This window comes from Bradyrhizobium sp. USDA 4506 (assembly GCF_054058795.1).
In genome coordinates this window covers 7,023,394-7,079,383 of sequence record NZ_JBSSBM010000002.1, presented here as the reverse complement: position 1 = coordinate 7,079,383, position 55,990 = coordinate 7,023,394, and the positions used below count along the sequence as shown (strand labels likewise).

Sequence of the window (55,990 nt, the reverse complement as noted above, 5' to 3'; positions counted from 1 at the left end):
CGCAGTTAGAGTAGCTCCGGATTGCGCTTCGCTCCATCCGGGCTACGGACTACTCCAATGAAGCCTTGAGCGCCAACAGCGCGGCCTTCAGCGGTGGTAGATCATCCTTGACCGCTTTCCAGATGATCGTGGCGTCAACGCGCTGGTAATCATGCCGCAAGATGTTGCCTATGCCTGCGATGTCTTTCCAGCGGACATTCTCGTGCTGAGCCTTTAACTCGCTGCCGAGGTGGCGGCTCGCTTCCGAAATGACTTCGATTCCGCGTTCAATTGCGGAGCGCAGCAGCCACGAGCGCTCGTAGTCGCGGATGGATTTTCCTGCCAACGTCTTTTCGATGCCACGGATGCTTTCGAGCATGTCGTGGATACGAAGCAAGGGGGAGCGCACGATCATTCAGAAAACCCGCGTTGCCTCCGCCTCGATCCGCTCTCGAATCAGTGGATGAAGTCCTTTGCGTGTGGTGAGATCGACTTCGACGCCGAGACTCTCTTCGAGCAGTCGCTTGGTCGCGACCAGGTCGAGAGCATTGAACCGGCTGCGAGGATCGTAGTCCACGAAAAGATCAATATCACTCCCTGCACGAGCCTCGTCGCGCGCAGTCGAACCAAATAGATACAGCGAAGTCGCCCCGAGTGCCTTGATGGCATCGGCCTGGTCACGGAGCTTCCTGAGGGCTTCGGTTCGCGTCATGAACGAACTATACCACGGGCCGCCAAGCGCCCGCAAAATCGTACGGCAGGCGGCCTTACGCCGCGCTCGCCGGCGGCAGTGCGAGCACCGAGTAGATCGCCTGGGCGTCGCGTGAGGCACGCAGCTTCTTGGCGACGTCCTGGTCGCGCAGCAGGCGGGCGATCCGCGCCAGCGCCTTGAGATGGTCGGCGCCGGCGCCTTCCGGTGCGAGCAGCAGGAAGATCAGGTCGACCGGCTGGCCGTCCATCGCCTCGAAATCGATCGGGCGCTCGAGGCGGGCGAAGAAGCCGAACAGCTTCTCCAGCTTGGGCAGCTTGCCGTGCGGAATGGCGACGCCATAGCCGACCGCCGTGGTGCCGAGCTTCTCGCGCTGCAGCAGCACCTCGAAGATGGCGCGCTCATTCTGCCCGGTCAGAGCGGAGGCACGCGCGGCGAGTTCCTGCAGCGCCTGCTTCTTGCTGATGACTTTCAAAGCCGGGAGAATCGCCTCGGGTGCGACCAAATCGGTAATCGGCATTGGGACGTTCCGAGGTGAATGACCGTCAGGTTGCGAAATAGGCTTTACAGCGGCGGCGTCAAGAAGATGAGGTGGGATGCGGGCTTAGCCCGGGTCCGGTTGGCAGGGCTTCTACTCCAACGTATCGGCGGTGCCAACACCTGCGAACCCTGTTCCGCCCCCCTTGTTCCTGGAGGCGGCGGACCATAAGCAGGGCCGGCTTCGGACGTCAATGCCATCTGCCAACTATCCTCAAGGGCTCACCGCCGGCGGATCGACCCAGCCGACATTGCCGTCCGTACGGCGGTAAATGATGTTCAACCGGCCGCTGCCGCCATGCTGGAACACCAGGCAGGAGGCGCCGGTCAGATCGAGCTCCATCACGGCTTCGCTGACCGACAGCCGCTTCAGCGCGGTGGTTGCCTCGGCAATGATCACCGGGCTGTATTCGGTGACCTCGTCCTCGTTCTCGGGCGCCTCGATGACGTAGCTCGGCGCGTCGAGCCCGACGCCGTTCAATTCGGCAAGCGCGGCAGTCGCGGCATAGGTCTTGCGGGCGGAGCGATCCTTGAGCCGGCTCTTGTAGCGGCGCAGGCGCTTCTCGATCATCAAGAGCGCGGCGTCCGCACTGGCATAGGCGTCGGTGGCGTTGGATTCGGCTTCCAGCGTGATGCCGGAATCCAGATGCAGCGCGCAATCGGTTCGGAAGCCGAAGCCATCCTTGCTCAGCGTGATGTGACCCGAATAGTTGCCATCAAAATACTTTCGCAGGACCTCGTCGGTGCGCTCGCTGACGCGCGCGCGAAGCGCCTCGCCGATGCTGATGCTCTTTCCCGAGATTCGAAGGGTCATTTGATGCCTCAATTGCTGGATGCCTCGATCACTCTTGCAGGAGCATGATGCTTGCTGGGCTTCCGGTTACCTCCCTTTCTGGACGACGCTCGACCTGGAAAGATTGAGACTATCCCGATTTGGCGCGAACGCAACGAGCGCATGGCCCGGTCCGTACCCGAACGGGGTCACGCTCAAGAAGTAACCTAAACGGAGGCTGTATCGCGCGACCGGTCGGACGAGGAGGCAGGAGCCGAAAGGGCATTACCGAGCATGCTCTGTTTGTCACGGCGGCGCTGCACCGAGGATGGTATCCGCATCGCCTCGCGATACTTCGCGACGGTACGGCGGGCGATATCAATGCCCGAGGCGCGCAAACGTTCCACGATCGTGTCGTCGGACAGGATCGCCGACGGGGCCTCTCCGTCGATCAATTGCTTGATGTGATGACGCACCGCTTCGGCCGAATGCGCCTCGCCGCCGTCGGCCGACGCGATCGAGGCGGTGAAAAAATACTTCAATTCAAAACTGCCGCGATTGGTCGCCATGTATTTGTTGGCGGTGACGCGCGACACCGTCGATTCATGCATCTGGATCGCGTCCGCGACCGCCTTCAGATTGAGCGGCCGCAAATGCGCGACGCCATAAGTGAAGAAACCATCCTGCTGGCGGACGATTTCGGTCGCGACCTTCAGGATGGTGCGGGCGCGCTGATCGAGCGCGCGGACCAGCCAGGTCGCATTCTGCAGGCAATCGGTGAAATACGACTTGTCACCGTCCTTGCGGATCGTCTTCGACAGCTCAGCGTAATAAGTCTGGTTGACCAGAACGCGTGGCAGAGTGTCGCTGTTGAGCTCGACATGCCAGCCGCCGTCGGGACCCGGACGCACATAGACGTCGGGCACCATGGTCTGCGTCCGCGCGGTGCCGAACTTCAGCCCGGGCTTCGGGTCGAGCCGGCGGATCTCGGCGATCATGTCGGTGATGTCTTCGTCGTCGACGCCGCAGAGCTTTCGCAAGGCCGCGATGTCGCGCTTGGCGAGCAGGTCGAGATGCTCGACCAGTGCCTGCATCGCGGGATCGTAGCGATCGAGCTCGCGCAGCTGGATCGCGAGGCATTCGCTCAGGTTTCGCGCGCATACGCCCGGCGGATCGAACTTCTGCAGCACGGCGACGACCTCGTCGACCGCTTGCTGCGACGCACCGAGCCGCTCGGCGGCCTGGCCGAGATCGGCCGGCAGGTAGCCGGCGTCGTCGACCAGGTCGATCAGATACTGCCCGATCATGCGCTGCGCCGGCGCCGAGAACGCCACCGCAAGCTGTTCGGCGAGGTGGTCGGCAAGCGTCAGCTCGGCGGCCACGAAAGCTTCGAGATTGTACTCGTCGTCGCTGGAGGCGCCGCCGCCCCATTCGGTGTAGACCGATGGCGGCGCATCCTGTGCGGCGCGCGCCGCCGCCTCCGCCGGCTCCTCGGAAAACACGTTGTCGAGGCGGGTATCGAGCGTCTGCTCGATCTCGGCGCGGCTGCCGAGGTCGCGGTTCAGCCATTCCTCCTGGCCGGGCTCGAAGCCGGCCTCTCCGCCTGGGCCTGCGGCCATGTCGGAGGCGTCGCCATCGTCCCCATAGCTGCTGGAACCGTCGGAATCACCGTAGTCCGGCCGCTCCATGGCCGGCTCGCCGGCTACCGGCGGCTCCGGTCCGTCGGCGGCCCGCTCCAGCAGCGGATTGCGCTCCAGCTCTTCCTCGACAAAGGCCGACAGATCCAGGTTCGACAGTTGCAGCAGCTTGATCGCCTGCATCAGCTGCGGCGTCATCACCAGCGACTGCGACTGGCGGAACTCTAATCTTTGGGTCAGCGCCATGGAGGCAAGAACGATCCTAAAAGTTGGCTCGATTCTTGCTTATATTAGTCCGAAGCCCTTGTACACGGCTTGACGGATTGGAAAATAGCGATAACCGCGATCAGCAAAAGTGGACGTCCCGGTTTTGCGTCCGATCGCGCGTCAAATTCTTTAATTAGCGCATGATCTTATCGCCAAACCGCTTCACACTTTGGCGGATCATGCGCTACAGGCGGAATTCCTCGCCAAGGTAAAGCCGACGTACATCGGGATCATTAACGATCTCCTCCGGGCTTCCCTCAGTCAAGATTTCACCGGCATAGACGATATAGGCGCGGTCGGTCAGCCCGAGCGTCTCGCGGACATTGTGGTCGGTGATGAGCACGCCGATGCCGCGGTTGGTGAGATGGCGGACGAGGTCCTGGATGTCGCCGACCGCGATCGGGTCGATGCCGGCGAACGGCTCGTCGAGCAGCATGTAATTGGGGCGCGTCGCCAGCGCGCGCGCAATCTCGACGCGGCGGCGCTCGCCGCCGGACAACGCGATCGACGGGCTCTTGCGCAGCCGCGTGATGTTGAACTCGTCGAGCAGCGAATCCAGCTCGTGCTCGCGCTTCTTCTTCGAGGGCTCGACCACCTCGAGCACCGCGCGGATGTTCTGCTCGACCGACAGGCCGCGGAAGATCGAGGCTTCCTGCGGCAGATAGCCGATGCCAAGGCGCGCGCGCTGATACATCGGCAGCTTGGTGACGTCGTGGCCATCGAGCTCGATCGCGCCGCGATCGGCCTTGATCAGCCCGGTGATCATGTAGAACACGGTGGTCTTGCCGGCGCCGTTGGGCCCGAGCAGGCCGACCGCTTCGCCACGGCGCACATAGATGCTGACGCCGCGCACGACTTGGCGGCTGCCAAAACTCTTTTCCACGCTATGCACAGCCAGATAACCCGGCCGCTTGATGAGCTGCGGCGCGGCGGGAGCGCTGTTCCTGGCCGGCCTCGCCCGCGCCGGCGCTGCTGCCGGCTGGGATCGCGGCAGCTCGACGCCGGGAGCCGACGCGGCGCGCGCCATCGGCGCATCACTCACCGGAGACGTCAGCATCTCGCCGAACTGGTCGTCGAGCGCCGTGATGTCGTCATGCGAGCGCGCAAATCCGGTACTGCGTTTCGCAGAGCGCCGCCGGAACATGCCGAGAAAATCCACCATCCCCGCTTCGCTTCAGCCTTTCACGGTGATCCCGCGACCTCGCCTGCGCATCGATCGATTCGCGTGCGAAGCCGCAAGCATGAGCCGGAAATCTGAATACCGGCCTTCCCGCGCGACAAAAGCGGACGCGTTTGCGCGGAGATCATGCTCGAACAACACGGCAAAGCGCGATCACCCGCGCCTTGAATGAATGGATGCCCCTGTCCCGGCCAACATATTCCCCTCGAGGCGCATTGTTCGGCCGGGCCGCTGCAGTAGATACAGTCTCGCCCCGCCGGCTTCAACCACGCGGCCGCAGAATATTATCTAACTGATTGATTCTGCTTGACCTTACGTGAAGCTTACTTGGACTTGCCGCCCGGAAGCAGCTGCATCGGCGACGGGGCCGGGGCTGAGCCGGGGGCGGCCGGCGTGCCGCACTTGCCGCTCTGTCCGCCCGGCGACTGGATGAACAGGCCCTGCACCTTGCCATTGTCGGCTTCGACGCGCGAGACGCCGGTGGTCATGTCGACCAAAAGGCGGTCGCCGCGCAGCACATTCTGGCACTGGGTCAGTACCACCTGGCTGCCGCCGCCGCCGAGCATCGTGATCAAATTGGTCTTGGTGTCGAAGATCGCGGTCTCGCCGGTGACGACCTGATCCTTCTGGGTCACGACGACATTGCCCTTCGCCTCCAGCCGCTTGATCGAGGAGGCGCCGCCGGGGCCCGGGGTTGCCGTCTGCATCGGCGCGGCGCCCTTGGCGGCTGCCCCCTTGGTGCTGGCCGGGGCGGGCGCCGGCGCCTGGGTCGATTTATCCTCGTAGAACACGACAAGCGTCTTCGACGTCATGGTGGTGTCGCCCTGCACGACCTTCACATTGCCGGCGAAGGTCGCCTCCTTTTTCTTGTCGCGCATTTCGAGCGAAGCGGCCTCGATCTGGATCGGCTGGTCGCGGTTCTGCGAGAAGCCCTGCATGGCGTTGGGCACGCCGCTCATCGAGCCTTGCGCGGACGCAGCGCCCGCGGCGAAAAGCGCGAGCAGGAACGCCGCAATTGCCATGCCGTGCGGAAAACGTCTCATCATCAAAATCATTTCGTGTTGGCGGATTTGCGCGGCTTCGGCGGCGGCGGCGGCGGCGGTGGAGCGGGCTCGGCAGGCGGGGCAGCATTGTTGTCGCCAAGCTTGTCGAGATTCATCACGACATTGCCTTCGAACCGCACCAGCTCGCCGCTGTTGTAGATCCGGAGCCTGTCGGCGGTCAGCGTGCCGTCGAGCAGCTTGACGTCGACATGCTCGTCCGACGACACGTTGCCCTTGTTGATGTCGACGAAGGCCTGCGTCAGCCTCGCCTCATAGCCGGTGGACGACTGCAGGAAGATGTCCTGGCGCAAGTCGAGCAGCTGCTTCTTGTTGTCGAAGAAGCCGGTGCGCGCATCCATCGTCACCGTCGACTGATCCTGCTGCGCCACCTTGGCGCGGATCGTCTTCAGCTCGACATGGTCGGGATCGGTGACATCCTGGATCGCCGCCTTGGCCCACATTTCGTAGGGCCGTCCGTCGTTGGAGAAGCCGGCGATATGCGGCGCTTCCATCGTGATCTTGGTGCCGGACACGACGAGGTTATCCATCTCGAGCGGCAGCTTGGGGATCAGGTCGTGGAACGGATTGAAGAGTGCGATGTAGATGATCACGGCCATCGCCAGCCCGACCATCGCGGGAACCGCGACGCGCAGGATCCGCACCATGCGGCTGTGCCGCGCGGCGGCGGCAAAGCGCGCCTCGAGGCCCGTGACATAGGCTGGATTCTGAACCGAATTCACCTGAGCTCCAGAGGCGCGAAACTGCCCCTACTCTAGCCGGAGCCGCCCAAATATGCAGCCCGGACCTCACCTCGCGCCCCTGCACCGGACCACGCGTGAACAGTTTGGCCGAAACGGGGCGGAACTGCCCCGGCCGCGACGAATTCGGCGCTCATCATGAATGGGCGAAAATGTCCTCGGCCTCCCAGCCGTCGAGATCGAGCCTGGCGCGGGCGGGGAGGAAATCGAAGCAGGCCTGGGCGAGATCGGTCCGTCCCTCGCGCGCGAGCATGACATTCAACTTTTCGCGCAGCGCATGCAGATGCAGCACGTCGGAGGCCGCGTAGGCGAGCTGGGCCTCGCTGAGGCTTTGCGCGCCCCAGTCGCTCGACTGCTGCTGCTTCGACAATTCGACGTTCAGCACCTCGCGCACCAGATCCTTCAGGCCGTGGCGATCGGTGTAGGTGCGCGACAGCCGCGAAGCGATCTTGGTGCAATAGACCGGCGTCGGCATCACGCCGAACGTGTTGTAGAGCACCGCGACGTCGAACCGTGCGAAATGGAAGATCTTGGTGATCTTGGGATTGGCGAGCAGCGCCTTCAGGTTCGGCGAATCGGTGTGGCCCTTCGGAATCTGGATCACGTCGGCGGTGCCGTCGCCGTTCGACATCTGCACCACGCAGAGCCGGTCACGGTGCGGATGCAGCCCCATGGTCTCGGTGTCGATCGCCACCGAGTCGGTGTAGCGGGACAGATCGGGCAGGTCGCCGCGATGCAGGCGGATGGTCATGCTGTCAAAAACCTCGTCGAATCGCTGTCGGAATAAACTACCGTCCAATCCGCCGACAGGCGAGCATGCGCCGGTCTTCGGATCGCGCATTGGTATCGGGCCCCGTAAGGGCCGGACACCCGCGGCAGGAATCCTTAATTCTGCCGGCACAGATAGTTCAGGATGTACCGCCATTGTGCAGCGGAGACAATGGGTTGCTGTCCCCGCCGCGCGCCCCACGGGGGCGCGCCATCATTGCCAGCTGACACGGAGGCCGAAGCGGCCGGTGATATCCTCGCGATGGAGGCTGTCCACCGAGGTCGTGTAGCCGGCGCTCGCATAGGCGCTGATCGTGCGATTGAGCTGCGCGGAGATGCCGGCACCGATCTCGACGGCGGTGCCGCGGCTTTGCACGCCGATCAGGTCCGTCGTCGCGAACGCGATGCTGCGGTCATTCGCGGCCGTGTGCCAGAGATTGGCCTCGAGATACGGACGCAGTTCGGCCGTGCCGACGACGAAGGTTGAGGGAATGCGCACGCCGAGCCGCCCGGTCAGCGTATCGGCACTACCGAGCGTGACGCTCGAAAACATGTCGTTGAAGCTGTCGAACGACTGCCGTTGCCAGATCAGCTGCACCTGCGGCTCGATCGCGAGAAAACTGTTCAGCGGGATCGGCGCGCCGGCTTCCAGCGATGCAGCGACGCCGGTGCCCGACACCCGTGCGCCGACCTGACGATCCGACTGCGGGCTTGCGCCGTAGAAACTGCCCATCAGCACGGCGTCGACATACCAGCCCGACGGGCCGACATGGGTCCAGTAGCCGCCGATATTCTGGCTGTCGATCGAGAGCGTGCCGGTGCGGACGTCGTTCAGGCCGAGCGCGAAGCCGCTGATGTTGCCGCTGGCCCAGCCATACGCATAGAAGAAGCCGGCGCGATCATGATGCTCGGGCGCGGACTGGAAGCGCAGGATGTCGACGCCGACCTGCACCCCGGCCATGGTGCCGTCGAAGGCGGGGCTGACCGTGCCGGCCCAGCTCTGCGAGCTGTGCGAGCCATAGGCACGCGCCCACGCCGCCGGCTGTTCGCCGCCGCTGGTCAGCAAGGCCTGATCGCCCTGGCGCTGATGGAAGGTGCCGAGCGTCGCCAGCCCGAGCTTTTGCGCCACCTGCGGCAGCGCCGAATAGACCGACACCTCCTCACGGTAGAGCTGGACCGGCGCGGCGCCCGCCGGCGGCGGCGTCAGCGACGACAGATCCTCCGCAGGCAGCCCCAGAGGCGGCGGCACCACGTTGGGCGATGAGGGCGGCGCCGGTGCAGGCGCTGCCGGCGGCGCAGGCGAGGCCGTGCCGGGCAACAATGTCGAGCGCAGATACCAGTTGTCGGCGCTGCCGGCGGAGACGCCGCCGCGGAACAAGAGATATTCGTGCGCGCCCGCTACGACGGCGTTGGAGAGGCCGAATGCGCCCGCAGCCGTGGTGCCGCCGTTGACGGCCTGCACCACCATGATGCCGTCGGCGGTGGTCAATGCGCCCGCGCCGCCGGCATTGGTGACGGTCACCGCGGTCGAGCCCGACGCATTGCCGCCGGAGATGACGAGCCGATCCGACGGCGAACCATCGCCGCCGAGCACGGTGCGCAGATAGAGCCCGCCGCCATTGCCGACATAGTTGCCGGCAATGGTCAGGCTGTTCGCCGCGGTGGCGCCGCCATTGGTCAGGTTGATGACGCCGGCATTGGTGACGGTGATCGGCGGGCCGCCCGGAAACGGCGTGATCGACGGATTGGCGCCGTTGCCTGCCAGCAGGCTGGTGCCGGCCGCGATCGTCACATTGCCGGTCAGCGACGTCTGCAGCCTCAGCGAGCCGCTGTTGACGAAGGTGTTGGCGAAGATCCCGGTGCCGGCCCAGGTCCAGTCATTGCCCTCCATCGTCAGCGTCTGGAATCGCGCGAACGCATTGTCGGCCGTGCCGCTGCCCTGCAGCCGCACCTGGTTGTTGCCGCCGCCGCCATCGGCAAGCCCGACGATCTGCGAGCCGGTTTGCAGGATCAAACTCACCGCACCGCCGCCGCCGGCGAGCGCCGTGCCGCTGTTGCCGGCGATCAGGCCGGCATTGACGATGGTGGTGGCGCCGTTGAGCGTGCGGATCGCGGGTCCCGCCTGGCTGATGATCTTGCCGCCGGCGAGGTTCTCGATGCGGGCGGTGAACGACGATCCGGCGGTGTTGGAGAACACGCCGTCGGCATTGACGCCGCGCGCCTCGATCGTGCCGCTGTTGCGCAACACGCCGGCATTGCCCTGCATGAACACGGTGTTGTTGGCGGTGCCGCCCGCGTCGCCACCGGTCGTGAGCAGCGTGCCGGTATTGGTGATGGTCGCAAACTGGCCGGCGGAGAAGATCGCACGGGCGCCTGCGCCGGCCGTGGTGATGGTGCCGCTATTGGTGAAGGTGTTGCTGTCGCCGGTCTGCACATAAAGGCCGTGCGATTGCGGGCCCTGGGTGGTGATCGTCCCGGTATTGATCAGCGTGTTGTTGTTGTGCTGCGTGAGACCGGTGATGGCAAGGCCGCGCGAGGTGCCGTTCTGCGTCGTGATCGTGCCGTTGTTGATCAGCGTGTTGCCATTGCTGCTGGCGGCGATCGCATTGCTGCCGGCGCCCGAGGTCGTGATCACGCCCGACGCGCCGTTGGTGAAGACGTTGCCGTCGCCGCTGCCGAAGATACCGGTCCCACCGCCGCTGACGGTCAGCGTGCCGTTGTTGGTGGCGGCGCTGCCGGAGACAAGCCCGATCGCGGTCGCTCCGGCGCCGGGCGTGATGCCGGCGCCCTGCAGCACGTTCACGGTGACGTTCGAGCTGCCGGCAGCGGCCTGCACGCCGGCCGGCGAGGGATTCGGCGCTGCGGTGGAGCAGGTTACCGTCTGCCCGCTCGCCGGCGCGAGACTGTCGCAGGCGGCCAACGCCGGCGACGTGGACAACAGGCAACCGCCACTTAGAGCCGTGCACGACAGGATCGCCGCGAGCCGCGAGGAAACCATGCCCTTACTCCAAAGTCGGCGCGAAGCCGAGCCCCCGGCCCCCGCGCCACCTGCTACCCCCGCCCCGCTCTCAGCTCCGCTCCGTTCAAGCTTGAAACGATTTGCAGCGACCTGTTGCGCGGTCGCCACAGACGGAACCATGAGATGCATCCGCACGATTCACACCCTTGACGTGCGTACGCTTCCAAGGTTGTGAAGTACAGCATTCACCCGTTGCAGTTATCGACCGACACAACCGGAAACAATCGCCATGGCGCCTCGGGTGCGCCGCTGTCTCCATTTTCTCGCCAAGTTCGACGTGGTCGCACGGCCAAGTCGGGGCCAAGTCATTGCCGCTACGCGTTCAATTTCGAGGGAACTGTTGCCCGCGCGCCCCATGAAATCGGGCCGCGCCGACCCCATCTGTTGCCAGCCCGAACCCGCCGTCCCAATGAAATGAGCCTTATGTCCGACCAGACCATCGCCGCGCCGATCGACGACCAGCAGGAGCGCGGCTTCTCGCGCTACCAATCGTTCCTGATTGCGCTGCTCGCCTTCACGCAATTCACGCTGATCCTCGACTTCATCATCATGTCGCCGCTCGGCGCCATCCTGATGCCGTCGCTGAACATCACGGCCGGGCAATTCGGCGTCGCGGTCTCGGCCTACGCGTTCGCGGCCGGGATTTCCGGCGTCCTCGCCGCCGGCTTTGCCGATCGCTTCGACCGCAAGCGGCTGCTGCTGTTCTTCTATGTCGGCTTCATGCTCGGCACCGTGCTCTGCGCGCTGGCGCAGAATTTTCACGTGCTGCTGCTCGGCCGCATCGTCACCGGCGTGTTCGGCGGGGTGATCGGCTCCGTCGTGCTTGCCATCGTCACCGACCTGTTCCCGCTGCAACAGCGCGGCCGCGCCATGGGCATCCTGCAGACGGCGTTCGCCGCGAGCCAGGTGCTCGGCGTCCCGGCCGGCCTGTTTTTGGCCAATCACTGGAACTGGCACATCTGCTTCGTGGCCATCGTCGGCCTGTCGATTGCCGCGATCGCGGCGATTGCGATCGCGATGCACCCGGTCGATGCCCATCTCAAATTGCAGCACGACAGCAATCCGTTCCGCCATCTGATCGCAACCGTGGGGCAGCCGCGCTACACGCTGGCTTTCCTGGTGACCACGCTGCTCGCGACCGGCGGCTTCATGCTGATGCCGTTCGGCAGCGCCTTCACGGTGCATAATCTCGGCATCGACATCGTCCACCTGCCGACGATCTATCTCGTCTCGGGCCTGTTCAGCATCATCATCGGGCCGCTGGTCGGCCGCGCCAGCGATGCGTTCGGCAAATATCCGACCTTCGTGTTCGGCTGCGTGGTGTCCGTCATCATGGTGCTGATCTACACCAACCTTGGCCACGTCTCGCTGCTGACCGCGATCCTGGTCAATGTGCTGATGTTCATCGGCATCTTCTCGCGCATGATCCCGTCCCAGGCCCTGATGTCGGCGATTCCCGACGCCAGCCAGCGCGGATCGTTCAACGCGATCTCGGCCTCGGTGCAGCAGCTGTCGGGCGGGCTGGGCTCGGTCTTTGCGGCGGCGATCATCGCGGAAAATCCCGACGGTTCGCTGCTGCATTTCGACCGGCTGGGCTACATCGTCGTCGCAACGACCATTATTTCGATGATCGCGATGTATTTCGTGCAGCGGTCGATCGCGCGACGCGCGGGCCGGCGAATCGTGTGACGGCAGGGGCTGCGGCGGCGATCGCCAGCGTTCTCAAATTCCCCGCATCGGCCGACGTGTTCAGCCAATCGCAAACATGTCGGCACGCTCAATGATCAGATCGCGGAATAGTCTCGCGCGGTGCGACATCCAATGCGGGTCAGGATAGACGAGATGCATCGGTAGCGATGGTACCGCATAATCCGGCAGCAGATGAACAAGCCGGCCTGCGGCGATGTGTTCGACGGCGCACCAGCTTGGCAGCACCGCGACGCCGAGCCCCTCAACCGTCGCGAGCGTCATCACGTCGGCGTCGTCGCAGGTCATCGACGGCGCGATCTCGACCACATGGCGGCCGGTCTCGGCTTCGAACGTCCACTGATTCCGCGGCGACAAGCGTGAATACGTTACGCTCGGCATGCGGCGCAGATGGTCGGGGAGGAGCGGGGCTTGATGCCGTGCGAGCAGTGAAGGGGCCGCCACCAGGAGGCGCTTGATGGTGCCGACGCGCCGCGCCACCAGCGAGCTGGAGTTCAGCATTCCGATCCGAATTGCCAGCTCCGTCCCGGTCTCCACCAGGTCTACGAACTGCTCGGTGAAGCTCGCATCGAGCCGCACGTCGGGATAGCGGCGAAGATACTCTGCGAAAATGCCGCGGAAAAAATAGCGACCGAACGAGGTCGGCACAGTGATCCGCAAGGTCCCCGACGGACTGCGAACCCGGCTCTGCGCCGGCGTGCTGGCACTTTCCAGCAGCGCGACGATATCCTTGGCGAGCTTGAGCACGCGATCGGCCTCCGGCGTCGGACGAACCTTGCGCGTGGTGCGGACGAACAGCCGGCAGCCGAACTCCGCCTCCAACAACGCCACGCGCTTGCTGATGGCCGGCTGTCCGAGGCCCAGATCGCTCGCGGCCTGGCTGAAGCTGCCGGCCTCCATCACGCGAATGAAGGTTTGCAGCGCATCGATCCGATCCATGCATTCCTCCCAGGAATTTGTAATATTCTTATCATTCCCTACATGGACACAGTCGATCCGGTCTAGCCTCTCGGTAACCAGGGAGGATCAACAATGAACAAATCGATCGGGATCGTCGGCGCCGGAATCGGGGGCCTGCATCTGGCTCTTTATCTCCAACAGCATGGGATCCAGGCGACGGTGCTGACCGACCGCACTCCGGAGCAGTACGCCTCGGCGCGGCTGATGAACACGGTCGCCCATCACAGCGTCACCATCGCGCGTGAGAACGAACTAGGCGTGAACCATTGGGATGACGCCGCCACGATCTACCATCACCACGACCATTTCTTTAATTTCCCGGGCAACGGGCTGCTGTTTCGCGGCGCGTTCAAGAAGCCGAGCCGGGCAGTGGATTACCGCATGTACCTGCCCGCGCTGATGAAGGATTTCGAGGATCGCGGCGGCAGCATCGAATATGCCAGCATCCAGGACGACGACATCCCGGCTCTGGTTTCACGCTTTGACCTTCTCGTCGTGTCGACCGGCAAAGGTGCGCTCGGGCGAATGTTCGCCCATCGGCCGGAGTTGTCCCCCTACAGCCAGCCACAGCGCCTGCTCTGCGTGGGCCTCTATGACGGCGTCGATCACGGCAGCCCGGACGGTGACGACCCGCGCGGTGTCACGCTCTCGGTGTCGCCCGGACATGGCGAGATGATCGTCATTCCGACGCTGTCATTCAGCGGCATGAAAACAGCGCTCTTGATGGAGAACATTCCCGGCGGCGACATGGCCAATCTGGTCTCGCTGAGCTACGACGCGGACCCTGCAGCCTTCCGCCAGACGATTCTCGACAAGCTGGAAAAGCATCATCCGCACACCTACAACCGGATCGACACCCATCGCTTCGGGCTTGCCCAGCCGCTCGACCTGCTGCAAGGCGCGGTGGTGCCGACCGTACGGCAATCGTCGGTCGCCTTCGATGGCGAGAAATTCGCCGTCGCGCTGGGCGACGTACATTCAGTGGTCGATCCGCTGATGGGCCAAGGTGCCAACATCGCCTCCTACGCCGCCTTCGAACTCGGCAAGGCGATCGTGGAAACGGTGGCCTTCGACGCACGCTTCGTTGAGGAGGTGGATCGCGCCCGCGAAAATCGCGTGTTCGCGGCTGCGCGCTGGACGAATCTGATGCTGCGGCCGCCGTCCGAGGCGATGGGTCGGCTGATCCTCACCATGGCGCAGGACCGAGAACTCTGCGACGAGTTCACCGATAATTTCAACTACCCGGAGCGTCAGTGGGATCGTGTCGCGACCGACAAGCGCATCCACGCTTGGATCGACAGGCGCGCGCCGCTCGCCGCCTGACGCAACAATGATCGCGAGCCGGCCGTACGGTCCACTTGCACCAGGCCGCGACTGCGTGCCGACAAACCATCTCTCGAGCCACACGCCGAAAGGCGCGACCTCTTGCCGTTTCGCCATGGAGCGCGATCGATGAACCCGCATCCCGATCCGGCGAGCTTCCGGGCGGCCGCTGCGCGATTCCCCACAGGCGTGACAGTCGTGGCGAGCATCGACCGCGACGGCACTCCGGTCGGCATGACGGCCAACAGCTTCACGACCGTCTCCACCAAACCGCCGACCGTGCTGGTCTCGGTGATGCGAGGGCGGACCTGGCAGGCGATCATGGATTCGAAGCGTTACGCCGTGAATGTCCTTCACGCGGAAGATCTCGCACTCTGCGCGCACTTCTCCGGCAGGCCGCGGGCCGAAGGCTCGCCATCGCTGGTCAACCGGGAAGAGTTTCCCGTCCTGTCGCAAGCGATCGCCCAGTTCGCTTGCGACGTGGTCCGGTCAATTGACGTCGCCGACCACACGCTGTTCATTGGCGAGGTCCGCTGGTGCCGGCAGCGAGACGGTTCCCCGCTCGCCTTTTATTCCAGCCGATTCTGCAACGGGCTCGGTGCAGCGATCATGCCCGCGGAGACAATCGCCTATCCCGCCGACGGATGGGCGATCTAAGGCGAAGCGCGAAGCCTTCGCGCGACGAACCCTGGAGAATCCGAAATTTGCAGCGCACTGGAGCGGTGGCACCACGGGGGAACGATCGCGAGCGCGAGCTCGCCGCGCGGCCGGACGACATGCCCAATGCGAAAGGGCCGCCCGAGGCGGCCCTGCTACATCATTTGACGTTTCCGATGTACCTGGGCCCTGTATGGGGGCCGCTAGCGGAGAAACCCGCGCTGTTCGGATTCATCGTCTGCGGAGCTGTCGAGGGACGGCTGTCAAAATAAGTATTGTTGGGCGGCTTGATGTTCTGATTCAAAGCACCCCCTTGGATCGTCGGTCGCGGAACTTGCGCACCAACGCCTTGCGCAAGCGCATCTGAAGCGGCGGTCACGCCGCCTGTTATCAGAACCGCCGCCCATACGACGATCTGCCTCATCATCATGATGATCTGTCTCCTTGAAATATATTCAAATGGACCACCGGCGAAGCCTACACCAGAGGCGCATTTTTCTCCAAAATCGCTCGGATATCTGGCTGCCGCTCGAGCATGCATCGCGTGGACGGCAGGGACTCCATGTCCCTCATTCGCCGTCCGTTACCGCGCGATCGAGCGCCTTAATGTTTCTGTGCAAGCGCCCTTCGAGCCAGGATCATGCTGGAAGGCTTCGACGTAAGGCTCACGGATGGCACACGGCACACCGAACGCGAGCGATTTCAATCGCTTAAAAAGGGGGTGGTGCCCAGGAAAGGACTCGAACCTTCACGGCCGTTAAGCCACTGGCACCTGAAGCCAGCGCGTCTACCAATTCCGCCACCTGGGCATGTGGAGCGGCTTAGTAAGGATCGGTTGCGCGCTTGTCAAATTCGCGATTGGAAATTCAAATACCCTGTACAGGATAAGGCCGATGGCGTATCGCCACACGGTTAACATACGTCAATCGCTCTCGAATCCCACAGGAATCACCCCATGGCATCGAACCTGGACACGCTGGTCACGGTCTTCGGCGGATCGGGTTTTCTGGGGCGGAACGTGGTCCGGGCGCTCTGCAAGCGCGATTACCGCGTCCGAGTCGCGGTGCGGCGGCCCGAGCTGGCCGGCCATCTGCAGCCGCTCGGCCGGGTCGGGCAGATCCATGCCGTCCAGGCCAATGTGCGCTACCCGGCCTCGGTCGAGGCGGCGATGCGTGATTCGCATATCGCCATCAACCTGGTCGGCATCCTGGCCGAGGGCGGCGGGCAGAGCTTCGATGCCGTGCAGGTGAAGGGCGCCGAGACCATCGCCAAGGCGGCGGCGGCCGCGGCCGGCGGGCGGATGGTCCACGTCTCGGCGATCGGGGCCGACGCGGATTCGGCCTCGAGCTATTTCCGCGCCAAGGCGGAGGGCGAGGCGGCGGTGCTGGCGGCCTTGCCGTCGGCCACCATCATGCGACCGTCGCTGCTGTTCGGGCCCGAGGATCAGTTCACCAACCGCTTTGCGGCGCTGGCGCGGATGTCACCGGTGCTGCCGCTGGTCGGCGGCGGGGTCAACACGGTGCAGCCGGCCTATGTCGGCGACGTCGCGGATGCAGTGGTCCATGCCGTGGACGGCAAGGCGAAGCAGGGCGCAGCTTACGAGCTCGGCGGGCCGGAAGTGCTGACCATGCGCGAGGTCATGCAGATCATCCTCAAGATCACCCAGCGCGATCGCATGCTGGCGCCGCTGCCGTTCGGCCTCGCCAAGTTCCAGTCGTACTTCCTACAGTTCGCGCCGGGGCCGTTCACGCTGACGCCGGACCAGGTCGAGATGCTGCGTTCGGACAATGTGGTGTCCGACGCCGCCAAGGCCGCCGGCCTGACCTTCGCAGGCCTCGGCATCTCGCCGGATTCGATGGAAGCGATCGCCCCGCAATATCTCTGGCGCTTCCGCGCGACGGGTCAGTTCCAGAAGAAGAGCGCGTAGGCAGCTCTCTCCACCTGTCGTCCCGGCGAAGCCAACGGGTCGCGCGAACGCGCGCCCGATGACAGGCTCCGCGCGAGCCGGCACGGCACCACTACGTTTTTCCCACGCTACCAAGCCCTTCCCCGTCATCCCCGCGCAAAGGCTTTGCCTTTGTCGCTGGAGGTGCGAGCCTTGCGGCGCAATTGCGCCGCTGAGCGAGCCTCGAAGGATGAACGGCCGAGATCGGGGCCGTCGCCCTTCGAGACGGCCGCTTTGCGGCCTCCTCAGGGTGACGGTGATGGGATGGTGTCCGTCGCGCCTTACCGTCCCATCGCCAGCGCGATCAGGCCGAGCGTGCCGACGATCACGCGCCACCAGGCGAAGAAGGTGAAGCCGCGGCGGGTGACGAAGTTGAGGAAGGCCCGCACCACGATCATCGCCGTGATGAACGACACCACGAAGCCGACCGCGATGACGCTGAGATTGTCGGAGGTGAAGTCGGCCCGGTTCTTGTAGAAATCATAGGCGAACGCGCCGACCATGGTCGGGATCGCGAGGAAGAACGAGAACTCCGCCGCCGAGCGCTTGTCGGCGCCGAGCAGCATCGCCGCGACGATGCTGGCCCCCGAGCGCGACACGCCGGGAATCATCGCCAGGCACTGCGCGACGCCGATCCAGAAATACATCAGCAGCGGGAAGCGCGTCGCATCGTCCTCGTAGACTTTGAGATCGAGCTGATCGACCCACAGCAGCACGGCGCCGCCGACGATCAGCGTGAAGCAGACCACCCACGGATTGAACAGGAACTCCTTGATGTATTTGCCGGCGATCAGGCCGATCACGACCGCGGGCAGGAACGCCACCAGCACGCCGATCACGAAGCGGCGGTCGTCGGGATTGGTGAACATGCCAAGCGCCACGCGCCACAATTTGACGAAGTAGAGCGCGAGGATCGCGAGGATCGCTCCGAGCTGGATCAGGATCGCAAAGCTCTTCCAGAAATTGCCTTCGCCCAGATTGAAGAAGCGCTCCGCAAGCAGCAGGTGGCCTGTCGAGGAGACCGGCAGGAACTCCGTGACGCCCTCGATGATGCCGAGAATCACCGCCCGCAGCATATCCGTCATCATGTTGTGGCCTGCCCTGTGTGGAAAACGGGATTCTTCTCGCTTATTCGCACATTGGCCGCAATCGCAAAAAATCGTCAAACAATGGGTTACCCGGCCGATTTGCTGAGCTATAGCGTTTTTGTGACCCGCACCATCTGCGGGGGTGGCTACCGGTTTGCGTGCTGACGCGACATAGAGACGACCGGAACTGGTCTGGCCAAAGCACAGGTCCAGGCCGCACAGGTTGATGATTTCTTAAGCGCCACGAAACTACCAAGGGCTTCATGTATACGCTGTATCACCATCCGTTCTGTCCGCATTCGCGCTTCATTCGGCTCGTGCTCGGCGAGTATGGGCTCGATTTGCGCCTTGTGGAGGAACGGGTGTGGGAACGGCGCGAGGCGTTCCTGGCGCTCAATCCGGCGGCCACCACACCGGTGCTGATCGCCGAGGGCTTTCCGCCGATCCCGGGTGCGCCTGTGATCGCCGAATATGTTGACGAGGCGCATGGCCTCGATGCCGGCGATCGGCGGCTGTTGCCGACATCGACGGCCGAGCGCGTCGAGGTGCGTCGGCTGATGGCGTGGTTCAACGAAAAGTTCTTCGAGGAAGCCTCGAACCCGCTGGTGACCGAGCGGATCTACAAGCGCTTCATGAGCGAGGACAATGGCGGCGGCCCGCCGGCGCCCGACATCATGCGCGCCGCCAAGGTCAATGTGCGCTATCATCTAAGCTATATCGGCTGGCTGGCGAAGACGCGGAACTATCTCGCCGGCGACCGCCTGACCTACGCGGATCTCGCCGCCGCGGCGCATCTCTCGGCGATCGACTATCTAGGCGACGTGCCATGGAGCGAGGACGACGCGGCAAAGTCGTGGTACGCGCGGGTGAAGTCCCGCCCGTCGTTCCGCCCGCTGCTCAGCGAATGGCTGGCGGGGGTGCCGGCGTCGCGCACCTATGTGGACCTCGACTTCTGAACCCGGCGGTCAGGCTCTCCCCTTCCGATCTCAAGGCAGCGCTTCAGCGCGAGGCGCATGCGCTCGGCTTCGACGCCGTCGGCTTCACCGCGCCTGACGCGACCAGCGAGGCCGGAAAATATTTCCTCGAATTCCTCGGCTCCGGCGGCCATGGCGACATGGACTGGCTCGCGGCCAATCCGGAGCGGCGCGCCGATCCGCGCGCGCTGTGGGGCGGCGTGCGCTCGATCATCATGCTCGGCGTCAATTACGGGCCCCACGACGACCCGCTCGACATCCTCGCGCGCCGGTCGCGTGGCGCGATCTCGGTCTATGCGCAGGGCGACGACTATCACGACGTGATCAAGAGGCGGCTGAAGGTCCTGGCGCGCTGGCTCGCCACGATCACCGGCGATGAGGTGAAGGTGTTCGTCGACACCGCAGCAGTGATGGAGAAGCCGCTCGCCCAGGCCGCCGGCATCGGCTGGCAGGGCAAGCACACCAACCTCGTGTCGCGCGAATTCGGCTCGTGGCTGTTTCTCGGCGCGATCTATTCCGCCACCGAGCTGCCGCGCGATGATGCCGAGGCCGATCATTGCGGCAGCTGCCGCGCCTGCCAGGACATCTGTCCGACCGCGGCGTTTCCCGCGCCCTACAAGCTCGATGCGCGGCGCTGCATCTCGTATCTGACGATCGAGAACAAGGGTCCGATCCCGCACGAATTCCGCAAGAATATCGGCAACCGCATCTATGGCTGCGACGATTGCCTCGCGGTGTGTCCGTGGAACAAGTTCGCGCAAGCGGGGCGCGAGCAGAAGCTTGCCGCGCGCGATGCGTTGCGGGCGCCCGCGCTCGCCGATCTCGCGCGGCTCGATGATGCCGCATTCCGCGCGCTGTTCACAAAGTCGCCGGTCAAGCGCATCGGCCGCGACCGCTTCATCCGCAATGTGCTGATCGCGATCGGCAACTCCGGTGACGCAAGCCTTGTCGGCGAAGCGCGGCGTTTGCTCGACGACGCGAGCCCGCTGGTACGCGGCGCCGCGGTGTGGGCGCTGTCGCAGCTGATCACGCGCGATGCGTTCGCGGCGCTGGCGTCGCGCGCCGGCGGCGAGCCTGACGTCACCGTGCAGCAGGAGTGGCGCGCGGCCACCGCCTCTTGATTTCATCGCGCCATTCCCGTCATGGTCGTACGCCATGACAAACCAGCCCTTCTTCACCAGGCACGGCGACGGCTTCATGCCGACATCCGTTGCGAACGGACCGTGGAGTCCGGAATCCCTGCACGGCCGCGTCGTGATCGGCCTGCTCGCCTTCGTCATCGAGGAACGCCACGGCTCCGACGAGTTCGTCCCGGCGCGGCTGACAATCGACATGTTCCGGCTGCCCAACATCACGACGCCGATCGAGGTGACGACAAGGCTCGTGCGCGACGGCATGCGCATCAAGATGATCGAGGCCGAGTTTGTCTCCGGTGGCACCAGCATGGCGCGCGCCTCCTGCCAATTGTTGCGCAGGACGGAAAATGCGCCCGGCAATGTGTGGTCGCCGCCGAACTGGCAGGTGCCGGCGCCATCGGACATTCCGAAGCCGACCGATCCGAGGCTCGGCATGAACGGCAAATGGGAGACGCGGCCGATCGTCGGCCATATGGGCTCGCTCGGCGAGCGCCGGCTCTGGATGAGCGAGGTGCGCGAGCTCGTCGCGGGCGTGAAGATGACGCCGTTCGTCCATGTCGCGACCGGCGCGGATTTCGCCAGCCCCTTCGCCAATGCCGGCGACCAGGGGCTCGGCTACATCAACAGCGACGTCACGATCTATCTGCATCGCTTGCCGGTGACCAACTGGATCGGCTTCGAGGTCGTCAACCATCACGCCACCGACGGCATCGCGATCGGCGAATGCTGGCTCTATGACGAGAAGGGTCCGATCGGCACCTCCACGGTGGCGGCGCTCGCCCAGCGCAAGCCGATGACCAATCCGCCACCGCCATGATTGTCATTCCCCGGTGCGCAATTGCGCACCTGAGGGCGATGCGCAGCATCGAACCCGGAATCCATCGGGCCGTAAAGACCAACGGAGAAATGGATTCCGGGTTCGCGCTTCGCGCGCCCCGGAATGACGACGGGGGGATTGAGGCTTAGACTAAGCCAGATGCCGCTGCATCTCCGGCCGCGCTTTCAGCTCCGCGCCCTGCTTGCCGACGATCTTGGCGATCCGCTCCGGCGCGAAGTTCAAATCGACGAAGGCCGGCGCGGTGTTGGCGACCTCGTGGTACTCCGTGATCTTGCCGTCGCGCAGCCGCATGATCGCGACGCCCTCGAACATCGCACGCGCGCCCTTGGCTTCCGGCAAGGTCGAGCGGTAGCTGAACGTGTAGCGCGCGTAGAGCGTCGTGCCATCGCTCACGGGATCATGCATCACCCAGCGGAAATCGGTCGCGGTCCGGTAGAACCAGTCGTCGATCATCTCGGCGATTTTGCCGTGGCCCTTGAAGGCACCGTAAAACACGTCGTGATAGACGCCGTCCTCGGTGAAGAGATTTGCAAAGGCCTTGCCGTTGCGCTGTTCGACCGCGTCGCAGAACGCGCGCAGCATTGTCGTGGTGTCCATTGGTATTCTCTCCCGGCTCCTCGCTTCTTCTTCCCTCTCCCCTTGTGGGAGAGGGTGGATCGAATGAGCGAGAGCTCATTCGAGACGGGTGAGGGGTCTGTGTCCGCGGAGAGAACCCCTCATCCGGCGCGGACATCGTCCGCGCCACTTTCTCCCACAAGGGGAGAAGGAAAAAAGCTTAGCCGATCTCCGCCACCGCGGCGATGATGCGGGCGATGTCCTGCGGACGCGACAAGCGATGGTCGCCGTCCTGGATCATGGTGAGCACGACGTCCTCGGCCGGCAGGCGGTGCACCAGCGCGAAGGCGTGCTTCCACGGCACGTCGGGATCCTGCGCGCCCTGCAGGATGCGCACCGGGCAGCCGACGTCGATCTTGCTTCCGAGCAGCAAATGATTGCGGCCCTCTTCGATCAGGTTGCGGGTGATCGGATAGGGCGTGCCGTCGCCATATTCGGACGGACGCAGCCACATACCCTTGGCCTCGATCTCGGCGCGGACCTCCGGCGAGAAGGCCTTCCACATCAGTTCCTCGGTGAAGTCGGGCGCCGGCGCGATCAGCACGAGGCCGGCGAGCTGTGCTTTCGCGTTCCCGCGCCGCATGATCTCGCGCGCAAGCAGCAGCGCCATCCAGCCGCCCATCGAGGACCCGATCACGACCTGCGGCCCACTGCAGAACTGCGAGAACACGGCCACGCTCTCCTCGAGCCAGCGGCCGATGGTGCCGTCGGCGAAATCGCCGCCGGATTCGCCGTGGCCGGAATAGTCGAACCTGACGCAGCCGCGGCCGTGCTCGGCCGCCCACGCATCGAGCGCGAGCGCCTTGGTGCCGGCCATGTCGGACTTGAAGCCGCCGAGCCAGAACAGCCCGGGATTGCTGCCGGCACGGGCCCGCACCGCGATCCGGCGCGCCTCGCTGCCCTCGCCGACCTCGATGAAGGCAGGTTCCTGTTCCGATGCGGCGGTTTGGCTCATGGTTCGGTCACTCGCGTGTCAGACATCTGCTTTTCAATTGTCGCGCGGCACCGGTCAACGGCTGCGACCCCCGCCTTGCGGAGCAGACGCGCCCGCTATATGTGCCGGGCGTGGCCAAAATGCCTCGCAATTGGCGGTTTTGCCGCTTAAAGAAGCGAGTTCGCTTGCCCGTTGCAGCATCTTGCTTCAAAATATCGGCCTTCCCTTTCACAACTTTGGAGAGTTACCCATTCGCCGTCCCAATAGAGCCCCGCCCACAGTCGCCAAAGAAGGGCCGCGCACCAATGACGAGATTCGCAACGCACAGATCCAGCTGATCGATGCGGAGGGTGTCAATCAGGGCACCGTCGAAACCATGGTGGCCATCAAGATGGCCATGGAAGCCGGCATGGATCTCGTCGAGATTTCGCCGAATACCAGCCCTCCCGTCTGCAAGATCATGGACTACGGGAAGTACAAGTATTCCGCGCAGAAGAAGGCTGCCGAAGCTCGCAAGAAGCAGAAGGTCGTCGAGATCAAGGAGATCAAGCTCCGCCCGATGATCGACGATCACGACTATGACGTGAAGATGCGCGCGATGCAGCGCTTCTTCGAGGAAGGCGACAAGGTCAAGATCACCTTGCGCTACCGCGGTCGTGAGATGGCGCACCAGGAGATCGGCACCAAGCTGCTGGACAAGGTGAAGGCCGACGTCGCCGAATTCGCCAAGGTCGAGCAGGACGCGAAGTTCGAGGGCCGCCAGGTCGTGATGGTGCTGGCGCCGCGCTAGTTCGAATTTGTCGCTTTGTTGAAATGAAATGGCCCGTCAGGCGATCTGGCGGGCTGTTTCGTTTCCGTAGCCCGGATGGAGCGCAGCGCAATCCGGGGGCCGGTCCGTCCGCGGCGCGACCTGCCCCGGATTGCGCTGCGCTCCATCCGGGCTACCGGGTTCCAGCCCCGATTCCCCGCCTGAAACGTTGCAAAACCGCCGATCCTCTGTCATAAGCCGGGCCTTCGCCGCCCGGCTGATCAAGGGCTGCCGTGGCGACGTCTGGTGCAGGTTCTTTCAATTCGGAAAAAACCTTAGCACTTTCAACGCTCTAACGAGCATTTTAGCCGGCCGGACGCCTCTCGGGGCGATTTTCGTGCTGTGCGACAGGAGAGCCAAATGCCCAAGTTGAAGACCAAGTCGGGCGCTAAAAAGCGCTTCAAGGTGACCGCCACTGGCAAAGTCATGCACGCCCAGCGCGGCAAGCGCCACGGCATGATCAAGCGGACGAAGAAGCAGATCCGTCAGCTCCGCGGCACCCGCGTGCTGTTCAAGACCGACGGCGACAACGTCAAGAAGTACTTCTTGCCGAACGCCTGATCGCACCGATCGCTTGAACCCTCGCCGCGACTGCGCGGCGCCCCGTCACCTCTTCCAGATCAAGGATTTCCGTCATGTCTCGCGTCAAACGCGGTGTGACCGCTCACGCCAAGCACAAGAAAGTCTACAAGGCCGCCAAGGGCTATTACGGCCGCCGCAAGAACACCATCCGCGTCGCCAAGCAGGCCGTCGAAAAGGCCGGCCAGTACGCCTTCCGCGACCGCAAGCGCAAGAAGCGCACCTTCCGCGCGCTCTGGATCCAGCGCATCAACGCCGCGGTCCGTCCGTTCGGCATGACCTACAGCGTGTTTATCAACGGCCTCTCCAAGTCGGGCGTCGTCGTCGACCGCAAGGTGCTGTCGGATCTCGCGATCCACGAGCCGGTTGCGTTCCAGGCGATCGCCGAGAAGGCCAAGGCCGCGCTGGCCGCCTGATCCTGGCGGGCGGCCCTAACGCGATTTGGGGCCCGCCTTCAGCGCCTTCTGCGAATAGCGCTGGGCGACGATCGCCCGGCAGAACGCCGTGAACGAGCGGTACATGGTGCCGCTTTCGTGGTCGTATTTGTGGTCGCAGCGCTTGAGCTGGCCGGCATAGGCCTTCTTCTGCGACGCTCCGAGGCCGGACAGGAAGTCCCCCTCGCACCTCTTCTCGACCACGGCGCCGAACTGGACGTCTCCGCTGGCGCCGTATTCGCACGCCTCGAAGATCTTCATCGCGCGGTTGCAGCTCGGCGCCTTCTGAAGCTCCGCGATGATGTCGTCCATCTGGGTCGATTTGGCGGGACATTCCTCGGTCGCGGCATGCGCCGTGGTGAGCATCAACAGCACCGCCGGCACGGCCAGGCAAGATCGCAGCAACATCGCGTGGGCCTCCTTGAACTCCCCTTGGGTAGCCCGGCCTCCGCGCGGGGTTCAATGCTGCCGGCCATCGGCCCGAAATGACCGGCTTTTTGCTTGACGTTACCGCCTTCGGGCGGCGACAACCCAGCCGAATTTTGGCGCATGGTACCGGTTCGGGCAGCGGTTCTTCCCACCGGATCATGCTCCGCTCAAGCGCAGGAATTGACCGTGTCCGACCTCGCAACGCTCGAACAATCCATCCTCGACCAGATCGCCTCAGCCGCTGACGAGGCCGCCCTCGAGGCGGTCCGCGTCTCGGCGCTCGGCAAGAAGGGCTCGATCTCGGCCTTGCTCGCCACCCTCGGCAAGATGTCGCCGGACGAGCGCAAGACCGAAGGCGCCAAGATCAACCTCGCCAAGGATGCGGTGACGCAGGCGCTCGCGGCCAGGCGCGACGTGCTGAAAGCGGCCGCGCTCGATGCGCGCCTCGCCGCCGAGACCATCGACGTCACGCTGCCGCTGCGCGAGGCGCCGGCGGAGACCGGCCGCATCCATCCGCTGAGCCAGGTCTGGGACGAGCTCACCACGATCTTCGCCGACATGGGCTTTGCGGTCGCCGAAGGTCCCGACATCGAAACCGACGACTACAACTTCACCAAGCTGAACTTCCCCGAAGGCCATCCGGCGCGCGAGATGCACGACACCTTCTTCTTCAACCCGAAGGAGGACGGCTCGCGCATGCTGCTGCGGACCCACACTTCGCCGGTGCAGGTGCGCACCATGCTGACCCAGCAGCCGCCGATCCGCGTGATCTGCCCGGGCCGCACCTATCGCATCGATTCGGATGCGACGCACACACCGCAATTCCACCAGGTCGAGGGCCTGGTGATCGACAAGGGCTCGCATCTCGGCCACCTCAAATGGATCCTGCACGAGTTCTGCAAGGCGTTCTTCGAGGTCGACCACATCAACATGCGGTTCCGGCCGTCGTTCTTCCCGTTCACCGAGCCGTCGCTCGAGGTCGACATCCAGTGCCGCCGCGACAAGGGCGAGATCCGCTTCGGCGAGGGCGAGGACTGGCTGGAGATTCTCGGCTGCGGCATGGTGCACCCCAACGTGCTGCGCGCCTGCGGCCTCGATCCCGACGTCTACCAGGGTTTTGCCTGGGGCATGGGCATCGACCGCATCGCGATGCTGAAATACGGCATCGCCGACCTGCGCCAATTGTTCGACAGCGACGTGCGCTGGCTCAGCCACTACGGCTTCAAGCCGCTCGACATCCCGTCGATCGCGGGGGGCTTGAGTTCGTGAATCTTGCCTTCGGTCCCATCGTGAAGAAAGCCGCCACCCTAACCCTCCCCCGCAAGCGGGAGAGGGGACTGGAGAAGTCATCGTCATGAAGTTCACCCTCTCCTGGCTGAAGGAACATCTCGAGACCGACGAGCCGCTCGACAAGCTCGCTGACAAGCTCACCATGATCGGGCTCGAGGTCGAGAACATCGAGGACAAGGCGAAGGCGCTGGCGCCGTTCACCATCGCGCGTGTGATCTCGGCCGAGCAGCATCCGAATGCCGACCGGCTGCGTGTCTGCATGGTCGACACCGGCGACGGCGGCGCGCCGGTGCAGGTGGTCTGCGGCGCGCCGAATGCGCGTGCCGGGCTGATCAGCGTGTTCTCGCCGCCCGGCACCTACATCCCCGGCAAGAACATCACCCTCGGCGTCGGCACTATCAGAGGCGTCGAGAGCCGCGGCATGCTGTGCTCGGCGGCGGAATTGCAGATCTCCGAGGATCACGACGGCATCATGGAGCTGCCGGCGGACGCGCCGCTCGGCAAGGGCTATGCCGACTGGGCCGGGCTCGGCGATCCCACCATCGAGATCAATTTGACGCCGAACCGGCAGGACTGCACCGGCGTGCACGGCATCGCGCGCGATCTGTCCGCCGCCGACATGGGCAAGTTCAAAGACCCCGGCATCAGGCCGATCAAGGGCGAATTCCCCTGCCCGGTCGAGGTGAAGGTGGAAGACGCCACGCTGTGTCCGGGCTTCGCGCTGCGGCTGGTGCGCGGCGTGAAGAACGGCCCGTCGCCGGAATGGCTGCAGAAGCGGCTGACCTCGATCGGGCTGCGCCCGATCAACGCGCTGGTCGACATCACCAACTTCATGACCTACGACCGCGCCCGCCCGCTGCACGTGTTCGACGCCAGGAAGGTGCAGGGCAACCTCACCGTCCGCCGCGCCAAGGACGGCGAGACGCTGCTCGCGCTCGACGGCCGCACCTATACGCTCGACAGCAACATCTGCGTGATCGCCGACGAGCACGGCGTCGAATCGCTCGCCGGCATCATGGGCGGCGAAGCCTCGGGCTGCGACGACAACACCACCGACGTGCTGATCGAATCGGCGCTCTGGAACGAGATCAACATCGCGCAGACCGGCCGCAAGCTCGGCATCAATTCGGACGCGCGCTATCGCTTCGAGCGCGGCGTCGATCCGGCCTTCATGGTGCCCGGGCTCGAGCTCGCGACCAAACTGGTGCTGGCGCTGTGCGGCGGCACGCCGTCCGAGAACGTCGTGGTCGGCAAGCAGTTCGGCGAGGATCGCGTCATCGACTTCCCGCTCAGTGAAGTGAAGCGCCTCGCCGGCATCGAGGTGCCGCTGGTCGAGGTGAAGCTGATCCTCACCCGGCTCGGCTTCATGCTGGCCGGCAACGGCCCCGTGGTGAAGATCGCGATCCCGTCCTGGCGCACCGACGTGCACGGCAAGGCCGACATCGTCGAGGAGATCGTGCGCATCGTCGGCGTCGACAAGGTGCCGATGACGCCGTTCGAGCGCGGCGAGGAGCCGCGCAAGCCGGTGCTGACGCCGATGCAGCTGCGCACCCGCCGTGCCAAGCGCGCGCTCGGCGTGCGCGGCATGGTGGAAGCCGTGACCTGGTCGTTCATCACCAATGACGCGGCAAAACTGTTCGGCGGCGGCCAGAGCGAGCTCGTGCTCGCCAACCCGATCGCGGCCGATCTCTCCGACATGCGGCCGAGCCTGCTGCCGGGCCTCGTTGCGGCGGTTCAGGCCAACATCAACCGCGGCTATCCCGATGTGGCGCTGTTCGAGGTCGGCCAGGTGTTCCGCGGCGACCGCCCGGAGGACCAGCTCGTGGCCGCCTCCGGCGTGCGCCATGGCTTCGCCTCGGCGAAGGGGATCGGGCGGCACTGGACCGGCTCGGCTGTGGCGGATGCGATGGATGCCAAGGCCGACGCCTTCGCCGTGCTGGCGGCCGCCGGCGCGCCGATGCAGGCGCTGCAGATCGTCCCCGGCGGTCCGGCCTGGCTGCATCCGGGACGCTCCGGCACCATCCAGATCGGCCCGCAGAACGTGCTCGGCACTTTCGGCGAGCTGCATCCGCGTGCGGCCGAGGCGCTCGGCGCCGACGGCCCGATAATCGTGTTCGAGGTGATCCTCGAGCGCATCCCGCAAGGCAAGCAGCGGGCGACGCGCGCCAAGCCGGTGCTGGAGCTCTCGGCATTCCAGCCGGTGTCGCGCGACTTCGCCTTCATCGTCGATCGCAGCGTCAAGGCGGGCGACATCGTCCGCGCGGCGCAGAATGTCGACAAGAAGCTGATCACCGATGTGACCGTGTTCGACGTCTACGAAGGCAAGGGCATCGACCCCGACAAGAAGTCGATCGCGATCGCGGTAACGATCCAGCCGCGCGAGAAGACCATGACTGACCAGGAGATCGACGCCGTCGCGGCCAAGGTCGTCGCCGAGGTGACCAAGAAGACCGGCGGCACGTTGCGGGGGTGATGTGAACCACAGGCGGTCTATTGCACCGTCACCCTGAGGAGGCCGCGTAGCGGCCGTCTCGAAGGGTCGACGGCCCCGCCTGTGGCCGTGCATCCTTCGAGGCTCGCTCTGCTCGCACCTCCAGCGACAAAGGCGAAGCCTTTGCGCGGGGATGACGGGTCTGAGTAGGGGCGCTTTGAGTTGCCAGCCAGCTAGTCGAATCTCGTTATCCTTTCATGACCTCCTTCAGCCTGATCCCCTCCGACATCTCGACCAGCATCGCGCTCGCGATCTGCGCGATCGCGTTCGTGTCGGGCACGGCGCGCGGCTTCTCGGGCTTCGGCTCCGCGCTGATCTTCATGCCGCTCGCGAGCAGCGTCGCGGCGCCGCGGCTGGTGGCGGCGCTACTGCTCGTCATCGACTTCATCGCCGCCACGCCGCTGCTGCCGAATGCGTGGACCCATGCCGACCGCAAGGCGACCGCGGTCATGGTCGCCGGTGCGCTGGTCGGCGTTCCCATCGGCACCTATTTCCTGACCGTGCTCGAGCCTGTCACGACGCGCTGGATCATCTCCTGCTTCGTCGCGGCGCTGCTCGCACTGCTGCTGTCGGGCTGGCGCTACCACGGCAAGGAGCACGTCGCCCTCTCCGTCGGCGTCGGCGGCCTCTCCGGCTTCTGCAGCGGCCTCGCGCAGACCGGCGGCCCGCCGATTGTCGCCTACTGGCTGGGCCGCCCGATCTCGTCAGTGATCTCGCGCGCCAATATCGTGCTGTTCTTCGGTGCCTCGGACTTCTTCTCGCTGGTCAGCTACTGGTTCACCGGCTTGATCACGATCGAATCGGTCAAGTTCTCGCTGATCGTCGGCCCGATCTACGGCATCGGCGTCTGGTTCGGCGCCGCGCTGTTCGGCAAGGCGAGCGAAAAAGTGTTTCGCGCGATCTGCTACGCGCTGATCGCGGCTGCCGTCATCGTCGGCCTGCCGGCGCTTGATGGCATCCTGCGCGGCGGCTAGGGTCGCAGCATTCAAACGAGACCAGGGAGACACCGATGATCGATCGCCGCAACGCATTGAAACTGGCGCTCGGCAGCGCCGCCGTGCTCGCGGCACCGGGCGTGCGCGCGCAAACCGACAAGGCGCGGACCCGCATCGTGTTCCTCGGCACCAAGGGCGGGCCGCGCGTCGGCAACGGCGCTTCGAACCCCGCCAATCTCGTCGTCGTCAACGATACCCCGTTCGTGATCGATTGCGGCATGGGCGTCAGCCGCCAGCTCGTGCGCGCGGGCGTGCCGATCCCGCAGGTCAAGTACATCTTCATCAGCCATCATCATTCCGATCACAATCTGGAATACGGCAATCTGTTCTACAACGCCTGGGCGGCCGGCCTCTCGACGCCGATCCATTCGTTCGGCCCCAAGGGCATCGAGGCGATGACCAAAGAATATTGGGAGCTGAACAAGTTCGACGTCGAGACCCGGATCGAGGACGAAGGCCGCCCGGACCCGCGCAAGCTGCTGATCGCGAAAGACATCAGCGACGATGGCGTGGTGCTGAAGACATCGGATGTCACCGTGACCGCGTTCCGCACGCCGCACCCGCCGATCACGGATAACTTCGCCTACAAGTTCGAGACCCCGGACGGCACCATCGTGTTCTCCAGCGACACGGCCTACAACCCGAAGCTCGCCGAATTTGCCAAGGGCGTCGACGTGCTGGTGCACGAATGTCTCTACGTCCCCGCGGTCGATCGCCTGGTTGCCACGACCAAGAACGGCGCCACACTGAAGAAGCATCTGCTCGACAGCCACACCTCGACCGAGGACGTCGGCCGCATCGCAGCCGCCGCCGGCGTGAAGACGCTGGTGCTCAGTCACTTCGTCCCCGGCGACGATCGGCAGGTCACCGACGATGACTGGACGCGGGACGTGAAGAAGAACTATTCCGGCCGCATCGTGGTGGCCAAGGATCTGATGGAGCTGAAGCTGCCGGTGTGATCGGACAAATCATGTCGCGAGAATGCGGATTCATGACCACCTGCTGCGCAACATCCTCGGTGTCGTCCCTGCGAACTCAGGGAGCCATAACCACGAATGGTTATTGCTGAACGATAGTGGAACGACGAGTCCCGATCACAACATCTGCTGCGGCGTATGGGTCCCTGTGTCTTGGAAGTCTGTCACGATGTGGGTGGGCGGGAAGCCGTTGGGTCCTTGGCGCTTGACGCCGTGAGCCGGCTCGGTCTCCCGCCCGTTCCATCTATCAACCTGAACAGTTGCACGAGGCTGCGCCAACAGACCTCGCATCACAGGGACAGGCACCGTGACCATAGCTCTTCGTTACGTCGGAATCGACATCTCCAAGAAGCACCTCGATATCTTTGATGAGGCTGACGGCGTGCCGAGGCGCATTGCCAACGCGACACAGGCCATCACACAGCAGGTGGCGCGTTGGCAATGCGATGCGCTGGTGGTCTTCGAGGCGACGGGTATCTATGACCTCGCGCTGCGCGAGGCGCTGCGTCAGGCCGGGATCCAGTTCGCACGGATCAACCCGGCCCGTGCCCGCGACTTTGCACGGGCCAGCGGCCTGCTGGCCAAGACCGATCCGATCGATGCGCGGATGCTGGCGGCCTTTGCGCGGGCCATGCAGCCCGCCCCCGAGCAGGTCGCCGATCCTGCACGGGGCGCCTTGGCGAGGCTTGCAAAACGGCAGGATCAGCTGGTCCTCATGCGCGCCCAGGAGAAGAACCGGCGCAGCGAGGCCGACGATCGCGCAATGGCCGAACGCATTGGCCGCCTCATCGAGGTCCTCGACAGCGAGATCGCCGAGATCGAGGCCGACATCGGCGCCTTGATTAAAGCCGAAGCGGAGATCGCGGACGATGCGAAGTTAATGCGTTCGCTGCCCGGCGTGGGTCCGGTGGCCTGCATGCAGCTCATCGCCCAGATGCCGGAACTCGGGCGGGTCGGACCGAAACAACTCGCAGCGCTCGCAGGCCTTGCTCCCTTCAACGTCGACAGCGGCGCCTTCCGCGGCAAGCGCAAGATTGCGGGCGGCCGAAAGCGCGTTCGTGACGCCCTTTATATGGCGGCCCTCAACGCAGTTCGCAGGGCCGATCCGTTCAAGGCCTTCTATGCACGACTGCGACAGGCCGGAAAACCAGCCAAACTCGCCCTCATCGCCGTCGCAAGGAAGCTGTTGACGGTCCTCAATGCCATGATGCGAGACCGAAAGCCGTACCTGCAGACCAATCCAACATAACAGTTGCCTGCTTTCGCAGGGACGACATCTGTTGTGCGGCAGCACCCGCCACCAAATCAAATCATCGCACACACGGCGGTAAGGCCGGCCGCCCTCAACCGTCACCTCACCCAGCCATCAATTCATCGCCCCGGAGCGAGGCGACGTGCGGCGCTTGTGTTTTGCGGCGGGCGTAGCGGGCGTCGGTGTCGCTTCCTTCGCCCCGCCGATCCTGCGCAACGCGGCGTCGGCGGCGCGCTCGCCGCTGTCCCAGGCGCCGTCGATCGTGCCCCACAGCGTCTCATGCGTGGCCTCGCCCGCGAGATACATGGCGCCGATCGGCTCGGCCAGGATCCTGCGGGAGAATTGTGCGCCGGGTGCAGCGGCCGACATCGCGCCTTGAATGAAGGGCGATGCATTCCAGCGCGTCGCGCCGGTCTTCTTGACGGCGGCGCCGACCTCGCTGCCATAGAGCTTGGTCAGCCATTCCACCGCGAAAGCCGACATCGCCTGCTCGCCTTGCGCCGACAGGTCGCGGCCGAACGAGCCTGCGACGTCGATCGTACACAGCGAGGAGCCCGCGATATTGCCGTAGAGCAGCGCCGTCTTGGTCGAATTGCTCTGCTCGATGATGACGTCATCGCGCGACAGCCCGAGCGGATTGCCGGGGATCTGCAGCGCGATGCGATCGTAGCTGCCGAGGCTGAGCTTGGCGGCGGCATCGAGCGCGCGCTTCGGTAGCTCCGGCGCGAATTTGATGTTGCCGCTTGCAAGCACGTTGCTCGACACCGTGACGATGGCGGCACGCGCGGTGATCTTGCCGGAGGGCGTCTCGACCATGACGTCGCGATTGCTCCACAGGATACGCTGCGCCGGCGTCGACAGCGCCAGCGGCAGTCCCTCACCGAGCTTTGCGATCAGCGCCCCGAGCCCCTGCCGGCAGGCGATCGCGGTGTTGCGATCCTGCGCGCGCACCTTGTCGACGGCGGAAAGATCCTTCAGATCCTTGCCGCAGAAATTGGGCCCGAGCAGGAATTCCGCAGTGCCGGCCCAATCGCCGAGGTCCTTCGGCATCGCAGCGGCGCAGGCGATATCGGCCTTGCGCGCAGCGTCGTCGATCGCGCGATTGGCGCGCACCAGCGCCGCCAAAAACTCCTCGGTCTCGCCGGGACGGGCGTAGCGCCGGCCGATGCGAATCTTCTGCCCCGCAGGCGCCGTGACGATGTCGAGGCCTGCAGAGCGGGCCAGCCGGATCATCGGGTTGGTTTCGGGATTGTGCATCCAGCGCGCGCCGCGGTCGAACGGCACGCCGAATGTCGATGCGTCGGTCTGGCAGCGACCGCCGACTTGGCCGGCCGCCTCCACCACGATCACCTTGCGGTTCGCGGCAACGATCCGTCGCGCCGCGGCGATGCCTGCGGCACCCGCGCCGATCACGACGATGTCGGCCTCGCGCGACGGCTGCGCAGCAAGAGCCCGGCCGCCCAGCGCAGGCACCAGCGCGAAAGCTGCGGACGCCGACAGGAAATCGCGGCGGGTCACTGTCATGACATAGCTTCTGGCATGGTTTCCGGGGACTTGCGGAGAACGGGAACGCTTCGCGAACTGTGCCGCATCTCACCGACCGCAGCAACCATCATGGTAAATCAATCATGATTGATCCGCCGATGGCATGAACTAAATTGCAACAGCTTGCGACCATGATTAAGTGAAACACAAGCGGTCATAGAACCGCTGGGGGAATCCATGGGCGTAATGCTCGATACCGTCGGTAAATGGATCGCGGGGTACCTGCAGAAGGAAGTCCCCGGTTACGAGCCGTTCACGCCGAGCGACCCGGACCATCTGCGGAGCATCATGCAGCCCGGCGACGTGCTGCTGGTCGAAGGCAACAACCGGATTTCCGGCATCATCAAATACCTCACGCAGTCGACCTGGTCGCACGCCGCGCTGTTTGTCGGGCCGATCGACGGCGCGTTCGAGCCTGACGGCGAACAGCATGTGCTGATCGAGGCCAATATCGGCGAAGGCGTGACCTCCGCGCCGCTGTCGAAATATCTCGCTTACCACACCCGCCTCTGCCGTCCGGTCGGCCTGTCGTTCGAGGACCGCACCACGGTGTGCCGCTACGCCATCAACCGCATCGGCTTCGGCTACGACACCAAGAACATCGTCGATCTCGCGCGCTATCTGTTTCCGCTGCCGATCCCGCAGCGCTGGCGTCGCCGCATGATCGCGTTCGGCTCCGGCGATCCGACCAAGATCATCTGCTCGGCGCTGATCGCGCAGGCGTTCGACGCCGTGCGCTATCCGATCCTGCCCAAGATCACGCGCGCCGCCAGCCGCAAGGCGCGCCGCGAGATCCTGCATATCCGCGATTCCTCGCTCTACATGCCGCGCGACTTCGACATCTCGCCCTATTTCGAAGTCGTCAAACCCACCATCGTGCACGGTTTCGACTACACGGCCCTGCACTGGGCCGACAAGCAGAAGCCGCTCCAGGAGGTGGCGGGCGAATTCGGTGTGTTTCCAGAACGTAAGTCGCCGCCGCTTGTTCCTGAAGCGACTGACGAAGAGACGGCGCTTCCGGCTGCGGAAATGACCGCAGAAAATCGCGCGCCGGTGTGACGATCAGAATGTTGCCGCAAGCGTCAGCCGGACGGCAAGCGGCTCGGCAGGATGCACATGGCGGTCGGCGACGCCATCGATCGGCTCGCCCGGCAGCCGCGACAGATAGTAGTATTCGATCTGGTTGGTCTGCGCGTTGAAGAGATTGAGGACGTCGAGCTGCAGCCGCATCCCGTTGTCGAATTTGTAGCCGGCGCGGGCGTTGACGATGAATGACGACAGCGAGCGCACGCTGTCATCCTCGATCAGCGGGCGCGGGCCGAAATAGCGGGCGCGCAGGCTGCCGAACCAGCCGGTCTCGCGGCCGAAGGTGACGCCGCCGCTGGCGACCCGTGCCGCCGCACCCGGAATGAAATTGCCGGCCGGATCGACATCCGTGAAGCGGGCGCGGGTATAGGCGAGGTCGAAATCGAGGCTCACCCACGGCAAGAGCTTGTACTGGTTGGTCCACTCGACGCCGACGCGCCGGCTCGGCCGGCTCGGCTCGGTGGTGCCGGCATCGCCGACGAACAGCAGCTCGGAATCGAAATCGAGCACGAACACGGCGAGCGACGAGGTGAGGCCGTCGATCGCCCTGGTGCGGATGCCGAGCTCGGCGCCCTTCGAGCGCACCAGCAGCGGCACGCGCTCGAGCGGCGTCACCTTGTCATTGGGATCGACGGTGATGGTCGCGCCCCTGATGTCGTTGGAATGCAAGCCGAAGCCGGCATTGCCGTAGAACTCGGTCCTGGACCAGGGGCCGAGCACGATGCCGGCCTTCGGGCTCGTCATCGCCGCCTGGGCGTTGCCGGAATTCTGCGGCGTGTCGCTCAGCACATGGCCGGCGAAATAATCCTCGCGGATGCCGACCGTGGTGCGCAGCCAGTCGGTCCAATGCGCGGTGGTATCGGCCCACAGCGCGACGCTGCCCTCCTGCACCTGGTCGTTGCGCACGGTGGACAGGATCTCGCGCTGCACGGTCTTGAACAGGCCGACATTGATGTCGTCGTAGCGGGTCTGCACGCCGACCCGGGTCTGCGTATCGACGCCGGCGAAACGAAGGTCGAAGGCATGGCTGGCGTCGAGGCCATAGACGGTGCGCCTGTCGGTCTGGCTGAACTGGTCACCGTTGACGGGGTCGTCGAGGAAATAGGTGAAGTTGTTGTCGAGCTGCAGCGACGAACGGATCACATAGGCGTTGAGCTTGCTCTGCCCGTAGTCGCTGGACTGCGCCCAATTGCCGGACAGGCTGAAGCGGCTGGCGGTGCCGCCATCGGTCGGATCGAGCGTGCCATAACGGCCGATCAGGCCCTGGTCGATCGCACGTTGCGCGACCTGGTCGGTCGAGTTCCAGCCATTGGAATAGGCCATCGCGGTCAGCGAGAAACCGTCGGTCGCCGTGCCTTGGCTATAGCGCAGCACGCTGTTGAGCTTGCGAATGTCATCGGGCACGTCCCACGGGCCATTGTATTTGTTGGCCTCGAAGGCTGCGAGCAGCGTGCCGTCGCCGGCCTTGGCCGAGCTGGCTGTCATCGCGCGCTGATAGCCGAAGCTGCCGCCCGTCAGCTCGGCGATGCTCTTCGGCAGTGCGTTCAGATAATTGATGTCGACCGCGCCGGCGGAAGCGAAGTCGCCCTTGTCCGCGTAGTATGGACCCTTGCGGACGTCCATCGACCGGATCAGCTCCGGGATCAGGAAATTGATGTCGGCATAGCCCTGGCCGTGACCATGGGTCGGCATGTTGACCGGCATGCCGTCGACGGTGATGGCGAGGTCAGTGCCGTGATCGAGATTGAAGCCGCGCAGAAAATATTGATTGGCTTTGCCCTCGCCGGAATGCTGGGTGACGATCAGGCCTGGCACCGCCTCCAGAACTTCGCCGACGCGCGAGACCGGCCGCGCATTCACCTCGTCGCCGCTGATCTGCCGCGCGCTGGCGGCGGTCGGTTGCAGATCGGACGCGGACACGGTGGCCGAGCCGCCGGTGATTCCGTCGCTCGCAGCGGTGGGCTGGCTCGGTTGGAGCGCTGCGGGCTTGCGGCCGCCGCCGGCGACACGGCGCGGACGCCGGGACGGTCTGGCGTGCCTAGGTGGCCCCTGGTCCAGCGACGTCACAGTCACCGGCGGCAACTGGCCGGGCACGGTGGCGACCGTCTGCGCTTCGGCGGCCGGCGCAAATGCTGCAATGGACGCGGCGGCGGGAAATATCCGCCATGCAGTACGACGCAACGCCCATGCCCCCGCATGATACCTGTTACAGTCACGCGACGACCGCACCAGTCCAACCAACCTCGGCAAAGCGACGCTAGCAAGCACAGTATGACGTTACAAGAAAAATGTCATACCACCAGGCAATCGAGCCACCACGGATAATCCATGCAACGCATCACCATCACCATCGAGGATGATCTGCTCGCGGAGATCGACGCCGCCGCCGAGGCGCGCGGCTATCAGAACCGCTCCGAGATCATCCGTGATCTCGCACGCGCCGGCCTGCAGCAGAGCACGGAGAACGCGCCGTCAGGGCAATGCGTCGCGGCGCTGGTCTATGTCTACGACCACGCCGCGCGCGACCTGTCAAAGCGGCTGGTGCAGAATTTCCACGGCCATCACGACCTGTCGCTGGCGACGCTGCATGTGCATCTCGACGACGACAGCTGCATGGAGGTGACGGCGCTGAAGGGCGCCAGCAGCGAGGTCCGGCATCTCGCCGATCACATCATCGCCGAGCGCGGTGTGCGTTACGGTCGCGTCGTGATGATCCCGACCGCTCCGGACAAGAAGCCGCGCAAGCGGGGGCACGGGCACGATTGAGAGCGTGTCGTCTCGTAGCCCGGATGGAGCGCAGCGAAATCCGGGAAGCTCCGTCTGCGGGCGAGGCCCCGGATTTCGCTTCGCTCCATCCGGGCTACGCAATGAATACGCTACGCCGCCCTCGCCTTGGTGCCGCGCGGCAGGCCGGCGCGGGCGAGACCGCCATAGAGCGCCTCGTTCGGCATCTCCGATTTCAGGATCGCGCGCACCTCGACCAGGCGATCGAGATCGATGCCGGTCGGAAATCCCTTGCTCTCGCAGAGAAAGACGAGGTCCTCGAACACGACATTGCCGGTGGCGCCCGGCGCAAACGGGCAGCCGCCGAGGCCGCCGAGCGAGCCGTCGAGCACGCGGGCGCCCTCATCGAGCGCGGCGGAAGCATTCGCGATGCCCATGCCGCGGGTGTCGTGCAGATGCACGCAGACCGGCTTCGATCCCGCGATCTTCACCGCGCCCCGCGTCAGCTCGCCGACCTGCTTCGGCCCGGCATAACCCACCGTGTCCGCAATCGCGACCATGTCGACGCCGACCTCGTAGAGCTTCTCGGTGAGGCGCAGCACCTCGTTCGGATCGACGGGACCGACGATCGAGCAGCCCAGTGCCATCGAGATCGCGGCATTGACCAGGGGCTTGTGCGCGCTGGCATCGCGCAGCTCGCAAAGCCGCTTGATGTTCTCGATCGCGGATTCGCGCGAGCGGTTGGCGTTGGCCTGGCTGTGCTCCTCGGTCGCCGATACCACCGAGGCGATCTCGGCAACGCCGGTGGCCAGCGCCTCGTTGACGCCGCGCTCGTTCAGCGCCAGCGCGACGCCGTGCGCCCCGGGCAGCGCGGCGATGGAGGCGACCACGTCGCGGACATCGACGAATTGCGGGAAGGTCTTGGCCGGCAGGAACGAGCCGACCTCGAAATGGCGTACGCCGGCGGCGTATTCATCGCGCACCCAGCGCTCTTTCGCCGCGGTCGACGGGAACGTCTTCACGAGCTGCAGCCCGTCGCGCAGGCCGACCTCGCGCAGGCTCACCTTGTCGGTGGGATAGATATCGTGGACACGGGTCATGTCAGCCTCACGCAGCGTTTCCGGTTGATGAAATCTTCTGTTGTGCGAGCTCGGCGCGCACCGCTTCGGTATCGGCGCCGAGCACCGGCACCTTCAGACCTTCGCCGATATTGCGGCCGTTCCATTCGAGCGGCAGCGCGGGGACGCGGAACGGCTTGCCGTCGGCGTTCACGTTGTTGACCAGCCCGCCGGGACGCAGCACATGCGGATCCCCGAGCAGATCCTCCGGCCGGTTGATCGGCGAGAAGCAGATGTTAAGCGCGTCGAGCCTCGCCGAGAGATCCGCCACGTTCCAATCCTTGACCACCGCGGCAACGCGCGGAATGATCCGGTCGCGCGCCATGATGCGGTCCGTGGTCGAGCGCAGCGTCGGATCGTCGGCGAATTCCGTGAGGCCGAACTCGCGGCAGAAGCTCTGCCAATGACCTTCGGTGACGACGCCGATGAAGATGCGATCGCCGCCGGCGGTATCGAAGATGTCGTAGATCGGCCAGGCATGCTCGCGTTCCGGCATCGAGCGCGGCTTGCGTCGGGTCATCTCGTACTCGACCATGTGCTGGGCGACCAGGAACAGGCAGTTCTCGAACAGGCCGATGCGGATGTCAGCGCCGCTCCTGTCGCCGCCGCGTTTCTGATAGAGCGCGGCGAGGATCGAGATCACACCGAACATGCCGCCCATGATGTCGTTGGCGGAGGAGCCGACGCGCTGCGGCTTGTCGCGCGTGCCGGTCATCGCGGCGAGCCCCGACATCATCTGCACGACCTCGTCGAGCGCCGGCCGATGATCATAGGGACCGGACAGAAAGCCCTTGTGGCCGGCGATGATCAGCTGCGGATATTTTTGGCGAAGCTCCTCGGCGCCGAGCCCCTGCTTGTCGAGCTGGCCGTCGCGAAAATTCTCCAGGAACACGTCGGCGCTGGCAAGCAGCCGGTGCATCGTGTCACGGTCCTCGGGCTTGGCGAAGTCGAGCACCACGCTGCGCTTGCCGCGGTTGAACAACGGAAAGAACGAGACTCCCATGCCGCCGAGCGAACGGGTCTTGTCGCCGGCGGGCGGTTCGACCTTGATCACCTCGGCGCCGAGTTGCGCCAGGATCATGCCGCAGGTCGGCCCCATCACCATGTGGGTCATCTCGACGACCCTCACGCCTTCCAGCGGCAGTCCGTTCCCGGTCATCGGTTTCTCCGTGCTCGTTGCGCTCTTGTTCTGACGCGTTTCTTCACGCGAACCGGTACCGCTTCGCTCGAAAACGCTTTGTGATCGGCGCAGGTTAGGCTTCCGCACGCTATCTGAAAAATATAATCTGTCGAATAGAGTATTCGTGGTTCTAGAACGCTGAACCCTCATGGATTCGCGCCAGCTTCGCTATTTCATCGCGGTTTACGAGCAGCGCAACCTGTCGCGGGCGGCGGATCAGGCCAACGTCGCGCAATCCGCGCTCAGCCACCACATCGCCAATCTGGAAGCTGAATTCGCCACGCCGCTGTTCGAGCGCAAGCCACGCGGCATGGAACCGACCGCGGCGGGCGAGCGGCTCTATGAACATGCCCGCATCATCCTGCGCGCGATGGCGGCGGCCGAGCGCGAGATCAAGGAAGGCGCCAGCGTGATCGCCGGCGATATCTCGATCGGCATGGCCAATTCCGGAATGAAGGCGATCGGCGTGCCGCTGATGCGCACCGTGCTGACGAAATATCCGAACCTGAAGCTGTCGCTGACCGAGAGTCTCTCCGGCGCGACGCTGCTGCATCTGCTGAGCTCCGAGGTCGACCTCGCGCTGGTCTACAATCCGCCGTCGGAAAAGGACCTGATCGCCGAGCCGGTGCTGGAGGAACAGATGTTCTGCGTCGGCACCGAGAAGCTGATCGGCAAGAAGACGCCAATTCCCTTCGAGGAGGTGACGCGGCTGCCGCTGATCCTGTTGCGGTACGGACTATCGGCGCGCGCACTGCTGGATGATCCCGTGCTGCTGAAGCGGCTCGAGGCCAATGCGATCATGCATCTCAACTCGACCAGCGGCATGATCGGCGCGCTGACCGCGGGTTTGGGCTGCACGATCGCGACGACGCATTTCGTCAGTGAGCCGTTAAAGGCACGATTGCTGGTCGCGCGCGAAGTCATCGAACCAAAACTGACCCGCACGCTCTATCTTTGCCGCTTGCGCAATCGCCCGATGACTTACGTCATGGAGGAGATGTGCCGCCTGATCCGCGCCCTGATCGCAGACCAGGTGGGCCGCGGCGCCTGGGAGGCGACGCTTCTGATCTGAAGCGCTTTCAAGCGAAGCGGGCACCGTTCGCGTGAAGCAAGCGCGTCAGAAACAGCGCCATCGAAAATATCGAACGATTCCTTCGATATGTTCGTCTGGATTTCTGGCTTCCGGCTGCCAAACATGCGCGACCGGTACGCCTTCGCAAGAAGGGCGGCCGTTGCACCATTCGGGGAGGACCATCATGAGCGCCGTCGAACTCGGCTCGGTCGCCGATCTTGCCACCACGACAAGCGGACCCGACGAGATTTCGCGACGGCTCGAGGCGCTGCCCACGTCCGGCTACGTCTGGCGGCTGGTGATCCTGCTCTCGCTCGGCGGCTGCTTCGAAATCTACGACCTGTTCTTCACCGGCTATATCGCGCCGGGCCTTGCTCGCAGCGGATTGATGACCACGACGACGCAGGCGTTCTTCGGCTTCTCCGGGATCGGCGCCTTCGTCGCGGCGACCTTCGCCGGCCTGTTCATCGGCACCTTCTGCCTCGGCTTCCTCGCCGATCGCTTCGGGCGCAAGGCGGTCTTCACCTGGTCGCTGCTGTTCTACAGCGCCGCATCGGTGATCATGGCGTGCCAGACCACACCCGGCGGCCTGCTGCTATGGCGCTTCATCGCCGGGATCGGGATCGGCATCGAGGTCATCACCATCGACGCCTACATCACCGAGCTGGTGCCGAGCTGGATGCGCGGCCGGGCGTTTGCGATCAACCAGGCGGTCATGCTTTCGGCGGTGCCGATCGTCGCCGCGCTGTCGTGGTGGCTGGTGCCGCTCTCGCCGCACGGCATCGACGGCTGGCGCTGGGTCGTGCTGATCGGCGCCGCCGCCAGCATGATCATCTGGGTGCTGCGGCTCTACGTTCCGGAAAGCCCGCTCTGGCTGGCCCGCCATGGCCGCGCCGCCGAAGCCGAGACAATCATGCGGACGCTCGAAGCCGCATCGCCGACGGCGGCGCCGCGCCCGATCGCCACGGCGGCGATGGTGCCGGCACGTGCGCCGGCCGAGACCGGCTATGCCGACCTGTTCAGGCCGCCCTACGCCTCGCTCGTCGTGCTGTTCATGATCTTCAATCTCTGCCAGGCATTCGGCGTCTACGGCTTCTCCAACTGGGTTCCGGCGCTCTTGGTGCAGAAGGGCATCAACGTCACCAAGAGCCTGCAATATTCCTTCATCATCGCCTTCGCCTATCCGCTCGCGCCGCTCTTGGCCGCGACCTTCGCCGACCGCTTGGAGCGCAAATGGATCATCTGCGGCGCGGCCGCGGCGATCTCGGTGTTCGGCCTCGCCTTCTCGCAGCTCACCGAGCCGGTGCTGCTGATCGCCAGCGGCGTGCTGGTGACGGGGGCCAACATGACGCTGTCCTACGCCTATCACGCCTACCAGACCGAGGTGTTCCCGACCGCGATCCGGGCGCGCGCCGCGGGCCTCGTCTATTCGATGAGCCGGCTCAGCGCGACCTTCTCCGGCTTCATCGTGGCGTTCATGCTGAAGGAGGCCGGCGTCGGCGGCGTGTTCGGGCTGATCACCGCGGCCATGGTCATCGTGATCATTGCTATCGGTGTCTGGGGGCCGAACGTCCGCGGCAGGCCGCTCGACGCCTAGAGCATTTCGTTCGAAAACGCTCTCACCGCGGCACAAACGGCACTTGCCGAAGCCATATTGGGTGTCTACCTCTCGCGGGTCATTTGTGCAGAGGTAGCCCAGTCATGTTAGCCGCCGCCGTCAAGGCGCTTTCGCAAATCCTGTCGCCGCCGATGCGCTCGATCCTGTGGCGCTCGATCGGGCTTGCGCTGGTGCTGATCACCGTGCTGGCGATCGGATTGCAGCGGCTGCTGAGCTGGTTTGCCGACTATGGAGAGGTCTGGGCCGAAGGCATGCTCGGCCCCAACTTCCATTCCACGCTGCACGTGCTGTCCTGGATCGTCTCGATCTCGGCGGGCCTTGGCGTCGTGCTCGGCGGCATCTTCCTGATGCCCGCGATCACCTCGCTGGTGGCGAGCCTGTTTGTCGACGACGTCGCCGACCATGTCGAGCGCGAGCATTATCCGGCCGACCATCCCGGCGTGGCGCTGCCGGTCACGCTCGCGACGATCGAGGGCGTCAAGACCGCGCTGCTGACGATCCTGGTCTATCTTGTCGCGCTGCCGTTCGTGCTGTTCGCGGGCGCGGGCTTCATCATCTTCTTCCTCGCGACCGCCTGGCTGCTCGGCCGCGAATATTTCGAGCTTGCGGCGATGCGGTTCCGCTCGCCTGATGACGCCAAGGCGATGCGCAAGGAGAACGCGGCGACAGTCTTTACAGCGGGCCTGTTCATCGCTGCCTTCGTCTCGATCCCGATCGTCAACCTGGCGACGCCGCTGTTCGGCATGGCCTTCATGGTGCACATGTACAAGCGGCTGTCGGGCCCGCGGCGCGAGCTGATCGAGCCGGCGCGGCGAACCAACGTGTCCTCGGTCTAGGTGGTATCCGGAAGCTCGGGCAGCGATGCCGGCACCCGATCGCTTGCGAAGGGCACGAGCAGCAGTCCGACGATCGCCACGCAGGCGAGCATCGCCCATGCCTCGTTCGCGGTGAGTGCGAGCGAGGCCCGTTCGACCAACGGCCGGATGAACGCCACCGTTGCATCGTCCGGCAGACCCGGCGGGCGATCGATCAGCAACTTCGGATCGAGCCCGATCGCCTGCGCCGCGGTGACATCCCCCGCCAGCAGGCGCACGCGGAAATCCTCGCCATACATTGGGCTTCGCCCATAGAGGATGGTATCGATCAGAGCGATCCCGATCGCGCCGCCCAGATTGCGCATCAGGTTGAACAGTCCGCTGGCGTCGGCAATTTCCGCCTCCGGCAGCGCGCCCAGCGCAATGCGCGTCGGCGGCAGCAGGCAGAACATGATCGCGACGCCGCGCACGACCTGCGGCCAGAACATCTCGCCAAAATCCGCCGTGCGCGGCTGAATGGCGCTCCAGCCGAGGCCGAGCGCGAACAAGGCGAAGCCCGCACCGGTCAAGCGCCGCGCGCCGACGCGGCTTTCCAGGATCGCCGCAAGCGGCGCGGCGACGAGCTGCGCAACCCCCGTGACCAGCATGATCGTGCCGATCTCGAAGGCGTCATGGCGGCGGACGAAACCGAGGAATACCGGCATCAGATAGGTCGATCCATACAGCCCAATGCCGAGGCAAAAGCTCAGTGCGCAACCGATCGCGAACGGACGCCGCTTGAAGAGCGTCAATTGCGCGATCGGATAGGCCGCGCGGAGCGTGCGCCGGATCAGCAGCGCCAACCCCGCAATGCTTCCGATGAGCAGGCCGAGGCAAGGCATCGAGGCCCAACCGCGTTGCGGCGCTTCCTTCAGACCGATCATGAAGCTTGCGAGCGTCGCTGCGAGCAGGACAAGCGACCATTTATCCAGTCTGGAGAACGCCCGAAGCTGCACGCCTTCCCTCGGAAGCAGCAACGGCGTGACCGCGGCTGCCACCGTTCCCGGAACCAGATTGATCAGGAACAGCCATGGCCACGACCAGGTCTGCGTGATCCAGCCGCCGACGACGGGTCCAACGGTCGGCGCGAGCACCGCGACGACGCCGCCGATCGTGGTGGCCACCGGATGAAGCCGCGCCGGGAACAGCGTGAACACGGCGGAGAACACTGCGGGGATAAGGACGCCGCCGGAAAATCCCTGCAGCACGCGAAACGCCAGCAGCGCGGCAAAACCGCCGCTGAGGGCGCAGCCGACCGAGGCGACAGTGAACAGGCTCACCGCAAGCGCGAACAGCCAACGCAACGACAGCGCGTGCGTGAGCAGGCCGGTCAGCGGGATCGCGATCACCTCCGCGATCAGATAGGCGGTCTGGATCCAGCTCATCGCCGCCGGCGAGATCGCAAGCGCGCGCTGGATCGTCGGCAACGAGGTTGCGACGACCTGGATGTCGAGAATCGCCATGAACATGCCGAAGCACATCAGGAGAAAGCCGGTCCAGGTCGCAGCCGATGGGCCGTCGGTTCGGTGATCCGCCTTGCTCATGGCGTGCTTGTGCGTGGCCATTCGGAAACGGAGAGCGCGCGGTTCTCGATCCGAATCCGGACCGCAAGCACCGCGAGATTGAGGAGGGTAAAGATCAGCGCCAATCGCGGCAGGTGGAGCGCGAGGGGAAGAAGTGCGATTTCACCGACCACGACGGCGTAGTTTGGATGCGGGAAATATCGGTACGGCCCGGATGCGACCAGCGGCGCGCCCGGCAGCACGACGATTCGCGTGGTCCATCGCGGCCCCAGCGCGACGAGGATCCATATCCGCAAGCCTTGCAGCACCAGGAAACCCGCCAGCGCGGCCAGATTGACGTCCTGGTCGCGGCCCCAGATCCACAGCGCGGTCAGCCAGCCGGCGTGAACCAGGACAATGAGCGGGTAGTGATTGGCGCCGACCTCGACCGCGCCTCGTGCGAGAAGCCGCTCGGTGTTGCGACGTGACAGCACGAGCTCGCCGAGACGCTGCAGCGTGACCAGCGAGAGGATGACCGACGCGAAGCTCACGCCGCGTGCCTGAGCGCAACGCAGCTGAGCGTGAAGCCCGGCCCGAGCGCCGTGAGCAGCGAGCGCGGCGGCAATCCCTTGGCGCAGGCTCGTTCGAGAACAAAGAGAACCGTCGGGCCCGACATGTTGCCGCAAGCCGCGATGACGTCGCGTTCGTGATCGAGCGTGCCCTGATCGAGCGCGAGTGCCCGCTCCAGCGCGGCGATGACCTTGGCGCCGCCGGGATGGCAGAGGAAGCGGTCGATGTCATCGGCGGTCAGCTGCATCCGCGCCAGGATTTCGGCGACGGCTGGTCCAACATGGTCGCGGACGAAATCCGGAATGGTTCGCTGAAAGACCACGCCGAATCCTTCCGGATCGACCGTCCAGCCCATGATGTCGAGCGTATCCGGCCACAGCTTTTCGCCCGTCGCCTCGATCCGCGTCGCGCCACCGTCGCCGGCACGCAGCACGATCGCGGCCGCGCCATCGCCGAACAGGCTGGCCGCAACGATATTTGCCTTGGTGAGCTCGTCGTGCCGGACCGCGAGCGTGCAGAGTTCGAGCGCAACCAGCAGCACGTTCGCTCCCGGCCGCGCTTCGGCCAGCCGCGCCGCGATCGACAGGCCCGACACGCCGCCCGCGCAGCCCAGGCCGAACACCGGCACGCGCGACACATCCGTCCGCAGACCGAGCTTGCCGGCGACGCGCGCCTCCAGCGTCGGCGTGGCTATCCCCGTCGAGCACACCGTGACCACGATATCGATGTCCCGGCCGGTCAGGTCGGCGCGCGCAATCGCCTTGCGGGCCACGTCGACGTACAGCGTCTCCGCGCCCTCCAGGAACGCCAGCGTTCGCTCCGGCCAGCCGCGCCGTTCGAGATACCATTCGATCGGCTTGACGCCGTAGCGATGCTGAATGCCGGTGTTGGCGAACAGGCTGGAGAGCGTCTCGAACTCGAGATAGCGGTCGGCGAGGAGATTGCGCGCGGCCTGCAGGACCTGTCCCTGATGGAATAGATGCGGTGGAACCGCCGTCGCCAGGGAAACAAGCGCGGCCGTCTGCTTCATCTCGATCATCGTGGCTCCATTTCCCCCGCTCTTGGAACCGCGCGATGAGCAAAATATTTCAACACGCCTGCGACATAGCGCGAGCGCCGCATTCACTATAAATTGACCCGGCGCCGATATCCGCGCCGCCTCTTCGAAAATCAGGAAGCGGTGACGCCCAGCCTGCGCATCGCGCTCTTCACCAAGCCGAGCGGCGCCGGCGACAACGGGCCCTGCGGCGCGCGCGTGATGAAGGCGACCAGGACCAGCGCCAGGATCGCGAGCCAGAAGCACAGCCAGAAGCCGTCGATATAGGCGAGCGTGTTGGCCTCGCGCTGCACCAGCGCCGCCAGCGTGCCGACGGCGCGCCCGGTCGCCGTCCCAATGCCGTGGCCGGAAAATTCACCCGCCAGCCGCTTGAGCAGGTTCACGACGTCGATATCGCCATTCTGGACGTGCTGTCCGAGATAGTTCGAATGGATCTGCTCGCGGACCCGCAGCCAGGTCCCCATCAGCGCGACGCCGATCTCGGCGCCGCCAAGGCGCATGATCTGGATATAGGCCGCGAACGCCGTCGCCCGCGACGGATCGGAATTCGACAGCGCCATGATGATGATCGGCAGCAGCGTGAACGCCTGCCCGATCGACGTGAGCAGGACGATGCCGACGAAATCCTCGCGCGCCCAGACATGGCTCAGCTGCGTGCCCCAGAGATTGGCGGCCGCGAACGCCGAGAAGCCGAGCACCACGACGATGCGCGGATCGAGGTGGCGCAGCAGCAGAATCGAGATCGGCACCAGCACGAACATCGGCAGCGCGCCGTAGGTGAACAGCAGCACGCCCGACTGCTCCGGCCGCAGCGCGCCGACGGTGCCGAGGAAGTTCGGCACCAGCGACGAATTCGACAGGCTGGTCAGCGTGTACAGCAGGATGACGACCAGCGAGAGCCCGATATTGCGCGAGAACAGCACGTTGAAATGCGCCCAGGGCCGGCGCGCGATCATTTCGTTGATCATGAAGGCGACGATCAGCAGCCCGCCGCCGATCAAGAGCGCCATCACTGTGCCCGACGACAGCCAGTCCAACCGGTTGCCCTGATCGAGCCCGGCATAGACCATCGACACCCCGGCGCCGAGCAGCAGCATGCCGCCCCAATCGGCATGGTGCAGCAGGTCGCGATTGACGGGTTCTTTCGGAGTGCCGAGATACACCATCAGCCCCATCAGCGGCGCGATCACCACGCCCTGCCAGTACAGCCACTGCCAGCCGAGGTGCTCGACATAGAAACCGACCAGCGAGCTTGACGAGTCGAGCGCGAAGCCGACGCGGATCGAGTACATCGCGATCGCCGGCAGCCACCATCGGATCGGCAAATTGCGCAGGATGATCATCAGCGTCGCCGGCACGAAGGTGCCGAGCAGCATGCCGTGGGCGATGCTGAGCGCGATCAGCGTCGTGTAGTCGCGCACGAACGGAATAGTCAGCGAGACCACGGCATAGACCAGGCTCGGAATGCCGAGCACCCGGCGCAGGCCGAACACGGTGGCAAGCCAGGCCACCGCAGGCGCGACGAAGATCTGCGAGCCGATGGCAGCCGTCGAGAGCCAGGCGCCCTCGTCGAAGCTGAGCGAGAACGCGCCGCGCAGATCGGGCAGGCCGACCGAGGTCAGTCGGCTGTCGAAATTCGCCAGGAACGCGCCGAGCAGCACGGCGACGACCGCGAACAGCGGATAGCGCGCGACGTCGCCGCGCGAGACCGGACCACGGTCGCGGTCGTCACTTTCCGCCATTGGCGACCGCCTCGCCGGTGTCGATCCGCGTGACGACCGACATGCCCGGCAGCAGGCGCTCGAGCAAGGGCTGGCCATTGTCGAACTGGATCCGCACCGGAATGCGCTGCACCACCTTGGTGAAATTGCCGGTGGCGTTATCGGGCGGCAGCAGAGCGAATTGCGATCCGCTCGCCGGTGCGATGCGCTCGACGACGCCGCGCAGCTTCTGGCCGGCGAACGTATCCACGGTGACCTCGACCGGTTGGCCCGGCTTGACGTTGGTCAGCTGGGTCTCCTTGTAGTTGGCGATCACATAGACGTTCGGCAGCGGCACGACATTGATCAGATTGGCGCCGATGTTGACGTAGTCGCCCGGCTGCACCTGGCGCTCGCCGGTGACGCCGTCGAACGGCGCGACGATCTTGGTGTAGCCAAGCTTGAGCTTGGCCGATGCCAGCAGCGCCTTGGCGGCGTCGAGGTCGGCGGCACGCTGCTTCTTGGTACCTTGCAGGACCTCGAGTTGATGGCGCTGTGCCGCGATCACAGCGCGGCTGGCGCGCACGTCGGCCTCCGCTTTGGCGTAGGATGCGGTCGCCTGCTCGAGCCGCTGCCGCGTGCCGGCGTCGGTTTGCGACAGCGACTGCTGACGCTCTTCCTCCTGGCGTGCCAGGGTCTGCTGCGCCTCCGCGGACAACCGCGCAGCCTCGGCCTGCGCGATGGTTGCATATTGCAGCTCGACCTGGTTGTTGAGGTTGTCGAGCACGGCCTGGGCACCGACCACGCCGGCCTCGGCCTGCGCCACCTGCGCCTGGTAATCGGCGGGATCGATCTGCACCAGGAGATCGCCGGCCTTGACGCGCTGGAAATCGGAGACGGCGACGGTGAGCACCTCGCCGGACACGCGGCTGGAGAGCTGGGTCAATTCGGCGCGCACATAGGCATCATTGGTGGTCTGGATCGTGGCGCTGCCGACCCAGGCATCCCAGCGACTGGTCGCCACCGCGACGAACATCAGCGAGACGAGCACGGCAAACAGCGGAATCGCGAAACGGCTCCAGAAGCCGCTTGCCGAAGGTTGCGGCTTGGCGGGCGCCGCAGCAGTCGCGGTCTGGCTGGCGGGTGACGGACCATCTTCAACCTGCTCTGCCACACCACACTCCTCAAGCACGCGTACAAACGCCGGACGAACCTATTAGCACATGACGACGATCATGCCTCAGACGGTCTTTTCCGGCCACCGGCAGAGATCATTGATCAGACATACGTCGCAACGTGGACCTCGGGCGAGGCAGGTGTAGCGGCCATGCAGGATCAGCCAGTGATGGGCGTGCAGCATGAACTCGGTCGGGATCACCTTCTCCAATCCCAGCTCGACCTCGAGCGGCGTTTTGCCAGGCGCGAGCCCGGTGCGGTTGCCGACGCGAAACACATGGGTGTCGACCGCCATCGTGTGCTCGCCGAATGCCATGTTGAGCAGGACATTCGCGGTCTTGCGGCCGGCGCCGGGCAACGATTCGATTTCAGCGCGCGTGCGCGGCACCTCGCCGCCGAACTCGGCGATCAGCTTCTGCGACAGCGCGATGACGTTCTTGGCCTTGTTGCGATAGAGCCCGATGGTCTTGATGTAGTCGCGCACTCTGTCTTCACCGAGCTCAAGCATCTTCTCCGGCGTGTCGGCGACCGCGAACAGCGCTCGCGTCGCCTTGTTGACGCCGGCGTCGGTCGCCTGCGCCGACAGCACCACCGCAACCAGCAGCGTGTAGGGGTTGAGGTGCTCGAGCTCGCCCTTGGGCTCGGGATTGGCTTTGCGGAACCGGTCGAAAGCCTCGTAGACCTCCTCCGATGTCCATGGCTTCGGCTTTACCGTTCGCTTGGCGGCCTTCTTGGCCGCCTTCTTTGCCCCGCGTTTGGGTAGCAGCCTTGCCGCTTTCGCAGGCTTCCTCTTCGGTGCGGAACGAACGCTTGATGTGCTGGCGCGTTGAGAGCGGATGATTTTGGCCATGAACCGGATATACTGATACGCCATGACCGCAGGCAACGACTTTGATCCGGGCGAAGACCGCAGGGCCAATGATCTCGCGGCTGATGCCGCTGAGGCCGAGCCCAAACTGTTCTCGGCATTGCTGACGCCGCACCGCTCGCTGAATCGCACCGGCTTTATCGTGCTGATGTCGTTCGTCACCGTGGTCAGCTTCATCGCCGGCGCGGTGTTCTGGTGGCTCGGCGCCTGGCCGATCTTCGGCTTCTTCGGCCTCGACGCGCTGGTGATCTATTGGGCGTTCAAGGTCAATTTCCGCACCGCCAAGGCGAGCGAGGAGATCACCGTCACGGCGTCGGAACTGAGGGTGCGCAGGATCAGCCATCGCGGCCATGTGGCGGAATGGGTGCTCAATCCGCTCTGGGTGCGGTTCGAGCAGATCTCGCATGAGGAGTTCGGCATCGAGCGGCTTTATCTGGTCTCCCGGGGCCGCCGGGTCAGCGTCGGCAGCTTCCTCGGCCCGGACGAAAAGGCCAGCTTCTCCAAGGCCTTGACGGCGGCGCTCAACGCCGCGAAACGCGGCCCGACTTACAACCCCATCCACTAGTGTGCTGAATGCGAAGTTCGTGCGATTTCGCGGCAACCACTTTCACGAACTTCGCATTCATAAAGCACACTAGAATCAAAGGTTTGCTAGTGTCCTTATCGAATCCGAAGTTCGCTCCGAAGGTGCGGCAAATGATGCGAACTTCGGATTCGGGACACTAGTCGAGCTTACTTTTGAGCATGATCTCGTCGGAAAACCGGTCCCCACTTTTCCGGATCATGCTTGTCAGAAATCGGGTGGTTTGGAGGCGCCATGGCTCCTAAATCAGACACCATGATGACACTCGCCATACACGACCAGCGCCTGGCCAAGCCGGGCCTCCAGAGCGCCGCGCTGCGCGACTATGATTCGGTTCGGCGCGCCATCGCGTTCATCTCGGAGCATTGGCGCACGCAGCCGACCATCGAAGCGATGGCCGATGCCGCCGCCGTCACGCCGGATGAATTGCACCATCTGTTCCGCCGCTGGGCCGGGCTGACGCCGAAGGCTTTCATGCAGGCGCTGACCCTGGACCACGCCAAGAACCTGCTGCGCGATTCCGCCAGCGTGCTCGATGCGGCACTCGACTCCGGCCTGTCAGGGCCGGGACGGCTGCACGACCTGTTCGTCACGCATGAGGCGATGTCGCCGGGCGAATGGAAGACCGGCGCCGGCGGCATGACGCTGCGCTACGGCTTCCATCCCTCGCCGTTCGGCACCGCGATCGTGATCGCAACGGATCGCGGGCTTGCGGGGCTTGCCTTCGCCGATCACGGCGACGAGCAGACCGCATTCGCCGACATGAAGCGGCGCTGGCCGAACGCGACCTATGTCGAGGACACCGACGGCACCACCGCGCTGGCGCAGCGCGTGTTCGATACAAGGTTGTGGCGGGCGGACCAGCCGCTGCGCGTCGTCTTGATCGGCACCGACTTCGAGGTGCGGGTGTGGGAGACGCTGCTCAAGGTCCCGATGGGCCGCGCGGTCAGCTACTCCGACATCGCCTGCAAGATCAACAGCCCGAAAGCCTCGCGCGCGGTCGGCGCCGCTGTCGGCCGCAATCCGGTGTCGTTCGTGGTGCCCTGCCATCGCGCACTCGGCAAGAGCGGCGCGCTGACCGGCTATCACTGGGGCATCACCCGCAAGCAGGCGATGCTGGGCTGGGAAGCCGGCCAGGTCGGATTGCACTAACCTCTATCTCGTCATTCCGGGATGGTCCGAAGGACCAGACCTCAGGTGCGCAATTGCGCACCGGGGGATCTCGAGATTCCGGGTTCGATGCTGCGCATCGCCCCGGAATGACAACATCAAACCTCTACCCCGCGAGATCGACCTTGGACGCAACGGTGGAATCGGCATTGAGCCGATAGACCACCGGCGCGCCGGTGGCGAGCTCGCGCTTGAGGATCTGCTCCGGCGTCAGCCTCTCCAGCACCATGATCAGCGCGCGCAGCGAATTGCCGTGGGCGGCGATCAGCGTGCGCTGGCCGCGCAGCACGCCGGGCAGGATCTCCTGCACGTAATAGGGCAGCGTGCGCGCCAGCGTATCCTTCAGGCTTTCACCGCCGGGCGGCGGCACGTCGTAGGAACGGCGCCAGATCAGAACCTGATCCTCGCCCCACTTCTTGCGGGCGTCGTCCTTGTTGAGGCCGGAGAGATCGCCGTAATCGCGCTCGTTGAGCGCAAGGTTCTTCGTGGTCGGCAAGCCGGTCTGGCCGATCTGCTCCAGCATCAGCTTCAGCGTGTGTTGCGCACGGGTGAGATCGGAGGTGAACGCGACATCGAACGACAGGCCCTGCGCCTTCAGCTTGCGGCCGGCCTCGTTCGCTTCGTTGACGCCCTGCTCGGTGAGATCGGGGTCCTTCCACCCGGTGAACAGGTTCTTCAGATTCCAGTCGCTCTGACCGTGACGAACGAGCACAAGGAGACGATCACTCATTTCAGATTCCGTTTTCGCTTAGCTGGATTTCATTCCGTCGAGCGGCGTTAGTCGCTCAACCCGAGGACGTCGGCCATCGAATACATGCCGGGCTTCTTGCCATGCGCCCACAGCGCCGCCTTCAGCGCGCCCTGCGCGAACAGCGCGCGGTCCTCTGCATGGTGCGAGAGCGTGATGCGTTCGGAGGGGCCGGCAAAGATCACGCTGTGATCGCCGGCCGCAGTGCCGCCGCGCAACGAGGCAAAGCCGATATCGCCCGCGCGCCGCGCGCCGGTGAGACCATCGCGGCCGCGCGCCGAATGCTGATCGAGCGCGATTCCGCGTCCCGCGGCCGCGGCTTCACCGAGCATCAAGGCAGTGCCCGACGGCGCATCGATCTTGGACTTGTGGTGCATCTCGAGAATTTCGATATCGAAGCTCTGGTCGAGCGATTGCGCGACGCGCTTGACCAGCGCGGCGAGCAGATTGACGCCGAGGCTCATATTGCCTGACTTCACCACGATGGCGCGATTGGTCACGCTGCGGATCACCGCATCGTCGGACGGCGACATCCCGGTGGTGCCGATGACGTGAACGAGGCCGCGCTCGGCCGCGATCGCGACGTTGGCGATGGTCGCGGCCGGCACGGTGAAATCCAAGATGCCGTCGGCGCCGGCCGACATCGACCACAGATCGGCCGACAGCTTGACGTCATTGGCGGGGAGGCCGGCGAGCACGCCGGCGTCCTTGCCGAGCAGTTCCGAGCCCGGCGCTTCCAGCGCGCCGACCAGCACCGCCCCCGGGGTTTCGGAAATCACCCGGGTCAGCGTGCGGCCCATCCGGCCGCCGGCTCCCGCAACGATCAAACGCATGTCAGCCATGGCTCACCTCTCCACGCGATATAGCGAGCCAAGGCTGTTCCGGCAACCGAACCGGCTACCCGATGTGCGGACTATGGGCTGTCGTGCCCCTCGATGATGATGAGGTCGGCGATCGAATGCGGTTGCCGCACCTTGATGTTGGCTTGGTATTCCGGCGATTGGTAGCAAGCGAGCGCGGTCGCGTAATCGGGGAATTCGATCACGACATTGCGGGAGCGGCTCTGGCCCTCCACGCCGGTGAACTTGCCACCGCGAACGATGAACTTGCCGCCGAATTTCTGGAAGATGGCGGGGTTGGCCGCCATGTAGGGCTTGTAGCCTTCCTCATTGTGAACGTCGACGCGTCCAATCCAGTATCCCTTCGCCATCTCTGTTCTCCCTCTTGTTGGTTCAGGCGAGCGCCTGGGCGATTTCGGCGTGAATGGCTTCGGCTGATGCCTTCGGGTCGGCGGCTTCCATCACCGGACGTCCGACCACGAGATAGTCGGCGCCGGCGGCAATGGCGCGAGCCGGGGTCATGATGCGCTTCTGGTCGCCGGTCGCCGAGCCTGCGGGGCGGATGCCAGGGGTCACCAGGTTCATCTGGTCGCCGACGATCTTGCGCAAGGCGGCGGCCTCCTCGGGCGAGCTGACGAGGCCGTCAACGCCAAGCGCCTGCGCCTGTTTGGCGCGCGCTTCGACGAGATCGGAGACGTTGAGGCGATAGCCCGCCGCATGCAGATCGGTGTCGTCGTAGGAGGTCAGCACCGTCACCGCGAGGATCTTCAGGCCGGAGCCGGCGCGTGCCTCGACCGCCGCCTTCATGGTCTGCGGGTAGGCATGCACGGTGAGGAAGGTCGCGCCAAGCCCGGCGACGCTTTCGACCCCGCGCGCGACGGTGTTGCCGATGTCGTGCAGCTTCAGATCGAGGAAGACCTTCTTGCCGCTGCCTGCAAGCTGCTTCGCCAGGATGAGGCCGCCGGCATAACCGAGCTGATAGCCGATCTTGTAGAAGGTGACGGCATCGCCGAGCCGGTCGATCATCGCCTCGGCGCTGGCGACGGACGGCAGATCGAGCGCCACGATCAACCGGTCTCTTGGAGCGATCCTGGCTGGCTGCATGTCACCTCACATCATGCGTTGGGAATGGTCGATCAGCTGCCGCACCAGCGCCTGCATCGCGTCGATGTCGGCTTGGTGCTTCAGATGATCCATATCGTCGTAGGCCTGCTCGGCAAATGACAGCGCGAGCTGGTTTGGGATCACGGTGGCGCGGCACGCCGTCAGGATCAGGCGCAGCGCAGCCAGCGCGCGGGTGCCGCCGAGCCGGTTGCCGGATGCGGCTGAAATCGCGAACGCGCGGCCGTGGAACACCTGACCTCGCACCTCATGCGGATCCTGCACGCGGCTCACCCAGTCGATCGTGTTCTTCACCAGCGCCGGCACCGAGGAATTGTATTCCGGCGTCACGATCAGCACGCCATGATGGACGCCGATCATCCGCTTCAGATTCACGGCATGCTGCGGCACGCCGGATTTCGCCTGCAGGTCGCCGTCATAGATCGGCAGCGGAAAATCGCCGAGCGAGATGCGGGTGACGTCGGCGCCGGATTGCGCCAGTTCGTGCGCCAGCACGGCAGCCAGCTTCGCATTGAGCGAGCCTGACCGAAGCGATCCGGGGATCACGAGGATTTTCAGCGCGGACATTTTGGAATCGCAGGTATGGCGCACGCCCGGCGCGACGGCGCCGGGTGGTCAGCCCTTGCGATACACCCAGACCCGCGCGGGCGGAAGGTTCATCCAGATCCGCTCGGAGGCCTCTGTGGACACGCCCGGCAGCGACTTCGGAATCGGAGGCACCACCGAATAGGTGAACTGAATGAACGGCGCGCCGGGTGCGAGCGCCAGGAAGGCGTCACGGACCAGCCTCAGGCGGGTCAGCATCGGCTTGGTGACGAGCGGCAGGCCGGAGACCACGGCTGAGGCGGGAGATTTAAGTACCTCCCACAGAGTATCGCGCAGCGTATAGGCATCCCCCTGGACGACCCTGGCGTGCGGATAGCGTTCGCGCAGCAAGGCGCAGAAGCCGGGATTGTATTCGACCAGGACGAGACGCTTCTGATCCACGCCGTGCTCGATCAGCGCGTTGGTAATCGCCCCGGTGCCGGGTCCAAGTTCGACGACCGGCCCCTCGGCGTCGGGATCGACATATTGCGCCATGGTGCGGGCGAGCAGCCGTCCGGACGGCATCACCGCGCCCATATGCAGCGGCTTCTCCATCCATGAACGGAGAAATCGAACCTCGTCGTCGAGACGGAGGGGCTTCTTCGACGCACGCACGGACGATTGCAAAGGCATGTCGCTACCAGGCGGGGACCGCACAATCGAGCGGTTGTCAGAAAACAGTCACAAAGACGTATAGGTCGAAGTCGTTACGGTCAAGCATAACGACTGCGGCTAGACGGAGCGATTGCCAAAGAAGTCCTTGACCTTAGAG

Annotated in this window: 54 protein-coding genes and 1 tRNA gene (1 of these 55 cut by a window edge); 22 read left to right on the top strand and 33 right to left on the bottom strand. The window is 64.9% G+C overall.

The features are described 5' to 3' along the window. Positions 1-49 precede the first annotated feature (49 nt). The 10 genes from ACVIHF_RS35490 to ACVIHF_RS35445 all read right to left on the bottom strand — a co-directional run bounded on the left by ACVIHF_RS35490 (position 50) and on the right by ACVIHF_RS35445 (position 10,648). Positions 50-394, bottom strand: a complete 345-nt coding sequence (locus ACVIHF_RS35490; protein WP_456793345.1) for a HepT-like ribonuclease domain-containing protein — start codon at positions 392-394, stop codon at positions 50-52. Next, positions 395-691: a nucleotidyltransferase family protein gene (locus ACVIHF_RS35485; protein ID WP_057020394.1), complete on the bottom strand. Its 297-nt coding sequence runs from the start codon at positions 689-691 to the stop codon at positions 395-397. A gap of 55 nt (positions 692-746) precedes the next feature. Continuing rightward, positions 747-1,208, bottom strand: a complete 462-nt coding sequence (ptsN, locus tag ACVIHF_RS35480; RefSeq protein ID WP_016843543.1) for a PTS IIA-like nitrogen regulatory protein PtsN — start codon at positions 1,206-1,208, stop codon at positions 747-749. Between the two features lie 231 nt (positions 1,209-1,439). Next, the gene (gene hpf / locus ACVIHF_RS35475) at positions 1,440-2,039 is read right to left on the bottom strand and encodes a ribosome hibernation-promoting factor, HPF/YfiA family (RefSeq protein ID WP_028337939.1); all 600 of its coding nucleotides are present in this window, start codon (positions 2,037-2,039) and stop codon (positions 1,440-1,442) included. 185 nt (positions 2,040-2,224) lie between these two features. Then, complete coding sequence (rpoN, locus tag ACVIHF_RS35470) at positions 2,225-3,880, bottom strand: RNA polymerase factor sigma-54 (protein WP_168856202.1); 1,656 nt, start codon at positions 3,878-3,880, stop codon at positions 2,225-2,227. Between the two features lie 205 nt (positions 3,881-4,085). Further along, positions 4,086-5,063, bottom strand: coding sequence for an LPS export ABC transporter ATP-binding protein (lptB, locus tag ACVIHF_RS35465; RefSeq protein ID WP_253605788.1), 978 nt, complete (start codon positions 5,061-5,063; stop codon positions 4,086-4,088). Positions 5,064-5,404: 341 nt separating this feature from the next. Continuing rightward, complete coding sequence (locus tag ACVIHF_RS35460; protein ID WP_456793344.1) at positions 5,405-6,127, bottom strand: LptA/OstA family protein; 723 nt, start codon at positions 6,125-6,127, stop codon at positions 5,405-5,407. A 5-nt stretch (positions 6,128-6,132) separates the two neighbouring features. After that, on the bottom strand, positions 6,133-6,864 hold the full coding sequence (gene lptC, locus ACVIHF_RS35455; protein WP_456793343.1) for an LPS export ABC transporter periplasmic protein LptC: 732 nt from the start codon (positions 6,862-6,864) through the stop codon (positions 6,133-6,135). Between the two features lie 154 nt (positions 6,865-7,018). Continuing rightward, complete coding sequence (locus tag ACVIHF_RS35450) at positions 7,019-7,633, bottom strand: ribonuclease D (protein ID WP_225161449.1); 615 nt, start codon at positions 7,631-7,633, stop codon at positions 7,019-7,021. Positions 7,634-7,864: 231 nt separating this feature from the next. After that, positions 7,865-10,648, bottom strand: a complete 2,784-nt coding sequence (locus tag ACVIHF_RS35445) for an autotransporter family protein (RefSeq protein ID WP_456793342.1) — start codon at positions 10,646-10,648, stop codon at positions 7,865-7,867. Between the two features lie 444 nt (positions 10,649-11,092). On the opposite strand from ACVIHF_RS35445, the gene ACVIHF_RS35440 reads away from it, so the two are divergent. Next, positions 11,093-12,358 carry an MFS transporter gene (locus ACVIHF_RS35440; protein WP_456793341.1) on the top strand — a complete coding sequence of 422 codons (1,266 nt, stop codon included), beginning with the start codon at positions 11,093-11,095 and terminating at the stop codon, positions 12,356-12,358. A 60-nt stretch (positions 12,359-12,418) separates the two neighbouring features. On the opposite strand, the gene ACVIHF_RS35435 is transcribed toward ACVIHF_RS35440, so the two are convergent. Beyond that, positions 12,419-13,315 (bottom strand): LysR family transcriptional regulator, encoded by an 897-nt coding sequence (locus ACVIHF_RS35435; protein WP_069279043.1) that lies wholly within the window; start codon positions 13,313-13,315, stop codon positions 12,419-12,421. Positions 13,316-13,408: 93 nt separating this feature from the next. Here ACVIHF_RS35435 and styA point away from each other — a divergent pair, with 93 nt between their 5' ends. Continuing rightward, positions 13,409-14,659, top strand: coding sequence for a styrene monooxygenase subunit StyA (gene styA, locus ACVIHF_RS35430; protein ID WP_253605781.1), 1,251 nt, complete (start codon positions 13,409-13,411; stop codon positions 14,657-14,659). 129 nt (positions 14,660-14,788) lie between these two features. Then, the gene (locus ACVIHF_RS35425) at positions 14,789-15,316 is read left to right on the top strand and encodes a flavin reductase family protein (protein ID WP_253605779.1); all 528 of its coding nucleotides are present in this window, start codon (positions 14,789-14,791) and stop codon (positions 15,314-15,316) included. 722 nt (positions 15,317-16,038) lie between these two features. On the opposite strand, the gene ACVIHF_RS35420 is transcribed toward ACVIHF_RS35425, so the two are convergent. Beyond that, a tRNA-Leu gene (locus ACVIHF_RS35420) sits at positions 16,039-16,125 on the bottom strand. Positions 16,126-16,271: 146 nt separating this feature from the next. Here ACVIHF_RS35420 and ACVIHF_RS35415 point away from each other — a divergent pair. After that, positions 16,272-17,243, top strand: a complete 972-nt coding sequence (locus tag ACVIHF_RS35415; RefSeq protein ID WP_456793340.1) for a complex I NDUFA9 subunit family protein — start codon at positions 16,272-16,274, stop codon at positions 17,241-17,243. A 299-nt stretch (positions 17,244-17,542) separates the two neighbouring features. Here ACVIHF_RS35415 and ACVIHF_RS35410 read toward each other — a convergent pair whose 3' ends face one another. Beyond that, the gene (locus tag ACVIHF_RS35410; protein WP_028341730.1) at positions 17,543-18,349 is read right to left on the bottom strand and encodes an undecaprenyl-diphosphate phosphatase; all 807 of its coding nucleotides are present in this window, start codon (positions 18,347-18,349) and stop codon (positions 17,543-17,545) included. A gap of 263 nt (positions 18,350-18,612) precedes the next feature. On the opposite strand from ACVIHF_RS35410, the gene ACVIHF_RS35405 reads away from it, so the two are divergent. Genes ACVIHF_RS35405 through ACVIHF_RS35395 form a run of 3 tightly spaced genes read left to right on the top strand, consistent with a single transcriptional unit; the run spans position 18,613 to position 21,276 of the window. Next, positions 18,613-19,305 (top strand): glutathione S-transferase family protein, encoded by a 693-nt coding sequence (locus ACVIHF_RS35405; RefSeq protein WP_016839974.1) that lies wholly within the window; start codon positions 18,613-18,615, stop codon positions 19,303-19,305. Then, the gene (gene queG, locus ACVIHF_RS35400) at positions 19,254-20,444 is read left to right on the top strand and encodes a tRNA epoxyqueuosine(34) reductase QueG (protein ID WP_456793338.1); all 1,191 of its coding nucleotides are present in this window, start codon (positions 19,254-19,256) and stop codon (positions 20,442-20,444) included. Before ACVIHF_RS35405 ends, queG begins: the two co-directional genes overlap by 52 nt. Before the next feature lie 34 nt (positions 20,445-20,478). Further along, entirely contained in the window at positions 20,479-21,276 is a 798-nt protein-coding gene (locus ACVIHF_RS35395) for an acyl-CoA thioesterase domain-containing protein (protein WP_253605775.1), read from the top strand. A 150-nt stretch (positions 21,277-21,426) separates the two neighbouring features. On the opposite strand, the gene ACVIHF_RS35390 is transcribed toward ACVIHF_RS35395, so the two are convergent. Both ACVIHF_RS35390 and ACVIHF_RS35385 read right to left on the bottom strand, forming a co-directional pair. Then, positions 21,427-21,894: a nuclear transport factor 2 family protein gene (locus ACVIHF_RS35390; protein ID WP_253605773.1), complete on the bottom strand. Its 468-nt coding sequence runs from the start codon at positions 21,892-21,894 to the stop codon at positions 21,427-21,429. Between the two features lie 178 nt (positions 21,895-22,072). Further along, positions 22,073-22,867, bottom strand: coding sequence for an alpha/beta hydrolase (locus tag ACVIHF_RS35385; RefSeq protein WP_253605772.1), 795 nt, complete (start codon positions 22,865-22,867; stop codon positions 22,073-22,075). Positions 22,868-23,096: 229 nt separating this feature from the next. Here ACVIHF_RS35385 and infC point away from each other — a divergent pair, with 229 nt between their 5' ends. From infC to rplT, 3 genes are all read left to right on the top strand, one after another. Continuing rightward, positions 23,097-23,636, top strand: a complete 540-nt coding sequence (gene infC / locus ACVIHF_RS35380) for a translation initiation factor IF-3 (protein ID WP_026192043.1) — start codon at positions 23,097-23,099, stop codon at positions 23,634-23,636. Positions 23,637-24,014: 378 nt separating this feature from the next. Next, positions 24,015-24,215: a 50S ribosomal protein L35 gene (gene rpmI, locus ACVIHF_RS35375; RefSeq protein WP_008539890.1), complete on the top strand. Its 201-nt coding sequence runs from the start codon at positions 24,015-24,017 to the stop codon at positions 24,213-24,215. A gap of 74 nt (positions 24,216-24,289) precedes the next feature. Then, positions 24,290-24,649, top strand: coding sequence for a 50S ribosomal protein L20 (gene rplT / locus ACVIHF_RS35370; protein WP_018269297.1), 360 nt, complete (start codon positions 24,290-24,292; stop codon positions 24,647-24,649). A gap of 15 nt (positions 24,650-24,664) precedes the next feature. Here rplT and ACVIHF_RS35365 read toward each other — a convergent pair whose 3' ends face one another. Then, positions 24,665-25,075 carry a hypothetical protein gene (locus ACVIHF_RS35365; RefSeq protein WP_057020377.1) on the bottom strand — a complete coding sequence of 137 codons (411 nt, stop codon included), beginning with the start codon at positions 25,073-25,075 and terminating at the stop codon, positions 24,665-24,667. 207 nt (positions 25,076-25,282) lie between these two features. Here ACVIHF_RS35365 and pheS point away from each other — a divergent pair, with 207 nt between their 5' ends. The 5 genes from pheS to ACVIHF_RS35340 all read left to right on the top strand — a co-directional run bounded on the left by pheS (position 25,283) and on the right by ACVIHF_RS35340 (position 32,098). Then, the gene (pheS, locus tag ACVIHF_RS35360) at positions 25,283-26,365 is read left to right on the top strand and encodes a phenylalanine--tRNA ligase subunit alpha (protein WP_225161500.1); all 1,083 of its coding nucleotides are present in this window, start codon (positions 25,283-25,285) and stop codon (positions 26,363-26,365) included. Between the two features lie 85 nt (positions 26,366-26,450). Further along, positions 26,451-28,859 (top strand): phenylalanine--tRNA ligase subunit beta, encoded by a 2,409-nt coding sequence (pheT, locus tag ACVIHF_RS35355; protein ID WP_456793337.1) that lies wholly within the window; start codon positions 26,451-26,453, stop codon positions 28,857-28,859. Between the two features lie 215 nt (positions 28,860-29,074). Then, on the top strand, positions 29,075-29,851 hold the full coding sequence (locus tag ACVIHF_RS35350; RefSeq protein WP_050383477.1) for a sulfite exporter TauE/SafE family protein: 777 nt from the start codon (positions 29,075-29,077) through the stop codon (positions 29,849-29,851). Between the two features lie 35 nt (positions 29,852-29,886). Next, on the top strand, positions 29,887-30,831 hold the full coding sequence (locus tag ACVIHF_RS35345; RefSeq protein WP_253605766.1) for an MBL fold metallo-hydrolase: 945 nt from the start codon (positions 29,887-29,889) through the stop codon (positions 30,829-30,831). A gap of 325 nt (positions 30,832-31,156) precedes the next feature. Continuing rightward, positions 31,157-32,098 carry an IS110 family transposase gene (locus ACVIHF_RS35340; protein ID WP_456793336.1) on the top strand — a complete coding sequence of 314 codons (942 nt, stop codon included), beginning with the start codon at positions 31,157-31,159 and terminating at the stop codon, positions 32,096-32,098. Positions 32,099-32,215: 117 nt separating this feature from the next. Here the strand turns inward: ACVIHF_RS35340 and ACVIHF_RS35335 are convergent, their stop codons facing one another. After that, positions 32,216-33,625, bottom strand: a complete 1,410-nt coding sequence (locus ACVIHF_RS35335) for a flavin monoamine oxidase family protein (RefSeq protein ID WP_456793335.1) — start codon at positions 33,623-33,625, stop codon at positions 32,216-32,218. 198 nt (positions 33,626-33,823) lie between these two features. Between ACVIHF_RS35335 and ACVIHF_RS35330 the strand changes: the two genes are divergently transcribed. Continuing rightward, positions 33,824-34,705, top strand: coding sequence for a YiiX/YebB-like N1pC/P60 family cysteine hydrolase (locus ACVIHF_RS35330; RefSeq protein ID WP_225163638.1), 882 nt, complete (start codon positions 33,824-33,826; stop codon positions 34,703-34,705). Between the two features lie 3 nt (positions 34,706-34,708). On the opposite strand, the gene ACVIHF_RS35325 is transcribed toward ACVIHF_RS35330, so the two are convergent. After that, positions 34,709-36,913: a TonB-dependent receptor gene (locus ACVIHF_RS35325; RefSeq protein ID WP_456793334.1), complete on the bottom strand. Its 2,205-nt coding sequence runs from the start codon at positions 36,911-36,913 to the stop codon at positions 34,709-34,711. 147 nt (positions 36,914-37,060) lie between these two features. On the opposite strand from ACVIHF_RS35325, the gene nikR reads away from it, so the two are divergent. Beyond that, the gene (nikR, locus tag ACVIHF_RS35320) at positions 37,061-37,498 is read left to right on the top strand and encodes a nickel-responsive transcriptional regulator NikR (protein WP_310880927.1); all 438 of its coding nucleotides are present in this window, start codon (positions 37,061-37,063) and stop codon (positions 37,496-37,498) included. Positions 37,499-37,608: 110 nt separating this feature from the next. On the opposite strand, the gene ACVIHF_RS35315 is transcribed toward nikR, so the two are convergent. Both ACVIHF_RS35315 and ACVIHF_RS35310 read right to left on the bottom strand, forming a co-directional pair. Next, entirely contained in the window at positions 37,609-38,556 is a 948-nt protein-coding gene (locus ACVIHF_RS35315) for a hydroxymethylglutaryl-CoA lyase (RefSeq protein WP_310880928.1), read from the bottom strand. Between the two features lie 7 nt (positions 38,557-38,563). Next, the gene (locus ACVIHF_RS35310; RefSeq protein WP_253605761.1) at positions 38,564-39,733 is read right to left on the bottom strand and encodes a CaiB/BaiF CoA transferase family protein; all 1,170 of its coding nucleotides are present in this window, start codon (positions 39,731-39,733) and stop codon (positions 38,564-38,566) included. Between the two features lie 169 nt (positions 39,734-39,902). On the opposite strand from ACVIHF_RS35310, the gene ACVIHF_RS35305 reads away from it, so the two are divergent. The 3 genes from ACVIHF_RS35305 (at position 39,903) to ACVIHF_RS35295 (ending at position 43,280) form a co-directional block, all read left to right on the top strand. Then, positions 39,903-40,826: a LysR family transcriptional regulator gene (locus ACVIHF_RS35305; RefSeq protein WP_092081141.1), complete on the top strand. Its 924-nt coding sequence runs from the start codon at positions 39,903-39,905 to the stop codon at positions 40,824-40,826. A gap of 184 nt (positions 40,827-41,010) precedes the next feature. Continuing rightward, positions 41,011-42,423, top strand: coding sequence for an MFS transporter (locus ACVIHF_RS35300; RefSeq protein ID WP_253605760.1), 1,413 nt, complete (start codon positions 41,011-41,013; stop codon positions 42,421-42,423). 104 nt (positions 42,424-42,527) lie between these two features. Next, positions 42,528-43,280, top strand: a complete 753-nt coding sequence (locus ACVIHF_RS35295; RefSeq protein ID WP_057020368.1) for a sulfate transporter family protein — start codon at positions 42,528-42,530, stop codon at positions 43,278-43,280. Here ACVIHF_RS35295 and ACVIHF_RS35290 read toward each other — a convergent pair. The 6 genes from ACVIHF_RS35290 to nth form a co-directional block, all read right to left on the bottom strand. Continuing rightward, positions 43,277-44,779, bottom strand: a complete 1,503-nt coding sequence (locus ACVIHF_RS35290; RefSeq protein ID WP_456794156.1) for a DHA2 family efflux MFS transporter permease subunit — start codon at positions 44,777-44,779, stop codon at positions 43,277-43,279. The genes ACVIHF_RS35295 and ACVIHF_RS35290 overlap by 4 nt on opposite strands. A 59-nt stretch (positions 44,780-44,838) precedes the next feature. Continuing rightward, the gene (locus tag ACVIHF_RS35285) at positions 44,839-45,351 is read right to left on the bottom strand and encodes an isoprenylcysteine carboxyl methyltransferase family protein (RefSeq protein WP_283066211.1); all 513 of its coding nucleotides are present in this window, start codon (positions 45,349-45,351) and stop codon (positions 44,839-44,841) included. Further along, positions 45,348-46,400 carry a type III polyketide synthase gene (locus tag ACVIHF_RS35280; RefSeq protein ID WP_456794155.1) on the bottom strand — a complete coding sequence of 351 codons (1,053 nt, stop codon included), beginning with the start codon at positions 46,398-46,400 and terminating at the stop codon, positions 45,348-45,350. Before ACVIHF_RS35280 ends, ACVIHF_RS35285 begins: the two co-directional genes overlap by 4 nt. A 140-nt stretch (positions 46,401-46,540) precedes the next feature. Further along, positions 46,541-48,169, bottom strand: coding sequence for an MFS transporter (locus ACVIHF_RS35275; RefSeq protein ID WP_253588377.1), 1,629 nt, complete (start codon positions 48,167-48,169; stop codon positions 46,541-46,543). Then, positions 48,156-49,301, bottom strand: a complete 1,146-nt coding sequence (locus tag ACVIHF_RS35270; RefSeq protein ID WP_456793333.1) for an HlyD family secretion protein — start codon at positions 49,299-49,301, stop codon at positions 48,156-48,158. The genes ACVIHF_RS35275 and ACVIHF_RS35270 overlap by 14 nt, the downstream gene beginning before the upstream one ends. Before the next feature lie 66 nt (positions 49,302-49,367). After that, positions 49,368-50,153, bottom strand: a complete 786-nt coding sequence (nth, locus tag ACVIHF_RS35265) for an endonuclease III (RefSeq protein ID WP_456793332.1) — start codon at positions 50,151-50,153, stop codon at positions 49,368-49,370. Positions 50,154-50,175: 22 nt separating this feature from the next. On the opposite strand from nth, the gene ACVIHF_RS35260 reads away from it, so the two are divergent. Both ACVIHF_RS35260 and ACVIHF_RS35255 read left to right on the top strand, forming a co-directional pair. After that, a complete protein-coding gene (locus ACVIHF_RS35260) occupies positions 50,176-50,736 on the top strand; it encodes a DUF2244 domain-containing protein (protein WP_456793331.1) in 561 nt (186 codons plus the stop codon). 273 nt (positions 50,737-51,009) lie between these two features. Further along, positions 51,010-51,906 carry a methylated-DNA--[protein]-cysteine S-methyltransferase gene (locus ACVIHF_RS35255; protein ID WP_028335763.1) on the top strand — a complete coding sequence of 299 codons (897 nt, stop codon included), beginning with the start codon at positions 51,010-51,012 and terminating at the stop codon, positions 51,904-51,906. 124 nt (positions 51,907-52,030) lie between these two features. On the opposite strand, the gene ACVIHF_RS35250 is transcribed toward ACVIHF_RS35255, so the two are convergent. The 7 genes from ACVIHF_RS35250 to dnaJ form a co-directional block, all read right to left on the bottom strand. Next, positions 52,031-52,654 carry a 2,3-bisphosphoglycerate-dependent phosphoglycerate mutase gene (locus tag ACVIHF_RS35250; protein WP_253605753.1) on the bottom strand — a complete coding sequence of 208 codons (624 nt, stop codon included), beginning with the start codon at positions 52,652-52,654 and terminating at the stop codon, positions 52,031-52,033. 47 nt (positions 52,655-52,701) lie between these two features. Beyond that, complete coding sequence (gene dapB / locus ACVIHF_RS35245; protein WP_016841511.1) at positions 52,702-53,514, bottom strand: 4-hydroxy-tetrahydrodipicolinate reductase; 813 nt, start codon at positions 53,512-53,514, stop codon at positions 52,702-52,704. Positions 53,515-53,585: 71 nt separating this feature from the next. Continuing rightward, positions 53,586-53,882, bottom strand: a complete 297-nt coding sequence (locus tag ACVIHF_RS35240; RefSeq protein WP_057020363.1) for a DUF1330 domain-containing protein — start codon at positions 53,880-53,882, stop codon at positions 53,586-53,588. Positions 53,883-53,904: 22 nt separating this feature from the next. Then, positions 53,905-54,615: an orotidine-5'-phosphate decarboxylase gene (pyrF, locus tag ACVIHF_RS35235; protein ID WP_057020362.1), complete on the bottom strand. Its 711-nt coding sequence runs from the start codon at positions 54,613-54,615 to the stop codon at positions 53,905-53,907. 6 nt (positions 54,616-54,621) lie between these two features. Then, the gene (locus tag ACVIHF_RS35230) at positions 54,622-55,200 is read right to left on the bottom strand and encodes an NADPH-dependent FMN reductase (protein ID WP_225163626.1); all 579 of its coding nucleotides are present in this window, start codon (positions 55,198-55,200) and stop codon (positions 54,622-54,624) included. Positions 55,201-55,248: 48 nt separating this feature from the next. Continuing rightward, positions 55,249-55,851 carry a class I SAM-dependent methyltransferase gene (locus tag ACVIHF_RS35225; protein WP_026192052.1) on the bottom strand — a complete coding sequence of 201 codons (603 nt, stop codon included), beginning with the start codon at positions 55,849-55,851 and terminating at the stop codon, positions 55,249-55,251. 99 nt (positions 55,852-55,950) lie between these two features. Continuing rightward, positions 55,951-55,990 carry the end of a molecular chaperone DnaJ gene (dnaJ, locus tag ACVIHF_RS35220; RefSeq protein ID WP_456793330.1) on the bottom strand. 1,088 nt of this gene lie beyond the right edge of the window, so the window shows 40 of its 1,128 coding nt (coding positions 1,089-1,128); its start codon lies beyond the right edge, outside the window — the gene reads right to left on this strand; it ends in the stop codon at positions 55,951-55,953.

Bases quoted from the DNA above. Each gene is read 5' to 3' on its own strand.
- ACVIHF_RS35490 (WP_456793345.1), bottom strand. From the start codon at position 394: ATGATCGTGCGCTCCCCCTTGCTTCGTATCCACGACATGCTCGAAAGC.
- ACVIHF_RS35485 (WP_057020394.1), bottom strand. From the start codon at position 691: ATGACGCGAACCGAAGCCCTCAGGAAGCTCCGTGACCAGGCCGATGCC.
- ptsN (WP_016843543.1), bottom strand. From the start codon at position 1,208: ATGCCGATTACCGATTTGGTCGCACCCGAGGCGATTCTCCCGGCTTTG.
- hpf (WP_028337939.1), bottom strand. From the start codon at position 2,039: ATGACCCTTCGAATCTCGGGAAAGAGCATCAGCATCGGCGAGGCGCTT.
- rpoN (WP_168856202.1), bottom strand. From the start codon at position 3,880: ATGGCGCTGACCCAAAGATTAGAGTTCCGCCAGTCGCAGTCGCTGGTG.
- lptB (WP_253605788.1), bottom strand. From the start codon at position 5,063: ATGGTGGATTTTCTCGGCATGTTCCGGCGGCGCTCTGCGAAACGCAGT.
- ACVIHF_RS35460 (WP_456793344.1), bottom strand. From the start codon at position 6,127: ATGATGAGACGTTTTCCGCACGGCATGGCAATTGCGGCGTTCCTGCTC.
- ACVIHF_RS35450 (WP_225161449.1), bottom strand. From the start codon at position 7,633: ATGACCATCCGCCTGCATCGCGGCGACCTGCCCGATCTGTCCCGCTAC.
- ACVIHF_RS35445 (WP_456793342.1), bottom strand. From the start codon at position 10,648: ATGGTTTCCTCGCGGCTCGCGGCGATCCTGTCGTGCACGGCTCTAAGT.
- ACVIHF_RS35440 (WP_456793341.1), top strand. From the start codon at position 11,093: ATGTCCGACCAGACCATCGCCGCGCCGATCGACGACCAGCAGGAGCGC.
- ACVIHF_RS35435 (WP_069279043.1), bottom strand. From the start codon at position 13,315: ATGGATCGGATCGATGCGCTGCAAACCTTCATTCGCGTGATGGAGGCC.
- styA (WP_253605781.1), top strand. From the start codon at position 13,409: ATGAACAAATCGATCGGGATCGTCGGCGCCGGAATCGGGGGCCTGCAT.
- ACVIHF_RS35425 (WP_253605779.1), top strand. From the start codon at position 14,789: ATGAACCCGCATCCCGATCCGGCGAGCTTCCGGGCGGCCGCTGCGCGA.
- ACVIHF_RS35415 (WP_456793340.1), top strand. From the start codon at position 16,272: ATGGCATCGAACCTGGACACGCTGGTCACGGTCTTCGGCGGATCGGGT.
- ACVIHF_RS35410 (WP_028341730.1), bottom strand. From the start codon at position 18,349: ATGATGACGGATATGCTGCGGGCGGTGATTCTCGGCATCATCGAGGGC.
- ACVIHF_RS35405 (WP_016839974.1), top strand. From the start codon at position 18,613: ATGTATACGCTGTATCACCATCCGTTCTGTCCGCATTCGCGCTTCATT.
- queG (WP_456793338.1), top strand. From the start codon at position 19,254: ATGGCTGGCGGGGGTGCCGGCGTCGCGCACCTATGTGGACCTCGACTT.
- ACVIHF_RS35395 (WP_253605775.1), top strand. From the start codon at position 20,479: ATGACAAACCAGCCCTTCTTCACCAGGCACGGCGACGGCTTCATGCCG.
- ACVIHF_RS35390 (WP_253605773.1), bottom strand. From the start codon at position 21,894: ATGGACACCACGACAATGCTGCGCGCGTTCTGCGACGCGGTCGAACAG.
- ACVIHF_RS35385 (WP_253605772.1), bottom strand. From the start codon at position 22,867: ATGAGCCAAACCGCCGCATCGGAACAGGAACCTGCCTTCATCGAGGTC.
- rpmI (WP_008539890.1), top strand. From the start codon at position 24,015: ATGCCCAAGTTGAAGACCAAGTCGGGCGCTAAAAAGCGCTTCAAGGTG.
- rplT (WP_018269297.1), top strand. From the start codon at position 24,290: ATGTCTCGCGTCAAACGCGGTGTGACCGCTCACGCCAAGCACAAGAAA.
- ACVIHF_RS35365 (WP_057020377.1), bottom strand. From the start codon at position 25,075: ATGTTGCTGCGATCTTGCCTGGCCGTGCCGGCGGTGCTGTTGATGCTC.
- pheT (WP_456793337.1), top strand. From the start codon at position 26,451: ATGAAGTTCACCCTCTCCTGGCTGAAGGAACATCTCGAGACCGACGAG.
- ACVIHF_RS35350 (WP_050383477.1), top strand. From the start codon at position 29,075: ATGACCTCCTTCAGCCTGATCCCCTCCGACATCTCGACCAGCATCGCG.
- ACVIHF_RS35345 (WP_253605766.1), top strand. From the start codon at position 29,887: ATGATCGATCGCCGCAACGCATTGAAACTGGCGCTCGGCAGCGCCGCC.
- ACVIHF_RS35335 (WP_456793335.1), bottom strand. From the start codon at position 33,625: ATGACAGTGACCCGCCGCGATTTCCTGTCGGCGTCCGCAGCTTTCGCG.
- ACVIHF_RS35330 (WP_225163638.1), top strand. From the start codon at position 33,824: ATGGGCGTAATGCTCGATACCGTCGGTAAATGGATCGCGGGGTACCTG.
- nikR (WP_310880927.1), top strand. From the start codon at position 37,061: ATGCAACGCATCACCATCACCATCGAGGATGATCTGCTCGCGGAGATC.
- ACVIHF_RS35315 (WP_310880928.1), bottom strand. From the start codon at position 38,556: ATGACCCGTGTCCACGATATCTATCCCACCGACAAGGTGAGCCTGCGC.
- ACVIHF_RS35310 (WP_253605761.1), bottom strand. From the start codon at position 39,733: ATGACCGGGAACGGACTGCCGCTGGAAGGCGTGAGGGTCGTCGAGATG.
- ACVIHF_RS35305 (WP_092081141.1), top strand. From the start codon at position 39,903: ATGGATTCGCGCCAGCTTCGCTATTTCATCGCGGTTTACGAGCAGCGC.
- ACVIHF_RS35300 (WP_253605760.1), top strand. From the start codon at position 41,011: ATGAGCGCCGTCGAACTCGGCTCGGTCGCCGATCTTGCCACCACGACA.
- ACVIHF_RS35295 (WP_057020368.1), top strand. From the start codon at position 42,528: ATGTTAGCCGCCGCCGTCAAGGCGCTTTCGCAAATCCTGTCGCCGCCG.
- ACVIHF_RS35290 (WP_456794156.1), bottom strand. From the start codon at position 44,779: ATGTGCTTCGGCATGTTCATGGCGATTCTCGACATCCAGGTCGTCGCA.
- ACVIHF_RS35280 (WP_456794155.1), bottom strand. From the start codon at position 46,400: ATGAAGCAGACGGCCGCGCTTGTTTCCCTGGCGACGGCGGTTCCACCG.
- ACVIHF_RS35275 (WP_253588377.1), bottom strand. From the start codon at position 48,169: ATGGCGGAAAGTGACGACCGCGACCGTGGTCCGGTCTCGCGCGGCGAC.
- nth (WP_456793332.1), bottom strand. From the start codon at position 50,153: ATGGCCAAAATCATCCGCTCTCAACGCGCCAGCACATCAAGCGTTCGT.
- ACVIHF_RS35260 (WP_456793331.1), top strand. From the start codon at position 50,176: ATGACCGCAGGCAACGACTTTGATCCGGGCGAAGACCGCAGGGCCAAT.
- ACVIHF_RS35255 (WP_028335763.1), top strand. From the start codon at position 51,010: ATGATGACACTCGCCATACACGACCAGCGCCTGGCCAAGCCGGGCCTC.
- ACVIHF_RS35250 (WP_253605753.1), bottom strand. From the start codon at position 52,654: ATGAGTGATCGTCTCCTTGTGCTCGTTCGTCACGGTCAGAGCGACTGG.
- dapB (WP_016841511.1), bottom strand. From the start codon at position 53,514: ATGGCTGACATGCGTTTGATCGTTGCGGGAGCCGGCGGCCGGATGGGC.
- ACVIHF_RS35240 (WP_057020363.1), bottom strand. From the start codon at position 53,882: ATGGCGAAGGGATACTGGATTGGACGCGTCGACGTTCACAATGAGGAA.
- pyrF (WP_057020362.1), bottom strand. From the start codon at position 54,615: ATGCAGCCAGCCAGGATCGCTCCAAGAGACCGGTTGATCGTGGCGCTC.
- ACVIHF_RS35230 (WP_225163626.1), bottom strand. From the start codon at position 55,200: ATGTCCGCGCTGAAAATCCTCGTGATCCCCGGATCGCTTCGGTCAGGC.
- ACVIHF_RS35225 (WP_026192052.1), bottom strand. From the start codon at position 55,851: ATGCCTTTGCAATCGTCCGTGCGTGCGTCGAAGAAGCCCCTCCGTCTC.